We start from the raw sequence: 56,356 nt of genomic DNA, 5'->3' as shown, positions 1-56,356 counted from the left end.
GGGAGAAGTCGATCGGAATGGCCATCAGCCTGGCGGTCCTCTTCATCTACTATATCTTCATTCTCTTCGCCAACGCCATCGAGGACGAACCCCGGTTTTTCCCCTACCTGATCGTCTGGATCCCCAACCTCCTCTTCATGGGGCTGGGGATATTTTTGACCGTCAAGCACACCCGGATTTAAGCGGAGGAGAACGATGGTAAAAATACTCGACCGCTACGTCGTTCAGGCGTTTCTCCTCCCCTTTTCCTACTGCCTGGCCGCCTTCGTCATCCTCTTCATCATCGGGGACCTCTTCGAGCACCTGGACGACTTCCTCCGGCTCCCCAACTGGCCGCTGGCCGCGGTGCGCTACTACATCCTCTTCATCCCCTCGGTCTTCATCTTCATCGTGCCCATCGCCATCCTCCTCTCCCTGATCTATTCCCTGGGACGCCTTCAGCACACCAACGAGATCACGGCCATGCGCGCGGGGGGGATCAACATCTACCGGGCGGTGGCACCGCTCATCCTCATCAGTTTCCTGGTGAGCGTCGCGGTTTTCTTCCTCAACGAATTCGTGGCCCCCAGGGCCCTGAAGCAATCCAACCTGCTCAAGGAACAGTACGAAGAAGACGGGTTCCTCCTGGGGAGGTCCTTCAAGGACGTGACGTATTTCAATCCGGTGACCAACCGCGAATTTTATTTCGAGCGGTTCAACCCCGACACCGCTTCGGGGAACGGGGTGAAAGTCTACGAACGCCGGGCCGACGGACAGGCCCACCGCCGGATCGAAGCCGAGGAAGCGGCCTGGCTGGACGGGGCCTGGTGGCTCTTCGACGGTTTCATCTTCACCTTTCCCCTCTCCGGGCCTCCCGAAAAACAGGTTCTGACCAAACAAGCCTTCGATTTTTCCATAACCACCGAGGATCTGACCCAAAGCCGGAAGGAGAACTCCGGCCTCAGCTACGCCGAACTGAAGGAACTGCTGGAACGCAAGCGGGGTTTTCCGGAATCGATCCTGCGGCCGGCCCAGGTCGAACTTCACCAGAAACTGGCGTTGCCGCTGTCCTGCCTGATCATGGGTTTGATCGGCGTGGTTTTCGGGATCCGGGTCGGGAAGGGAAACTGGCTGACGGGGCTGGGAGTCAGCCTGCTTCTGGGATTTCTCTATTACGTTCTCTACACCATGTCCGGAGCCTTCGGCAAGGAAGGGAAACTGGCACCGTGGCTGGCGGCCTGGATCGGGAATATCGTCTTCGGGGGGATGGGGGCCTACATGCTGGCGCGGTTGAACTGAGCGCAACCGCCGGAAGGGCCGCCCCGGGGCGGGGAACGCAATCCCGCCTTGATTTATTTCCCCCTTCCCCGTAATCTCCCCCTACTTCGGCAATGACAACGTACACCTGAACCCCAAGGAAGTTCGATGAGCAAGACGACGTACCGGAAAAAAACCCCGGCGCCCACGCCGGGGCCGGCCGAAAACGACTATCGGATCGCCGATATCGGCCTGGCCGAATTCGGGCGCAAGGAGATCGAGATCGCGGAAAAGGAAATGCCCGGCCTGATGGCGACCCGGGCCAAATACGGTTCGCAGCTCCCTCTGGAGGGGAAAAAGATCACCGGCAGCCTGCATATGACCGTTCAGACGGCGGTCCTGATCGAGACCCTCGCCGCCCTGGGGGCCAAGGTGCGCTGGTGTTCCTGCAACATCTTCTCCACCCAGGACCACGCCGCCGCCGCCGTAGCCGCCGCCGGGGTTCCGGTCTTCGCCTGGAAGGGAGAGTCCCTGGCCGATTACTGGGAGTGCACCTACCGGGCGCTGATCCGGCCGGACGGCTCGGGGCCGAACCTGATCGTCGACGACGGCGGGGACGCCACCCTGATGATCCACCGCGGCTTCGCGGCCGAAAACGACCCGCAACTGCTGGACCGGCCCGCGGAAGGCGCGGACGAGCAGGAGCTGAACGCGCTTCTGAAGAAACTGCTGCGGGAAAATCCCGGGATCTGGCACCGGGTCGCGGAAGAGCTGGAAGGGATCTCCGAGGAGACCACGACCGGCGTCCACCGCCTATACCAGATGATGGAAGAAGGCTCCCTCCTGGTTCCGGCGATCAACGTCAACGACTCCGTCACCAAGTCGAAGTTCGACAACCTCTACGGCTGCCGCGAATCCCTGGCCGACGGCATCAAGCGGGCCACCGACGTCATGGTGGCCGGGAAAGTGGTGGTGGTCTGCGGGTACGGGGACGTGGGCAAGGGCTCGGCGCAATCCATGCGCGGGCTGGGCGCCCGGGTGCTGGTGACCGAAATCGATCCCATCTGCGCCCTGCAGGCGGCCATGGCCGGATACGAGGTGGTGACCCTGGAGGACGCGGTGGCCGAGGCGGACATCGTCGTCACCGCCACCGGCAACCGCGACGTCGTCACCATCGAGCACATGGCCCGGATGAAGGATCAGGCCATCGTCTGCAACATCGGCCATTTCGACAACGAAATCCAGGTCTCGAAACTGGAATCCTTCCCGGGAATCCGCAAGATCACGATCAAGCCCCAGGTCGACCGCTACCTCTTCCCCGACGGGCACAGCATTTTCCTCCTGGCGGAGGGGCGGCTGGTCAACCTCGGCTGTGCCACCGGCCACCCCAGTTTCGTCATGTCCAACTCCTTCACCAACCAGACCCTGGCCCAGATCGACCTGGCCCGGGGGGACAAACGGCCGGGGGTCTACACCCTGAGCAAGCTCCTGGACGAGGAAGTGGCCCGGCTGCACCTGAAGAAGCTGGGCGTGAAGCTGACCCGGATGACGCCGGAGCAGGCACGCTACCTGGGGATTCCGGCGGAAGGTCCGTACAAGCCGGACCATTACCGCTATTGACGCTTCCGGCGCGGAAGGCCGATTCAACAAGCGATCCTGTGACGGGGGCAGGTCAGCTGCGCTCCGGGCCCCGCCTCGGCGCCTTCCCCTTCCCCATGCCGAGTTTCTTCAAGCGCAGGGACACCCCCGCGGCGACGGGTTCGCGCAGGTGCCCGGGGAGCCGGGCGAGCCGTGCCCGCAGTTCGGCTTTCGACGGGCTCCCGGAAGCCTCCAACGCCTTCAATGCATACAATAACGCGCCCATGCTGTGATCGGCGGCGTGGGCGGTCGCCGCGGCCTGACCCGCCGCGCGCGCCGCGGCGATCGCCGCTGTAGCGGTGGCTTGCCTCGCCGCGGCATGGGCCGCCAGCGAAGCCTTCATGGCCGCCCCGGTCTTCACCTCGCCAGCGGCCCATTTCCGGGCTGTATCCACAGCGTCTTTCGGGCGGGGGTCGGCGCTGCAGCGGGCGAACAGCGGGAGCACGCGCTCGGCGCAGTCCGCGGCCCAGCGAGCCAGGAGAACATGGCCGTCCCGGTCCAACGGGCCGCCTCGATGCGCCGCCACGAAGCGCCGGTCTCTCATGCAGTGTTCTCCGGTTGTTACCGGCCGAACGGGCCCGCGGTCGACCGGGTAAAGGCCCGCGTCCGTTTGAGGAATTCGTTAAAGGATTTGAAGACTTGAATCCTTCATCGAGTTAATTTGCGATTTCCTTCCGGCAATTCTTCTTGGTCACACGTTCGTAGGGATTCTGACGGTAGTACTCTTGTAAAACACGATACAGTTCCGGAGCCTGTTCGATCAATAATCGCGGCTGATCGAAAAATTTCTCCGTCGCGACGGCGAAAAATTCCGCCGCGCTGGTCGCGCCGTAGGCACTGAGAAATGAATCCTTGCCCAGCGCCGCATCGCGTCCGAGACGTCGATACTCACGCGAACAAACGTGAATCCAGTCGCGGTATTCGGTCCGGTTGCGCAAGGGCGGAGTGCCGTCGGCGGCGCCATCGAGCATATCCAGTTTATGGGCGAATTCGTGGTAAATGACGTTGTGCCCCAACTCCGGATGACGACCTCCGCGCAAAGCCGCATCCCAAACAACAATGACGGGCCCCCGCAGGAATGCCTGCCCGAGAATCGGTTGCTCGATATCCACCGGGGCGACCGGATTTTCAAACGAACCCAGTTTGCGTTGCGGAGGGACCACGGTGGAGGGATAGACGATGATGGATCGGACGTTCCGGTAATAGTTGTGGGGAAGATTCAGAACCAGCAGACAGGCTTGCGCCGAAATTGTGACCCGGATCTCGTCGTCAAGTTCCAGGCCGCCGGCGCCCTCCCAGTTTTTCTCGGCGATAAAGACTTGGATCAGGGCGCGGAGGTGGGCACGCTCGGCGTCTTCCAGCATGCAGTAGTGGGCTACGTTGCGGCGGATTATTCCCTCCCATGAGGGAGGGAAAACGGCCCGGATCAGTTTTTTCCGGCGACGTTCGCGAAACCAATCGAACATTGAAACTTCCCGGTTCTTTGGCTTCGTCGACCGGAAACGAAACAAGCTGAGTACTTTTGTCCGAACGGGACCGCGGTTGACCGTCGGCCGGAGGGACGCCGGCGACCCGCGGAGGTGTAGGCTCTACCTTGCCTCAGCCCCGTTGAGCCAAGCGAAACCGGCGACGTGGTCATGGATGCCGTGCTGCGCCTACAGATCGTCCGGCGACAACCCCGTGTGCTTGGCGATGCGCACGAGCATGCGCGGGCCGATCTCGACTCGGTCATGAAACGCGAAGATGAAGTCAGCCCAACCGGGACGAGACAGCACACGATGGGAACCGGACCGGCGCTTGATTGTCCAGCCAATACGAAGGAGTGCGGCGAGTACGCGCGGAGCGCGCGTCGAGCGCCACTGACTCATGCAGGAACCGCAAAGAGTTCGGAGAGTTCGGGAATCGACTCGCCGTGATCCAGTCGGTCGGCGATAGCACGGAGCGCCAACGACTGCGCCTTGGAAACGGCGTCATCTCGCGTTTTCCCGTATGTCATCACGCCAGGCAACTCGGGAACTTCCGCAATCCAGCGCCCGTCCTCTTCGCGTTCGACATCAATCTTCATTCTCCGACCTCCCAGGGAAATGGTACACTAACACAAATCACCCTGCAAGGCCGTGATCTCCTCCTATACAACGGGGCGCCCTCGGGCCGCCGTCAGCCTCGCCGGCCCGGTTCGGCTTTCTTGTCTGTCGCGCGCGGGCGGCGCTTCGGGGCGGTCCCGCTCGCAAGGCGCTTGAGGATAAATGCCCTCCCGGCGTATTCGAACGCTCCCAGCGCGTGGGTCGGGACATGCCAGGTCCCGACGGCCTGACCGGCCGCATGGGCGACGCATTTCGCCGCCTCGGTCACGGCCTCTTTGGCCGCGGCATGAGCAGCGAGCGAAAGTCTCCGCACCTCCGGCATGCTCAGTTCGCGGTTCCCTTCCGCCCACGCGCGCAGCACCGCGATCGCCCGGCGGGGACGTTCGTCGTCGGGCCGTTCTTGCTCGAAGAGCGGGAGTATCCGTTCGACGCGCTGGGCGGCTTTGAGGCCGAGCAGCCGGTGGTAGTAGGTGTCCCGCCAGCCGCGGCTGTTGTTCGGTTTTTGGGGTAACGCAGTCATCGTTTAAATATTAATGTTATAGTGGCATAGTCAAAACGATCGAGTGTATTGACGGGTTAACCTTATTTAGCAGTATTATGTTTGATAACAAGTAACGTATCGGCAATCAGACTAAAAACTCTTAAAATGACAAATACCACTATACTGTTGGCAAGTATTCCGACCCCGAGAATAATACCAGGAATATTCGCGGCTTTTTGAGTGATACCCATTGTAATCCAAATACCAACTGCACCAAGTGTACCTAAAACTAAATAGATTCCTGCGATAGTATTGAGTGCCGTGATTAGACCATTCTTTTCAAGGAATGATTCGTTTTTTGCTGGGGATCTGGAAGTATGACTTGTAACGTTTTTTACTTCCTCGTTCATTCCCAGACCTTCAGATTTTGAAACAGGCTCGTTAATAGAATAGCAAAACTTGCAAACTGTGGAATCAAGCGGTGTCATTTCTCCGCAACGAGGACACTTTCTCATTTCTACATTCATATTCCCCTCCGTATTTCATGAATTTAATGCACATGTTTAATCATCGTTCTGTAAGCCCAATGTGGTTCGCACCCCGAAAACTGTAGTGTTTGAGATGTTAGTCCTTCCGGGTACCGCTACCTGTTCACCATTCTCACTCGATCCAGCGTACACTGTCCCAAAACCCCCTTCGGGACCGAGAGGTTTGCTGAGATCATATTCCCATATTGCACGTTTTAGACGGATTTTTTCCATATCTGACTCCTATAAGGATAGATTCAAATATCTATTTGTTTTTCCCGCTCAAGTCATTCAGAGTTGTTTTAAAGTTTTTTTAAAAAATTATATTCCCCATTTTGTTTTTCTATAACACTTGCATTCAGTGGCGCGACGCAGGCGCTTTGTTTGCAGACGACGTGTCAGGCGAGTGCGTCCGCTGCGGTGCGTTGTTGGGCTCCCCACCTCGGATGGTAGCCTCCTCTACTCGCCATATCACAATCGACTTGTAGAGACCATTTCTAATGTACACGCTGTCTGTGAACACGCGCGTCTGGCCTGGCTTTAGGGCATCGTTCAGGAATGTATCGAAAAGTTCTGCTCCTTCGCGATCTAGTCCTTGGACGATAACCTCTACAGCGACCTCACGCTCGGTTGTATTCTTTACGCGCACACTGATACTGATGGTCAAGTCGTTATCGTAGTCAGGACCTTCGACTACTTTCACCGTGGGCTCACCAATCTCAATACCGAGGTGGGGGCCATCTGATGAGGCAGCTATCGGTACAGTGAACGCTAGAGTAAAGAGGACAGTTAAGACACTCATGCCTTTCGGGTTCATATTGCCTCCCTTCAATTACCGTGCAGTCAGCACGATTTGTTCTTGTACACAATCTGTAATTGCCGGCACCGGTGACGGGAGTTTAGCAATGAGAAGGGGAAGCATCAATAATTCTTTACATTTCTCCCTCTTCACGGCGAGCCGGCCGAGCCGGGGCGACAGGCTCGCCCGGCCGGGGGAAAAGAAGGGGTTGCTGGATGCTTCTTCAAAAAAAGGGACGACCCGATGGGTCGTCCCTTTTCAGGCGCGGACCGGACTCGAACCGGTGAATAGCGGTTTTGCAGACCGCCCCCTTAGCCACTTGGGTACCGCGCCGAACGGCGTCGCTTGCTATTCTTCCTGGTACCAGACCCGGAAAAAGCCCTCATGGGTTTCTATCGATACCAGCCGGCGCTTTCTCTGGGCCAAAAACTGGTCGATGCGCCCCAGAAACGCCTGCTTGGATTCGGGAACCGCCCCCACGCCGACCAACCGGGGAGAGACCTTGCGCAGCGGAAAGTCCTTGTACCCGACCCCCGGCATCTGCGGTGTTACTTCCAGTGCCCGTTGATCCAGCGCCCCGAGGGGGAGTAGTGCCCTTCGACCCACACCGCCCCGGGCCGGGGTTTCGGCGGCCGGGTCCGCGCCGAGCCGCCGACGCACGAGGTCAGCGCCAGCCCCAGGATCCCCGCCAGGATCGCAAGCCTAACTGCGTATCTTTTCCTCATAGATCCGTACTGCGTACTCTACCAGACGCGCGGCCACTTCCTGTTTGCTCAGGAGCGGCCACCGCTCGACCTCGCCGGAACGACCGACGACAACCACCCGGTTGGTCTCGCTTCCGAAGCCGGACCCGGGTTCCGAAATGTCGTTACCCACGATCAAATCGAGGTTTTTATTATTGAGTTTGGATCGGGCGCCGTCAATAAGATTATCGGTTTCGGCCGCGAAGCCGATCAGTACCCGGCGCCCTTTCCTTCTGCCCAGTTCGGCCAGTATGTCCGGGTTCGGGACCAGGTCGAGGACCAGTCCCCGGCCGGTTTTTTTGATCTTGGAGCGGCGGGGGGCCCGGGGGCGGAAGTCGGAAACGGCCGCGGCCATGATCACCGCGTCAGTCTCCGGGAACCGCCGCAGAACCGCGGCCCGCATGTCCCGGGCGCTGACGACCTTGACCAGTTCGACCCCGGCGGGAGCGGCCAGGGCGACCGGGCCGCTGACCAGGACGACCGGAAACCCCCGCTCGGCGGCGGCCGCGGCGGCGGCGTACCCCATCTTTCCCGACGACGGGTTGGAGATGAAGCGGAAGGGATCGATCTTCTCCCGGGTCGGGCCCGCGGTGATCAGGAATCTCGGCCGGCTGTTCATTCGACGTTGCGTGCCTGCTCTTTCAGGCTCTCGATCTCCACCTTCATCAGCACGCCCTGGACGGACACCTTGGAGTTGCAGGCCTTGTCGGCCAGGGTCGTCACCTCCCTGACCATCTCCCGGGTCACGAACTCCAGCGCCTTCCCCGCCGCGCCGTCGCCCTCCAGGAGCCGGCGGAACTGGGCGATATGCCCGCTCAAGCGGTTTACTTCTTCCTCGACGTTGGGGGAACGGTCCGCGGAGCGGCGGCGGAGGGCGGAAACGGCTTTGGCGAACCCAGTCTCCAGACGGCGCAGATGGCGGCGCATGTCGGTCCGGATGCGGACGCCCTCCCGTTCCCTGGTCTTCTCGAGGCGCTCCAGGGCGCCGGCCAGGGCTTCTTCCATGACCGCCCGAAACTCCTTGAACGAGGGGGCGCCCGACGCGAACTCCACCACCCCCGGGAGCGCGACCAGGACGCCGGGATCGAGTCCGGGCAGGCGCAGGTCCTTGGCCAGGCGTTGCAGCTCCTTCCAGTAGCTGGCGGCGAGAGCGCGGTTGATTCCGCCCCGGGCGCGGGCGGCGGCGACGTGCACGGAGACGTGCACATTGAACCTCCCCCGTTCGAAACGCCGCCTCAACTCGCCCAGCAGGAGCGTCTCGGCCTTGGCGTATTCGGGGGGGACCTTGATCATGATGTCCAGAAAACGGTGGTTGTAGGACTGCAGTTCCACCTGAACCGAAAAATCGCTTCCGCGCGCCCGGCAGTCGCCGTAGCCGGTCATGCTCTTCATACTCGCTCCTTCAGGTTACGTAGCTCTTCAAAAAGGAGAATTTTCCCGCCGGCCGGATCCGGTATGCGCCCAAGTAGGCGGGCAGCAGGAGAAAGCTCCCCGGCTCCAGCTTTCGGGACAACCCGGGAGCGCAGTCGGCCTCCAGGTCCGCTTCCCCTTCGATTCCGGTCAGGACCTGAAAATGGCGCCCCCGGCATTCGTCCGCATAGTCTCCTTCCAGGTCGAACCGTTCGACCGTGAATTCGGGGCACGCCACCAGGATGCTTTCCTTGACGTCCCCCTTCCGCTCCCAGACCGGGTCCAGCACCGGCGCCTCGGCGTCGGCGAAGTCGATGACCGAACAGGCCTCCTCCACGTGAAGCCGCCGGGGGCGGCCGTCGACCCCCAGCCTTCCCCAATCGTACACCCGGTAGGTGATATCGGAGTTCTGCTGCACTTCGACGATCACGCAGGAAGGCCCGACGGTATGGACCCTCCCGGAGGGGATGAAAAAACTCTCCCCGGCGCGCGCCGGGAAATAGCGCAGAATCTTCTCCACCTGGCCGCCGTCGAGGTAGCGGCGGAATTTCCGGGCGCCGACGCCTTCCTGCAGGCCGCAGATGACGGAAGCGCCGGCGTCGGCCTGGAGGATATGCCACATCTCCGTTTTGCCCCCGTCGCCGGCATGATCGCGCGCGTGCCCGTCGCCGGGGTGGACCTGAACGGAGAGGAGGGCTTCGACGTCGAGCATCTTGAAGAGGAGGGGGAAGCGGCGGCAGCCTCGGGCCCAGATTCGGTCCCCCAACAGCCGGTATTCCAGAACCGCGATGAGGTCGTGGAGGGTCTTCCCCCGGTAGAATCCGTCGGAGACGGCGGTGGAGTCGGTCCCCCGGTCCGCGATCTCCCAGGATTCTCCGATCTTCAGGTGGGGAGGGAACGGCTTGTGGTAGCGGCTCGCCAGGCGATACCCTCCCCAGGGTTTCTCCTTGAATATCGGATCGAAGACCAGCGGATACAACGGTTGCGTCATAATGCGCCCTCCATGTCTGGCCGATGGTCGTATCCCCGATGCGATCAGTCAACGGGAAACAACGGCTCTCCGGGCCGGTTAAGCTTGCCAGAGTCCGTCCCGAGGCATATTATCCCACGATGGACACCGCCAAACAGCCACAGGGAGAAGGCGAGCAGTGAAGGGAGAATTATATATCGTGACGGCTCCTTCCGGCGCCGGGAAAACCACCATCTGCGACGCGGTTCTCGAGCTGGAGGAGCGGCTGAAGTACTCGGTTTCCGCCACCACCCGCGAGCCGCGCCGCGGGGAAATCGACGGCCGGGATTACTTTTTCATCTCCCGGGAAGAGTTCGAGAAACGCCGGGACCGCGGCGAACTTCTGGAGCACGCCGAAGTCTACGGGAACTACTACGGCACCCCCAAGGAATACATCGAGAAAGAGCTGGCGGAGGGGAACGACATCATTCTCGATATCGACGTCCAGGGCGCCCTTTCCGTCAAGAACATGGGCTACCCGGCCACGTATATCTATATCCTTCCCCCCTCGCTGCGCGAACTGAGGAAACGCCTGGAGGGAAGAGGAACCGACAGCCCCGAGGTCATTCGGAAGCGCTCGGAGCAGGCGCGCCGGGAACTCGATTTCCTGCCGGAATACGACTTCTGCATCGTCAACGACGACCTTCAAACCGCGATCGAGGACATGAAGGCGATTATCCGCGGCGAGCGTTGCCGGGTCGACCGGCACCCCGGAATCGTGGATGCCATCGCCGAGGGATAACCGAGAGGAGAAGATCATGAAGCAATTGACTTCGGAAAAGTTCATCGAAAAAGTCCACAGCCCCTATCAGCTGGTGCTGATGGCCGCCCAGCGGGCGGCGCAGCTCTCCGACCCTCAGACCCCCAGCCGGCCGACAATCCCGGTTTCCAAGAACGAAAAACCGCCCCTGGTCGCCCTGGAAGAAATCGCCGAAGACAAGGTCGTCCTCATCCCCGAAGGGGAACTCGATGTCTGAGCGGCCCGCTCATCCGCTCGGGGGCAAACGCGTGGTCCTGGGGGTCACGTCCTCCATCGCCGCGTACAAGGCGGTGGATCTGACCAGCCGCCTCCGCCGGCTTTCCGCCGAGGTCAGCGTGGTCATGACCCCCGATGCCCTCGAGTTCGTCACCCCCCTTTCCTTTGAAGCCATCTCCGGAAACGCCGTGGTCGCGGATCTTTTCGAAGAATCCGCCGACCCCGTGCCCGCGCATATTTCTCTGGGCACGGAAGCCGACATCGTGATCGTGGCGCCGGCCTCGGCGGATTTCATCGGGCGGGCGGCCGCCGGGCTGGCCGACAACGCGCTGCTCTGCCTCCTGCTGGTCACGCGCGCTCCGATCGTGATCGCGCCCGCCATGAACGAGGCGATGTTCCTCAACCCCGTGGTCCAGGAAAACCTGGAAAGGCTGGGACGGCGCGGGTTTCTGATCGTCGGGCCCGGGGAGGGCCGGCTGGCCTGCGGGAGCGAGGGCCCGGGGCGCCTGGCTCCGCTGGAGAGCATTCTCGACCGGGCCGGCGCCGCGGTCGGGGATAACGCCTGACCCTCCCTCCCCTCCCGTCGCGTCCCGGCCGGGAAACGCCCCGGCGTCAGTCCGCCGCTTCCCTCCCGCGGAAATACTCCAGAACCCCGGCCATATCCGACGGGATCGGGACCTCGAAGGACATTCTCCGGGAACTCAGGGGATGGTCGATTTCCAGGCGCAGGGCGTGCAGCATCTGCCGGGAGACCCCCGCCGAGCGGGCCAGGCGGCCGGCGGACCGACCGTATTCGTCGTCGCCCAGGACGGGGCAGCCCAGGTGGGCGAGGTGCACCCGGATCTGGTGGGTCCTTCCCGTCTCAATCCGGACCGAAAGATACGACGCTTCCCGGAACTCCTCCAGGACCCGGTAGCGGGTCAACGCCGGTTTCCCGCCCTCATTCCGGACGACGCGCCGATTGTGGCGGCGCGGGTGCGGCCCCAGAGGCAGGGAGATCTCCCCCTCCGGAAGCCCGGGATGCCCGGCCGCCAGGACTCGATATTCCTTGGCGACGCGGCGCCCCCGGAACTGGTCGGAAAGTATCCGGCGGCTGGCTTCGGTTTTGGCCACGATCATGACGCCGGAAGTGTCCCGGTCCAGGCGGTGAACCACGCCGGGTCGATCTTCTCCGCCCCCGCAGGGGAGATCGGGATAGCGCTGGACGAGAGCGTTCACCAACGTCCCCCCCTGCCCCGCCCGCGCGGGATGGACGGCGAGGCCGGCCGGTTTGTTGACGACCGCTATCTCGGAGTCTTCGAAGATGACGTCGAGGTCGATCTTTTCCGGTTGCGGGTATTCCGGCGCCGGATCGGGGACTTCGACCGCGATCAGCTCGTTCTCTTTGACCGGGTAATCGGGGGGACGGGGGGCCCCGTCGACCGTCACCAGCGAGGCCGCGATCAGCCGTTTCCCCCGCGACCGGGAAAGATCGGGCACCCGGCGCCCGACAAAGACGTCGAGGCGGGTTTCCGTCTCGGGGCCCGCGACCCTGAATTCAAACTTTTCGGGCATGGCCGGAAGAGGGCCGGCTGTATATCCGCCGGGGAGGATCTTCCCGGCCCCGGGCTCGGAGGACGGCGAGCATGACCGCGGAGAACAAAAAGATGCCGGCGCTGATCACCTGATAGAGCGAAAACGGCCCGAGGACGGGGGGAGTGTCTCCCCGTATCAGTTCCAGCAGAAAACGGGCGACGCCATAGAGGATGCCGTAGGACCAGAACACTTCCCCGGGAAAGGTGGCCGCCCGGGTGAGGCGCAGGAGGATAAGGAAAATCGCGACCAGGACCGCCGCCGAAATCAGCTGGGTGGGCAGAACCGGCAGGGAGGCGCTCCCCGGGCTCTCCAGGAGGCCCTCGGCGTAGTGCTGTTGCGAAGCCAGGCTGCCCCCGGGGAAACGGACCGCCCAGGAAAGCCCGGAGACGGGCCCGTAGCAGCAACCGTTGAGAAAACACCCCAGCCGACCGATGGCGTGACCCAGGGCGACCGAGGGAACGATGACGTCTCCCACCCGCCACGGAGAAATCCCCCGGCGGCGCAGGTACCAGATCGAAATCGCCACCGCTCCGATCAGGCCCCCATGAAAAGCCAAACCCCCTTCCCAGACCTTGACCGCGCTGAAGGGGTGCATCCGGTAATATTCCCAGTCGGACAGCACATGCAGCAGCCGGGCGCCCACGACGATCCCCAGGAGGATATACAACGCCAGGTCCGATATCACCTGCGGCTGCACCCCCATCCCCGGAGCCCGGCGCATGGCCAGGAAAACCCCGATAACGAAGGCGGCGCCCAGAAGCACGCCGTAGGAATGTATGGGAAGCGGACCGAGATGGAAAAGCGTCGGGCACATGTCAGCCGTTCCCGTTTCCTTCCCCGGCGGGGGCCCCCGGGGCCGACTGCGGACGGCGCACCCGGTCCTTCCCGGCCATGGACAGTACGATCAGCAGGCCGACGCCGACGCAGATGGCGGAGTCCGCGATATTGAAGGCGGGCCAGTGCCTTTTCCCGAGGTAGAAATCGAGAAAGTCGATCACGTGGGCGTGGTGAAAGCGGTCCAGCAGGTTTCCCACCGCTCCTCCCAGAATCAGCCCGGCGCAGACCTGGAACATCCGCCCCCGGGCGAATATCCTGCGATAGCAGACGAGCAGAACGCCGATAATGACCAGGGAGAGCACGATGAAGACTCCGGCCTTCCCGGGAAAAAGCCCGAATGCCCCTCCCCGGTTATAGACCAGCGTCAGGTTAAAAAAACCCGGAACGACGCTCAGTGGACGCCCCGGAGCCAGGTTGGCCACGGCCAACCATTTACAGACCTGATCCAGGCAGAACACGCAGACGAAAGCGATCAGTCCCGCCATTCAGCGCAGGCCTTCTTCTTCAAGCTTTTCGGCGCATTTGATGCAGTAACGGGCGAACGGTTTGGCGTTCAGGCGCTTCAGCGGTATCCGCACCCCGCAGGATTCGCATTCGCCGTAGCTTCCCTCTTCGATCCGATCCAGCGCCCCATCGATTTCCCAGAGCATCTCCTGCTTGTTGGAAACCATGTTGAAATTGAAACTCCGGGAATAATCGGCGTCGGCTTTGTCGGCCTCATCGGAGCTGCGGCCGCCGACTTCTTCCCAGGCCTGGCGGTTCGAGGACGAATCCTGGAGCCGGCTGAGATCGCCGGTGAGACGGTGACGGAGCTCGAGCAGTTTCTCCCGGTATTGCTCCATCTGTTCCTTTTTCAGTTGGTTGTTCTTCACTTCCACCCCCTTGCCGTAAGGACGTTCTTCATTCAAACGGAAATGTGTTCGACGCACTGCGCGCAGATGAGCGGATGACCGGGATCGACGCCCACCGTTTCCGAATATTTCCAACAGCGGACGCACTTGCGCCCCCGCGCCGGGGAAATACCCACCCGTGTTTCGCCGGGAGCAACCAGCTCCGCTTCCGACACTATGCAAAGTTGGGGAAGAATGCTCAGATACGGCCTCAGCCATTCTTCCTCATCCCCCTCGGCACCGATGCTTACCCGGGCATCGAGGGAGTTTCCTATCTTTCCCGCCGCCCGCTCCCCTTCCAGTGCCTTGAGCACCTCTTCCCGGACCCGGAGAAGGCGCTCCCACGTCTGCTCCAGTTCCGGGTCCTTCCATTCCTCCATGGTCCCGGGCCACGGAGCCAGATGGACGCTCTCGAGGACGGCGGAGTCGGCATGCAGCGTTTCCCAAACCTCTTCGGCGGTAAAACAAAGAACGGGCGCCAGCAACCGGGCCAGCAGGTCCGTCACCCTCCAAAGAGCGCTCTGGCAGGAACGCCGCGGCCGGGAATCGGCGGGAAAAGTATAGAGGGTGTCCTTGAGAACATCAAGGTAGATGGACGACATCTGCACGACGCAGAAATTATGAATATCGCGATAGACGCGGTGAAATTCGAAGGCGGAATAGGCCTCGGTCACCCGGTCGCGAAGTTTGGCCGCCTCGAGCATGATCCAGCGGTCCACTTCTTCCATCCGCTCGCGGGCCAGAAGGTCGCGGCGGGGATCGAACCCGGCAATGTTTCCCAGGGCGTGGCGGAAGGTGTTGCGGATTTTCCGGTAAGCGTCCTCGGTTTTCCCGATCAGATCCAGGGAAACATTGATGTCCTTGCGGTAATCGACCGACGAAAACCAGAGACGGAGAATGTCGGCCGGGTACTTTTCTATCGCCCCGTCCACGGAGATGAAGTTACCCCGCGATTTCGACATTTTTTCCCCGTTCTCGTCGACGACGAACCCGTGGGTAAGCACGGCCTTGAACGGCGCCTTCCCCTCGGCGGCGGTGGAGAGAAGCAGGGAGAGCTGAAACCAGCCCCGGTGCTGGTCGCTTCCCTCCAGATACAGGTCCGCGGGAAAGGAGAGACCGGCTTCGCGCATGAGGACCGAGCGGTGGGACGAGCCCGATTCGAACCAGACGTCGAAAATATCGTTTTCCTTGCGGAAATTCTTCCCGCCGCACCGGGAACAGACCGCGGCGGCGCCCACTATCTCCGAAGCCGGTTTCCGGAACCAGGAGTCCGCTCCCTCCCGTTCGAACATGGCCGCGACCTTCCTGACGACGCCGGGATCCAGCAGTTCCAGCCCGCAGTTTTCGCAGTAAAACGCGGGTATCGGAATCCCCCAGTTGCGTTGACGGGAAATACACCAGTCGGGCCTCTGTTCGATCATGCCCCGGATGCGGTTGATCCCCCATTCGGGCACCCAATTCACTCGATCGACTTCGGCCAGGGCCGCATTCCGTAATTCCCGGTGTTCCAGGGAAACGAACCACTGCCGGGTCGCCCGGAAAATCACGGGTCGATGGCACCTCCAGCAATGAGGATAGGAGTGCGCGATCCTTCCCGTCCCCCACAGGGCCCCAAGTTCGGACAGCTTTTCCACGATCGCGGCGTTGGCCTGAAAAACTTCCTTCCCTTCCAGAAAACCGCCGGCGTCGGCGGTGAACCGCCCCTCTTCATCGACGGGACTGGCCACTTCCAACCCGAAACGGACCCCGGTCAGGTAATCGTCGGTACCGTGGCCGGGAGCGGTATGCACGCATCCGGTGCCTTCGTCCGAGGTTACGTATCCGGCCGGCACGATCGGACAAGCGGTCTCCGAAAAAGGATGCCGATACGCGAGTTCCGTCAGTTTCTCCCCGGGAATCCGGCCCACTACCCGATATTGCTTCCACCCCAGCGCCGCAGCCGTCCTTTCCAGGGTTTCGAGGGCCACGATCGCCGGCCGCGCGTCCTCGGATTCCGAGTTCCCGGGAACCGCCAAGACGTAGTTGAATCCGGGGTTGACCGCTACCGCCCGGTTGGCGGGGAGGGTCCAGGGGGTGGTGGTCCAGATCAGCACGACCGCTCCCGCCAGCGATTTCAATTCCCCTCCCGACTCTCGAAGATTCTGCACTGACGCGGCTTCCAGCTCGAACCCGACGTGGATGGAGACGTCGTCCCGGTCGCGGTATTCCAACTCGGCTTCGGCCAGCGCGGTCCGGCAGGACGGGCACCAGTGGATGGGCTTGAGCTGGCGGTACACGTACCCGTTTTCCACCAACTTGGCGAACACCTCGATAACCCCGGCCTCGTAGCCGGGATTTATGGTCAAATAAGGTTCGTCCCACCGCCCCAGGCAGCCCAACCGCTTGAACTGGCGGCGGTTGGTGTCGACGAAATCGAGGGCGAAGGCGAGGCATCGCTCCCGGATCTCGCCGGCCGACATCCGCGCCGCCTTGGGCCCGAGGCCGGTCATCACCTTGTGCTCGATGGGAAGTCCGTGACAGTCCCATCCGGGAATAAACGGGCAGTCGAACCCGCTCATGGTCCGGAAACGGACGATGACGTCTTTGAGGATCTTGTTCATCCCGGTTCCGATATGCAGGTTGCCGGTGGGATACGGGGGGCCGTCGTGAAGGACATAACGGGGAGCGCCGGCGCGGGCGCGGCGGATCTTCCCGTACAGATCCGCTTTTTCCCAGCGCTCCAGGTATGCCGGTTCCTTTTCGGAGAGGTTGGCGCGCATGCCGAAAGCGGTCCGGGGAAGGTTCAGCGACTGTTTGTAATCGGTCTTGGCCATGACTAGGTTCCCACCGGAAGCGGGGATACTAGCAAAGAGGGTAGGTGCTGTCAAACCGCAACTGCGGCATGCGGAGGAGGGAATATCCGGAGCGCCGGAACGGCCCCGAAACTCCGGAAATATTCGGTAGGGCCGCCCTCAGGAAGGCGGGACCCTGAGCTTGTCCAGCATCTCCTTCTGCTCGGGGGTGGGATGTTTGGGAACGGTGACGTTGACCGCGACCAGAAGGTCCCCCCGCCCCTTTCCGCCGGGGATCGGCGCCCCGCGCCCCTTGAGCCTGAGAACGGTCCCCGGCTGGGTTCCGGGGGGAACGGTCATCTGTACCGGGCCCGCGGGCGTCGTTACCGGAACCTTCCCTCCCAGGACGGCCGTGGGGAAATCGATACTGACCGAAGCGCGGAGGTCGTCCCCGGTCCGGCGGTAGCGGCTGTCCGGCAGAAGCAGGACATGAATGATGATATCTCCGGGGGGGCCGCCGGCCGCGCCGGGGTCGCCCTGGCCGGGCAGCCTGATGATCTGGCGGTCCCGGACCCCGGCGGGGATCTTCACCGAAAATTTCCGGGTAGCCTGCACGGATCCGGTGCCGGAGCATTCCGGGCACGGTTTGGAGATTATCTCCCCCCGGCCGTAACAGCGGGGACACGGCCGCGCCACCGCGATATTCCCCTGGGGGATGACCACTCTCCCTCTACCCCCGCATTCGGGGCAGACCTCGGGCCGGGTCCCGGCGGCGGCGGCGCTGCCCCCACAGGAGGGGCAGGTCTCGTTCCTTTTGACCGTGAGTCTGACTTTTCCTCCCTTGAGGGCCTTATCCAGGGGAAGGGTCACTTGGGCGCTGATGTCGTGGCCGCGTTCGGGGACATGAGCCCGTTCCTGGCGGATATGGCCGCCGAGATCCATGAACTGGCTGAAAATATCCCCGAGCCCCCCCAGCCCTCCCAGATCGGCGTAGGTGTATCCCCCGGTCCCTCCTCGTTCGGAAGCACCCCCGAAGAGGTCCTCGAAATTCACTCCCGAACCGGAAAAATCGAAGCCCCCCGGCCTGAAACCCTGAGAAAAAGCGGCCTGCATCTGATCGTATTGGCGGCGTTTTTTCTCGTCCCCCAGAATCTCGTACGCTTCGGAAACTTCCTTGAACTTTTCCTCCGCGGCCGGGTCGCCGGGGTGGGTGTCGGGATGGCAGCTTTTGGCCAGTTTACGATACGCCTTCTTGATCTGATCCGGGGTGGCGCCTTTATCCACGCCCAGGACGGCGTAGTAGTTCTTACCGTTCATCCGCTTTCGTCGACCTTTCCCATCTGGCCCCGCAGCCGCCCTTCCAGTTCGGCGCGATCGAGCGGCAACGACAGCCTGATTTTTTCCAGATCCTCCATTCCCGGAGGGAGCGTTCCCGCCAGAAGCAGCGCGCCCCCAGATTCCACCAGCCGCCGCATGGAACGAACAGCTTCCTCGATCCGGCCGTGCTCCAAGCCCGAAATATCAACCAGAACCACCTGCGGGTTTTCCCCGGCGACCTTGCGCGAACCTTCTTCCACACTGGACGCGGCCACGACCCGGTAGCCGATCCGGCCGAGCAGGTTCTTGGCTTGGAATCTGGTTTCATAGTCGGCCGCCGCCGCCAGGGCCAGAGGCAGATCCTCCTCTTTTCCCCGGTCCGCCCGTTCCATACGGGGGGCGGGGAAATATATCGAAAACGTGGTCCCCTCGCCTTCGCGGGATTTGACGTCCAGGTAGCCCCGGTGGTCCTGGACGATTCCCGCCACCACCGCCAATCCCAATCCGGAACCGGATTGCCCCATCTCCTTCTTGGAGAAAAACGCCTCGAAGAGATGCCCCAGGTGCTCCTCGGACATTCCCTTGCCTTCGTCGGCGACCGTCAGAACCACGTACGTCCCCCGGGGAATCTGCTGATACCCCTTGACCGGAAACTCCAATTCCCTCTGCGTAGTGGAGACGGTCACCCTCCCCTGCTCGACCGCCTCGAACGCGTTTCTGACCAGGTTCATGACGGCGTTGTTCAACTGAGCGGGAACCCCCTCCAGTTCGGGGATGCCGGGATCGAGATCGACGATCAGCTTCACTCCTGGAAACCGATCCTTGAGTACCGACGCTTCCGGGGAAGCGACGAACTTGTCGATCACGTTGTTCAAGTTGTAAGACACCGGCTCGAAGCGGCCGCGGCGCGCCAGGGCCAGGAAATTGAGAATAACCTCCAGCGTCTTACGCGCGGAATCCCTGACTTTGGTCAGCGGTTGCCGAAGGTCCGAATCCGGGGGCAGAGATTGCAGGATGTAATCGGGGTAGCCGATGACCGGATTGATGATGTTCTTGATGTCGTGGGCCACGCCCCCGGCGATCAGGCCCAGTTCCTCCATGAGCGCGGCCTGCTGCAGGCGCCCCCGGAGACGGTCGTTTTCCGCCTCCAGCTGCCGGAGTTCGGTGACTTCGATGCCTACGAGAAGGATGTCCGGACTGAGTCCACCCTGCGGAATTGGCAGATGCCGCTCGGCGAACACTACTTTCCGGGCGCCGGCGGGGGTGGCGATCGTCGCTTCCAGGCCGGGAGTAACCGCTCCGGAAAGATGCCCGTCCAAATATTGCCGAAACGCCGGGCGTTCCTCGGAATCGACCAGCTCGGCGGCGTCGCCGCCTTCGACCGTTCCCGCCCGGGTGCCGAGAAGATTGGCCAGCGTACGGCTGATGCGTCCCACCGTTCCCTGCCGAGAGACCTGGATCGAAATCAGGGGCGAATAATCCAGGATATATTCCAGGAACGGCGCCGGAGCGGAGACGGGCGGCATCGGGGGGGGCTGGGGCTCGACCGCCGGGGGGGCCGGAGAAGCCGAACGAGCGCCCCTTCCGGATCCCGCCAGGGTAAAGGCGGCCATAAGGATCAGAAGCGCGGACGCCACCAGCGCCAACCGGGCCAGGATAAACAGCCAGGTCTGCGGCTCGGGAAGGGGCGTAGGTTCGCCGCTGATATTCGAGACGACCAGGTGAAGAATCAAGCAGGCGGCCGCGGAGAGGGCGAAAATGAAGGCGGGTCCGTCCTTCTCCTGAACCACGTTCCCGGCAACCGGGTTTCGGCTTCGTTTCATTCCCATTTCAGAGTATTACCCGCACCGCGGGATCGGCCTGAAGGCGTTCGTAAATTTCGCTACGCTCCGCTTCCGTCCCCACATCGAGTTCCAGGTAACAGGAACAGTACTTGCCCCCGGAACTGCGGCGCCCGGGAGAGAGGAAACATTCTCTCCCCCCGGCGGCGGCGCGGGCCGCGCGGCAAAGCGTATCCCGGTTTTCCCCGATGAGAGTGTAACCCCATCGACAGGGGTATTCAATATCCCCGACCGACCTTTCCGGGGTCATCGTTTCTCCCTTTTCGGTTGGCGTCCGGGAACCGGCGCGTCCGGACCCCTGAACCTCATTAAATAAATATTTTACTTCACTTTCCCCGATCGTTCACCTCAAATATCCGACCGACTCATTTTGTAATTTATATGATTTTCCTGGCACTTATTGACATCGGGTAGCATAATTTGCCAACGGTTGTGTTTTCTTCCCGGAAACGACCGGAGCGGAAGGCGATCCGTCGACCGGGAGTCAACTCTACGGGGAAGACGGCTTATGGAAGAAGAAATAATGACTATCGAAGAAGTCGCCCGGCTCTTACGGGTCTCCGAACGGACCGTGTACGACTGGGCGCAAAGAGGGGACATCCCCGCCGGCAAGCTGGGGAATTCATGGCGCTTCAAGCGGTCCAGGATCAACCAATGGCTGGACGAAAAACTGGCGGCGGGAAAGCCCCCCCCGGCCTACCCGGTCGATCTGAGCACCATACTCAACCCGGCTCGGATCCTGATCATCGACGTCTCCGGGAAAAAAGAAGCCCTGGACCTGCTGATCGACGCCATCGTCGACACCACGGACATCAAGGACCGCGCGGCGCTGGCCGAAGGGATCTTCCACCGGGAAGAACTGATGAGCACCGGAATCGGCGGCGGGATCGGAATTCCCCATGTCCGGATTCCCTCGGTTACCAAATTGGTCATGGCCATGGGCGTCAATAAGCGCGATATTCCCGACTATACTTCGCTCGACTCCACGCCGGTCCGGATCATCTGCATGATCGCGGCCGGAAAAAACCAACACTCCGATTATCTGCAGACCCTGGCCGCGCTCGGCGCCAGACTCAGGCGCCGGGATTTCCGCGAGCGGATCCTGACCGCGGAATCCTCCGAGGAAATCTATCGGATTGTGGCCGAAGAAGACGTTTCATGAGTATTTTCGATCTCGACATCCTGGCTCTGCTCGGAATCGGGGCTTTCGGCGGCATCCTGGGAGCGAGGCTTTTCCAGCTGTTGCGGATTCCCCAGGTCGTCGGATACATCGCCATCGGGGTCCTGATCGGGAAGAGCGGAATAGGGCTGATCAACGACGACTCCATCGCCACCCTGGGAACCTTCAACCTCTTCGCCCTGGGCTTGATCGGTTTTCTGGTGGGCGGCGAACTTCACGGGGCCACCTTCCGGAAATACGGCCGGCAGTTCTCCGCGATTCTCGTCGGGGAAGGCATGGGGGCGTTTCTCCTGGTCGGCATTCCGGTGACGCTTCTCTGCTGGCATTTCCTCGGGAACCTGCCCCTGGCCGTGGCTTCGGGTATCGTTTTCGGGTCCATCTCCTCGGCCACCGACCCGGCCTCGACCATCGACGTTCTCTGGGAATACCGATCCCGGGGGATACTGACCACCTCTCTGGTGGCGATCGTGGCTCTCGACGACGCCCTGGCCATGACCTTATACGGATTCGGAACCTCGATCGCCTCGATTCTCACCGGCGGGGAGGTCTCGCTGCAGGCGGTGGCGGGGCGGATCGCGGTCGAGCTGTTCGGGGCGATCGCCCTGGGGGTGGGGATGGGCTTTTTCCTCAACCCCCTGCTCCGCTGGCTGAGAAGGAAGGAGCAGACCCTGGTGTTGGCCCTGGCCATCCTGCTCCTGGTCATCGGCATTTCCTCGGTATCGGGGATGGACATCATCCTGGCCACCATGGCCCTGGGAGTGACGCTGACCAACCTCGCCCCCCGCCGCAGCGAAGAGTTGTTTTCCCTGATCCAAATGCTCTCCAAACCGATCTATGTCATCTTTTTCGTCCTGGTCGGAGCGCGGCTCGGGATCGGGGAGATGCCCGGATGGTTCTGGCTGGTTATCGCCGTGTACGTAGTCGCCCGCAGCTTGGGCAAGCTCTACGGCGCGAGGCTGGGGGGATACGTTTCTCAGGCTCCACCCACGGTCACGCGGTACTGCGGCTACGGTCTCTTCGCCCAGGGCGGGGTGGCGGTGGGTCTTTCGATCATGGCCGCCCACCATTTGGGCGAGATCCCCGCCGGAGAAGGCCTCAGCCTGGGCGATATGATCATCTCCGCGGTCACGGCCACGACCCTGATCGTCCAGGTCATCGGGCCTTCCATGGTCAAATTCGCGATTCGCGCGGCGGACGAGGCCGGGCGCGACATCACCCAGGATGACGTTATCGCGGAGATGACCGCCGGAAAGGCCATGGACCGCGATGCCCCCACCATCGTCGAACACGACAGCATCAATCGAGTCGTCCAGGAATTCACCACCCATGCCGCCACGTCGCTTCCCGTCACCGACCGCGCGGGGAAAATCGTGGGCCTGATCACCCTCGAGGGGTTGAAAGAGGTGATGGGGAGCCATGAATGCTGGGATTGGCTCCTCGCGGGCGACGTGATGCTGCCGGTAACCGAAGTCGTGACGGTGGACACCCCTCTCAAGGAAGCCATGGAGTTGATGGACCAGCTTCATTTCGACCGCCTGGCGGTAGTGGAAGACCGCCGGAGCATGAAAGCCGCCGGAATACTCGACAGCACCAGACTGCGGATACTTATTTCCGGGGAAGTGCTGCGGCGTCAGCAGGGGGCGATGCTGCCGGCTCCGGAACCGGCGGAAGCCGGCTGAACGACGGACCGGATCAGGGAGCGAGGGCGATCGCACCGGCTCCCTGCTCTCCCGGCGCGAAAAAGGGGATATCCGGCTCCTTGGGAAAACCGGGCGGGGGAGGCTCGAAGAGGGGGGGCGCTCCGTTTCCGGCGGCGGCGGCCGCCGCCGCGGCCCGGGCCAGCCACTGGCTCGAAGGATATTCGCGGCGCAGGGGCTCCAGGATCGCTTGGGCTGACGCCGGATCTCCCTGGTCGAGCCGCAGCAGCGCCAGGTAATAGCGGGCGCGGGGGCTGCGAGGAGAGAGGAGGAGTGCCCGCCGGTAATAACGCGCGGCCGCCGCCGGATCGCCGCTCTGAGCTTCCATAAGCCCGAGTTCGCAGAGCGCCGGTATCCAGAGCGGATTCCCCGCCAGAGCCAGGCGGTAATGCCGACGAGCCGGCTCGATGCGCCCTTGCCGGCGGGAGAGAGAAGCGTACAGCGAGTGAAGCAGCCAACCGGGACTCTCCCGTACCGCCGGAGCCAGCACCGCTTCGGCCTGGGAATAACGTTCCATCCGCATGAGCGCCTGGCTCAGGTTGGTGATCACGGCCAGGCCGACACCCGGAGCCGGGAGCGGCGTTTCCCGAAAAAGCTCCAGCGCGCGGTACAACTCGCGCGAGGCCGGTTCCGGGCAACCTCGCTCGTAAAGCACTTCCCCGTAATGAGCCCGGGCCGGGAGCGACCCCGGCGAAACGCGGGCCGCGCGGCTCCACAGGGCCAGGGAGTCCCGCCAGTAAAAACCGGAGAGGAACGTGTATATTCCCAGAACTGCGACGGCCGTACCCGCCGCCGCCACCGCCCCCCGGCGCGGATGCCGACCCAGAAAAACCGTGGCCGCGAACCCGGCCAGGGCCACGCCCGGAACGTAGGCGTAGCGAGCGGCGGCGGTCACCAGGCCGGTCGGGAAAATCCCGCAGAAGGGGAAGATCGCCCCCAGGTAAAAGACGAGCCACGCCAACGGCGCCGGATTTTTCCCGTGGAGTCGGAACGCGAAAACGAGAAGGCCGCTGAAGAGCGCCGCCGCCGCGATCAACGCCGCCCCCTCGATCGGGGGAATCGGAAACGACGAAGAGATTCTCCAGGGGAAGATCAGGAGATAGGGGTATAGGACTATTCCCTCCGCTCCCCAGATCAAACGGGAGCCCAGGCCGGCTGAGCCCCATCCGGCCAAGGCGCCTCCCCGGCTCTGGCCGTACAAAGCGAGCAACCCCGTGACAGCGGCGAGCGCGGCCAGGGGCGCGAGTCCGGCCGCGAGGCGCCGGGGAGAGAGCCGCCGGCCCGGCAACAGTTCCAGGGCGGCCAGGGCGACGGGAATCGTGGCCGCGACCGGTTTGGACAGAAGCGCGAGCACCGTGAAAAGGAGGGTCCGCCGATACCAGCCGGGACGTAGGCGTCGGTTGCCCAGCCACGAAAGCAGGGCCAGAAGATAGAAGAAACCGCACAACAACCCCTTACGGTCGCTGATCCAAGCCACGCTCTCCAGCCGCAGCGGATGAACCGCCCAGAACAATGCGCCTAAACACGCCGCAGCCGGCGGGATCGGCGGCGAAGCCGCCGTACGGAACAGACGGTATACGGCCAAGGCGGCGGCGGCGTGCAGGAGAAGATTCCCCAGCCGGTACCCGACCGGGTTGAGCCCCCAGAAACGGTAATCGAAGGCGTAGCTGAACCAGGTGAGGGGTTTGAAATCCCCGACCCGGTAGTTGGTGAAGCTCCAGGCGACGAACCCGCGGTCGAGAGAACGAACCGGAGGGCAATAGACCACATTGCGATCGTCGTCCCAGTTGAGAAACCTTCCCGTGACGGTCGGAGAAAAAACCGCAAAGACCGCCGACGCGAGGACGACGGCAACGATGGCATCCCGTTGAAGCGCCGTTATCATCCTTCTTCCGCCTTCCGCCGGGCGAGCGCACCGAGGCCTCCCCGCATTTTCCCGAAACGGGGACGAACCCCGGGGACCGATCACCCCAGGGAAAACTCGATCCGATCCCCTTGGGGATCGAAATCGGCCACAATCTTCGCTCCCTCTGCAAACTCCCCCTCCAGTATCTTCATGGCCAGGGGATTTTCGAGCTGGCGCTGGATGACCCGCTTGAGGGGCCGGGCGCCGTAGGCCGGATCGTAGCCGGTGCGGGCAAGATATTCCCTGGCCTTCTCGGTGACCGAAATCTCCATTTTCCGGTCGCTCAGCCTTTTTCGGAGTTCCTCGACCTGGAGATCCACGATGGCCTTGATCTGTTCCAGGTCGAGACCGTTGAAGATGATGACCTCGTCCACCCGATTGAGAAACTCGGGGCGGAAATGCGCCCTCAAGATCTCCAGCACCTTCTCCCTCATCTTTTCCCGGTCGGCTCCGGCGTATTCCTGAATCACGGGCGATCCGATATTCGAGGTCATGATCAGGACCGTGTTCTTGAAATTGACCACCCGGCCCTGCCCGTCGGTAAGACGGCCGTCGTCGAGAACCTGGAGCAGGGCGTTAAAGACCTCGGGGTGGGCCTTTTCTATCTCATCGAGCAGGACCACGGTATAGGGATGACGCCGGACCGCCTCGGTCAGCTGCCCTCCTTCCTCGTAGCCGACGTAACCGGGAGGAGCGCCTATCAGTCTCGAAACCGTGTGTTTCTCCTGATATTCGGACATATCGAGCCGCACCATGGACCGTTCGTCGTCGAAGAGGAACTCGGCCAGGGCTTTCGCCAGCTCGGTTTTCCCCACCCCGGTGGGACCCAGAAAAATGAACGAACCCACCGGCTTGTCCGGATCGGACATCCCCACCCGGCCCCGACGGATGGCGTCCGAAACCGCCCGGACGGCTTCATCCTGCCCGACCACCCTCTGGTGGAGGCGATCTTCCATCTTGATCAGCTTCTCGGTCTCTCCCTCGAGGAGGCTGTGAACCGGAATCCCCGTCCAGGCGGCGATGACATGGGCGATATCGTTCTCGGTGACTTCCTCTTTCAGCATCCGCCGGTCTTTCTGAAGGGATGCCAACTCTTCGCGGCTTTCCTGCAGTTTCTTGCCGATTTCGATTTTTTCACCGTACTTGAGCTGGGCGGCTTTCTCGAAATCGCCGGCCCGTTCCGCCCGTTCTTCCTCGCTCTTGAGGGAATCCAGCCGTTCCAGAAGGGTGCGTATCCCGTCCAGCGCCTTTTTTTCGTTCTGCCAATGGGCCTTGAGCCCGGCGCTCTTTTCCTTGAGGTTGGAAAGTTGCTCGTCGAGTTTCTTCAAACGTTCCTTGCTGGATGGGTCTTTCTCCTTTTTCAGCGCCTGTTTCTCTATCTCCAGCTGCATGAGCCGTCGCTCGACTTCGTCGATTTCGACGGGCATGGAATCGATTTCGATCTTGAGCCGGGAAGCCGCCTCGTCGACCAGATCGATCGCCTTGTCCGGGAGGAACCGGTCGGCGATATAGCGGTTGGCCAGGGTCGCGGCAGCCACCAGGGCAGGATCGGTTATCCTCACTCCGTGGTGAGCCTCGTAACGTTCCTTCAGTCCCCGGAGGATGGCTATGGTCGCCTCCACCGAAGGCTCCCCCACCAGGACCGGCTGAAAGCGCCGTTCCAGGGCGGCGTCCTTTTCCACGTACTTGCGGTACTCGTTGAGCGTGGTCGAACCGATGCAGCGCAGTTCTCCCCGCGCCAGGGCGGGCTTGAGCATGTTGGAAGCGTCCATCGCCCCTTCCGCCGCGCCCGCGCCCACGATGGTGTGCATCTCGTCGATGAAAAGCACGATCTCCCCATCGGACTCGCCGATCTCCTTTAACACCGCCTTGAGGCGGTCTTCGAATTCGCCCCGGTATTTGGCGCCGGCGATCAAGGCTCCGATATCCAGGGCCAACAGCCGCTTGTTCTTCAAACCTTCGGGAACGTCTCCGGCCACGATTCTCTGGGCCAGGCCCTCGGCAATGGCGGTTTTCCCGACTCCCGGTTCGCCGATCAGCACGGGGTTGTTCTTGGTGCGGCGGGACAGGACCTGGACCACGCGGCGGATCTCCTCGTCCCGGCCGATGACGGGATCGAGCTTTCCCTTTCGGGCGAGGTCGGTGAGATCCCGGGCGAACCGGGTCAAGGCCTGATATTTCTCCTCCGGGTTCTGGTCGACCACCCGCTGGCTCCCACGAATTTCTCTCAATGCTTCCAGGACGGACTCCCTGGTCACCCCCCGTTCCCGCAAAAGCTTCCCGGCCCCGGCGTCGGACTCGGCCAGGGCCAGAAGGATGTGCTCGACGCTTAAATATTCGTCTTTAAGGGCTTTGGCTTCTTTCCAGGCCTGGTTTAGAACGGCGTTCAACTCCCCGGAGAGATACGGGGCCCGCGGCGCTCCCCCGTAAACCTTGGGGATCTTTTCGATATCTTCGCCCAGCGCTTCGGCGATCGAGGGAAGATTGACGGCCAACTTCTGAAATATCGGACGGGTGATCCCCTCCTGGTCCTCGAGCAGGGCGAGGAGAAGGTGGGCGGGGGATATCTCCTGCTGGTCCCGATCCGATGCCAAAGTCTGCGCCGCTTGCAGCGCCTGTTGCGATTTCAAGGTAAATTTGGAGAAGTCCATTCCAATCCTCCCTTCCCTATTCGTTTTTTCCGGACGCGATCGCGCCGGCGCAGCGTTCAAGACTTTCGATTTCCCCGCGGGTCAGGTCCCTCCAGCCGCCCGGGCGGAGTCGTTCCAAACGGAGGGGGCCGACGGACGTCCTTTTCAGAACTTCGACCCGGTTCCCGACCGCTTCCACCATTCTCCGGACCTGGCGCTTCCGGCCTTCTCCGATGACGATTTCCAGCTTCCGGGGCCCGAGGCGACGGACCTTCGCCGCGGCGGGGGGGCGACCGTCCCCGATATCGACGCCCCCCCGCAGCCGCTCCACCTGGAGGGGGTCCGCCGCGCGGGCCAGAGAGACCCGATACGTTTTTTCCACCCGATGGCGCGGGTGGGTCATGAGGTGGCAGAAGGCGCCGTCGTTGGTCAGCAGCAGCAACCCTTCGGAATCGAGATCGAGCCGGCCGACCGGAAAAATTCTTTCGGGAACGGAACCGAGAAGTTCGGTCACCAGCGGACGCCCGTGCCCGTCGGCCAGAGAACAAATGTAGCCCGCCGGCTTATTGAGGACAATATAGCGTTTCCCCTCCGGAGCCGTCTCTTTCCCGTTCACCGTAACCCGGTCGCGCCCCGGAACGATGCGCGTGCCCAGGCGGGCGGCGACGGCGCCGTTGACCGCCACCCGGCCCGCGAGGATGAGCTCTTCCGAACGGCGGCGGGAAGAGATCCCGGCCCGGGCCAGGTAGGTCTGGAGACGAATGCTCCCGTTTTCGCTTCGGTTCTTCATACCGCCCGGGCCAGGGTCAGCACGTCCACTTGCGCGGCGCCGGCCGCCGCCAGGACCCCGGCACACTCCGAAAGGGTGGCGCCGGTGGTCATGACGTCGTCGATCAAAAGAACCCGGCGCCCCCGGACCGCTCGGGAACGGCGGACCGCGAAGGCACCCCGGACGTTTCCCGGCCGGGAGGAGCGCGGCAACAGGGCCTGGGTAGCGGTATCCCGGCGCCGGACCAGGGCCCGGGCCGCGACCGGCACTTTCAGGTCGCGGGCCAGGGCGGCGGCCAGAACCCGGGCTTGGTTGAAACCCCGTTCCTTCTCCCTCCGCCGGAAAAGAGGCACCGGGACGACGACGTCGACGCTCCCGGCCTCGTAAAAACGCCGGAACCCGTTTGCCAGCGTCCGACTCAAAGCCGGACCGAGCCAGAGGGCCGGACGATACTTGAAAGCTTTGACCCAGGCCTGGACGGCGCCGCGATAATACAGAACGGAGCGGGCCCGCCGAAACGGTCGCCTCGTTCCCCGGCAATCCCGGCAGAGGACCTCGACCCGGGCATCTCCCGGCACGGGAAGCCCGCAGACGCGGCAGAGCGGAGGCGCGATTTCCTCCACCTCTCCCCGGCAGGCGGAACAGAGGTAGTCCCCGTTGTCCCACTCCAGATCGGCGCCGCAACTCGCGCACTCCCGGGGGTACAACAGAACCCCGGCGCGTTTCAATACGTCCGACGGATTCATCGAAATCCTCCGGAAGCGATTATACCGGGGGAGAGACGACACGCCAAGCGGTTGTCGAAACGAGGCCCGAAGCAAAACGGGACGGCGCCCGCGGGCGCCGTCCCGTTTCATGCTCCGAATGAGCGGAAATTACATCATGCCGCCCATTCCGCCCATGCCCCCGGGGGGCATCATCGGCTTTTCTTCCTCCGGGATTTCGGTTACCAGACACTCGGTCGTCAGCATCAGGCTGGCGATACTCGAGGCGTTCTGCAGGGCCGTACGGGTGACTTTGGTAGGGTCGATCACCCCCGCCGCCATCAGGTCCTCGTAACGGTCGGTCCCGGCGTTGTAGCCGAAGTTGACGTCGGTCGAGTTTTTGACTTTCTCGACCACGATGGAACCCTCCTGCCCGGCATTGATGGCCAACTGGCGGGCGGGTTCTTCCAGGGACCTGCGGATCAGCTTGACCCCGATCTTCTCGTCCCCGGAAACCTTGACCTTTTCCAGTGCCTCGATGCAGCGCAGCAGGGCCACTCCGCCGCCGGGAACGATCCCTTCCTCGACCGCGGCCCGGGTGGCGTGGAGGGCGTCCTCGACCCGGGCTTTCTTTTCCTTCATCTCGGTCTCGGTAGCCGCCCCGACGTTGATGACCGCCACTCCGCCGGCCAGTTTGGCCAGCCGTTCCTGGAGTTTTTCCCGATCGTAGTCGCTGGTGGTGTCCTCGATCTGTTTCCGGATCTGATTGACCCGGCCCTGGATGTCGGACGACGAGCCCAAGCCCTCGATGATGGTGGTGTTCTCTTTTTCCACCACCACCCGTTTGGCCTGGCCCAGATCGTTGATTCCCACGTTTTCCAGCTTGATCCCGAGGTCTTCGGAAATCATCTTGCCGCCGGTGAGAATGGCGATATCTTCCATCATGGCTTTGCGGCGGTCGCCGAAACCGGGAGCCTTGACCGCGCAGACCTTCAAGGTTCCGCGGATCTTGTTCACCACCAGGGTGGCCAGGGCTTCGCCCTCGATGTCCTCCGCCACGATCAGGAAGGAGCGGCCGCTCTGGGCCACCTTTTCCAGCAGGGGCAGCATATCCTTGAGGCTGGAGATTTTCTTCTCATGGATGAGAATCAGGCAGTCCTCGAGGACGGCTTCCATGTTTTCGGCGTCGGTAATGAAGTAAGGAGAGAGGTAGCCCTTGTCGAACTGCATCCCCTCGACCACCTTCAGGTAGGTCTCGATGCCCTTGGCTTCCTCGACGGTGATGGTCCCGTCCTTGCCGACCTTGTCCATGGCTTCGGCGATCTTGCGGCCGATGGTGACGTCGTTGTTCGAGGATATGGTGGCGACGGCGGTGATCTGCTTGCTGTCGCTGACTTCCTTGCTGATATCCTGCAGTTTCTCCACCACGGCTTCGACGGCTTTTTCCACCCCGCGCTTGATCGCCATGGGGTTGGAACCGGCGGTCACGCTTTTCAGCCCTTCGCGGTAGATAACCTCGGCGAGGATGGTGGCGGTGGTGGTGCCGTCGCCGGCGTCGTCGCTGGTCTTGGAAGCGACTTCCCGCACCAGCTGGGCGCCCATGTTCTGGAACGGATCCTCCAGCTCGATTTCCTTGGCGACCGAAACTCCGTCCTTGGTGACGGTCGGCGATCCGAACTTCCGATCAAGAACGACGTTGCGGCCTTTCGGTCCCAGCGTCACCTTGACCGCCTGACTCAGTTGCTCCACCCCGGACAGGATAGCCTGACGGGCGGCGGAGTCGAACTTCAACTGTTTGGCTGTCATCTGTTCACTCCTTGAAATTGATGGTTGATCGATTAACCGACAATCGCCAGAACGTCGCCGGCGCTGACGATCTTGTAGGTCTTGTCGTCGTACTTGATCTCGGTTCCCCCGTATTTGGTGGTGAGAACCGTGTCGCCGACCTTCATCTCGAAGGGGATCGCCTTGCCGTCATCGTCTTTCTTGCCGGTTCCCAAGGCTATGACCTTCGCTTCCTGAGGCTTCTCCTTGGCCGTATCCGGGATAACGATGCCGCCCTTGATTACTTCCTTCTCCTCGATCGGTTCGACGAGGATGTTCTCACCCAGAGGCTTGATTTTCATGTTTCCTCCTTTCCTGGGTTGTGTTGCCATTGATCGCGCGGCCCCGGTTTGTTTCCCGGGGCCGGGTTAACCTTACTTGTTCCGATCTTCGTCCTCGACCTCGAACTCGGCGTCGATGACTTCCCCTTCGCCGGGAGCCCCCGCGCCGCCCGGAGGCGGGGCCTGGGGGCCGGCATCGGCCGAAGGTCCGCTCCCTCCCTGGGAGGCCGTGGCCTGCTTGTACATCTGTTCGCTGGCGCTGTGCCAGGACTGGGAGAGGGCTTCGGTGGCGGCTTTCATCTCATCCATGTCGTTCCGCTTGACCGCCTCCTTCACCCGCTCGATGGCCGCCTCGATTTTGGCCTTGGAGTCGGCGTCGATCTTGTCGGCGTTTTCCTTGAGCAGTTTTTCGGTCTGGTAGATCGAGGCGTCCGCCTGGTTCTTGATGTCGATCTCCTCCCGCTTCTTCTTGTCTTCTCCGGCGTGGTCCTTGGCTTCCCGCACCATCTTCTCCACTTCATTGTCGGAAAGCCCGCTGGAAGCGGTGATGGTGATGTTCTGTTCCTTGCCGGTCCCCAAGTCCTTGGCCGACACGTTGAGAATCCCGTTGGCGTCGATGTCGAAGGCGACCTCGACCTGGGGAACCCCCCGGGGCGCGGGCGGGATCCCGGTCAGATGGAATTTCCCGATGGTGCGGTTGTCCCGCGCCATTTCCCGCTCTCCCTGGAGGACATGGATTTCGACCTGGGTCTGATTATCGGCGGCGGTCGAGAAGATTTCCGATTTCTTGGTGGGGATGGTGGTGTTGCGCTCGATCAGTTTGGTCATGACGCCGCCCAGGGTTTCGATGCCCAGAGAAAGCGGCGTAACGTCGAGCAACAGCACGTCCTTGACTTCCCCCTGAAGAATCCCACCCTGGATGGCGGCGCCGATGGCGACCACTTCGTCGGGGTTCACTCCCTTATGGGGTTCTTTCCCGAAGATCCCCTTGACCACTTCCTGTACTTTGGGAACCCGGGTCATGCCCCCGACCAGAATGACCTCGTTGATGTCCGCAGGCTTAAGGCCGGCATCGGCCAGGGCGTTCTCGCAGGGTTTGCGGGTCCGTTCGATCAGATCGTCCACCAGCTGCTCGAATTTGGCCCGGGTCAGTTTGAGGGAAAGATGCTTGGGGCCGCTGGCGTCGGCGGTGATGAAGGGAAGATTGACCTCGGTCTCCATCGCCGAGGAAAGCTCGATCTTGGCCTTCTCGGCCGCTTCCTTCAGACGCTGGAGCGCCATGGGATCCTGCGTCAGATCGATTCCCTGGTCCTTCTTGAACTCCTCCGCGATCCAGTCGATCAGCCGCTGGTCGAAATCATCGCCGCCCAGGTGGGTGTCTCCGTTGGTGGACAGGACTTCGAAGACGCCTTCGCCGATCTCGAGGATGGAAATATCGAACGTTCCCCCTCCCAAATCGAAGACCGCGACTTTTTCGTCTTTTTTCTTCTCCAGACCGTAGGCCAGCGCCGCTGCGGTGGGTTCGTTGACGATTCTCAACACTTCCAGGCCCGCGATTTTGCCCGCATCCTTGGTGGCCTGCCGCTGTGAATCGTTGAAATAAGCGGGAACGGTGATAACCGCCTGCGTGACCTTCTCGCCCAGGTAAGATTCGGCGTCGGCCTTGAGCTTCTGCAGGATCATCGCGGAAATTTCGGGCGGGGAATACACCTTCCCGTTGATTTCGACTCGGGCGTCGCCGTTGGAAGCCTCGATCACCTTGTAGGGGACCAGGGCGATTTCGCTGCTGACCTCGTTGTAGCGCCTACCCATGAACCGCTTGATGGAAAAGATGGTATTGTCGGGGTTGGTCACGGCCTGGCGTTTGGCCGGTTGGCCCACCAAACGTTCTCCGCTTTTGGTGAACGCCACTACCGAAGGCGTGGTCCGGTTGCCTTCGGCGTTCGGAATGACCTTCGGTTCTTTCCCCTCCATTACCGCCATACACGAGTTCGTGGTCCCCAAGTCTATTCCCAGTACCTTTGCCATAAGTAACTCCTTAGCTGCCGGCACCCGAGCCCTGGAGCGCGGGCGTCGTTGTTTGTATTCAACCATCCACTTTGAGCAAGGATTATGCCAATAGTTTCAACCTGATTGATTCATTTGTTACTATCTGCCCTTTTTATAGTTATGCATTCCGAGGCGTCGGCGCGCTTGCTCCCGGACTGTGTCATATGGACTCAACATCATCGATAAAGCCAGTAAGTGTTACCGATTGAACCATAGCGGACGCCCCGGAAACGGTATTGCCTTCGCCGTCAAGACCGGATATGGTGGAGCGCCGAACGGAAACAGGGAGGAACGATCATGGACCACATCGATACTTCGTTGTTGATAGACGCGGCGGTGCGGGCGAAGGAGCATGCCTACGCCCCTTACTCCGGTTATCGGGTGGGAGCGGCTCTCCTGGGGGAAAACGGCAAAATATACGCCGGTTGCAACGTCGAAAACGCCGCTTTGACCAATACCGTTCACGCCGAAGGCTGCGCGCTGACGACGGCCGTGGCCGACGGGGCTCGCCGGTTCAAGGCCCTGGCGGTGGTGACGGACGCCGATCCTCCCGCGTTTCCCTGTGCGCTCTGCCGACAGACCCTGGCGGAGTTCTGCGCCGAAGATCTGATCGTGGTGGCCGCCAATACCGCCGGAGAATCCAGGGAATCCACGCTGGGAGAACTTTATCCGGAGATTTTCTCCTCCCGTAGTCTGGGGATCGACCCCGAAACCGCCTGACCCCGGCCCGGACTAGACCGGCTTCGTCTACCCCGGAGAGCGGCCGTAGTAGCGTTCTTTGCAATCCGGGCAGAGACCGTGGGAGATTTTGGCCTCGGAATTGTGCGCGACGTACTCGTCGAGGGGAATCCAGCGCCCATCGATCCGTACCTTCTTGCAGAAAGAACAGACCGGCAGGAAACCTTCGAGGTAGCGGATGCGCTTCAGGAGAACGCCGGTTGCCCCGATCATAAACGCTCCCAGGAGCAGAACGACGACGGATTCCGAAACGCTTTCGACGATATTGACGGGCGTGGGAGCCTGGTTGAAGAGAAGGTGGGGGAGATCGAACAGCTCGTTCAGCCAAACGCAGACGATAAGAAAACCGAATCCGGCTCCTTCCAGAATCATCAAATGCTTATGGATTCGAACCGCATTCATGAGCGTACGCGGGACTTCCTCCGGAACCGGGGGGGAGCCCCGTCCGGGTAAGAACCGCCGGACGGGAATAACCCGCGGAGAACCCGGCACTTCCTCGATGTCGGCATAAGAAGATTGCGCGAAGCAAAACCGCCTCCATCATTGCCTGATGAAATCCTCGATCCTCCCGAAGGGGACGATATCGTAGACCTTTTCGTCGTCGTTGCCGACTTCGGCTACCGCGAACGCATATTCGCTGTCCAACACGTAAAGAAAGGTATATGTCTCCCCCGGGAGATATCCAGATACTTGGTACTTTTTCCCGGTTCCCGCTTCCCGGGCGTACTTTTTGGTTCCGAACCGCGCTTCTTCCGCCAGATAGACGTCCTGAACCCCGCCCCTGATCCGGCGTTTTTTCCGGTCGAAAAGATAGATCTGCACGTCCAGATCGTTATAGGTCTCCCTCCCCACTATCCTGAACTCCAACTGCAGGGCTCCCCGGCCCTCGTCGTAATCGACTTTCTTGAAGCTCTTGATCTCGAAGAGTTTTCCCCTTCTCGAAAGAGGAGGGGTGTCGGCCGTCGTTCCCGACGGGATAAGCAGAAGCGCGGGCACGACGGCCGCAAATAAAATCCTCATGCCTTCCTCCTAATCCGCATTGACGTCGATGAAGCGGCCGAACGATTCCTCCAAAATATCGAAGCTGGTGTACCGGCGGTTGTAGAGCTTGTTGAAAACGCTCAAAAAATCCCCTCCCCAAAACGTAAGTCGCTTGGCCAATTCGAAGAACTCCCCGGGATAGGTCTCCTCTTCCAGCAGGAACTTCACCAGGGCGGCGGATTCCTCATAAAAGAGCCGGCAACGGTCGAAGTCGTCGGGGTAGCCGTTGAACCTCACTAGCTCCCGGATCGGGATATAGTTTCCTTCTTCCTTGGCGGTTCGGATGGCCGCGGCCCGTTCCGCCAAGGGCTGGGCGGTTTGGCATTCGGCCAGCCCCTCGTTGAGCCAGAGCGGGATCGGCCGCGACCCGGACGGGTCCAGGGCGATGGCGAGAATCAGATGGGTCAACTCGTGGGGGAGGATTTCGGTGAAGAGATCGTCGGCCCGGTACATGCAGATGAGGTGGGGCCCCCCTTCGCAGGAAGCGGCGTAGAAAGCCTTGCTGCTCGCGCCGTCCCAGATCCCCATCCTGGCGACCACCCCCTTGACGAATTCTTCCCGGTCGTTCCAGACCAGAACCAGGCATTTTTTCCCCAACCGGCGGGTGATGTTGAGGTCGCCCCGAACCCGGGCGAAGACGTCCTCCAGATTTTTCAGGACCTCCCGGGAAAACTCCCGGTCGTCGCTCAGCACCGTGAACCAGAACGAACGGGCCTCGCCCTCCAGTTCCAACACGCGTTTGAGGCTTGGCACGGAGACATAGGCGCCGGGTACGGCGGAGGGCAGAGACAGGAGGACAAACGCCAGGAGGGCCGGAACCGTTCCGGAACCGAGGCGGGGCCACCTCCGGCGTTTATGCTGGGAATCCATCGTTTGTTCGGCAATTTCCGCTAGGGGAACCGTTTGTTTTTGAGTTTAGCAGCCCCGTTCCCCGGCAACAAGAATTTAAGCGGGACTGCGACCAACCGGACATGTCTCCACGTCGAAATAGAACTCGATCATTTTCTGACAAGGGAAAATGATGTTCTCAAACCCACTCCGGTACTCCCTGATTAGTAATCAGTCCATAATGATAATGATACCGTTGCCTCTGTCATTGCGAGCGGAGCGAAGCGATCCACCCACGTTTCTATGCCGAAGAGATTGTTTCGTCCCCTTCGGGGCCTCGCAATGACCTCAAATATCCCATGCCCTCTGTTCCTCCACAAACCTTTCCCTATCTGTGTACATCTGTGGACTTCCTCCCTTCCTGAACCCCGAACCCTGAACCCTAAGGGGACCGGTTTTTTTTCTGGGACCCTCTCTGCTCCCTACTCTCTGCTCTCTGCTTCCATCCATGCATGCATGGCGAATAGTTTCCCTCCCCTGAATCCCTCTCCTCACAGCATGGAGACGGGGTCGACGTCGACCTCGATCCGGACGTCCCGGGGCGCTTCGATGTCCTTCAGCACTTCCGCGACCACGCGATTGACGGGGAGGATCTCCCGGGTTTTCAGCAGAAGCTGGATGCGGTAACGGCCCCGCACGCGCTCGATCGGCGGAGGAGAGGGCCCCAGCATCTCCACTTCCCCGGGCAGCCGGGGCCGGAGCAGTTCGGCTACGCGCTCCGCCAGAACCAGAGCGCGGTTCGGATTGCGCGAAAGGACCATGAGGCTGACGAGGCGGGTGAACGGGGGGAATCCCAGTTCTCCGCGGAACCGGATCTCCTTCTCGTAAAACCCTTCATAATCCTGGCGGGCGGCGGCGAGAAGGGCCGGGTGATAGGGGGCATAGGTTTGGATGACGACTTCCCCCGGCCGTTCCCGGCGGCCCGAGCGGCCCGCGACCTGGGTCAGAAGCTGAAAAGTATATTCGGAAGCGCGGAAATCCGCCAAATTCAAACCGGTATCGGCGAAGACCACGCCGACCAGAGTCACCCCGGGATAATCCAGCCCTTTGGCGATCATCTGGGTGCCCACCAATATCCTGGTCTTTCCGCGGCGGAAACGTTCCAGGTATTCCCGGTGCGAGCCCCGAGCCCCGACGGTGTCGGTGTCCATGCGTTCCACCGGGATTCCCTTGAAATAGCGCCCGAGCTGGTCCTCCACCCGTTCCGTTCCCAACCCTTTCATGGCCAGGTCGGCGGCGCCGCACTGGGGGCAGACGGCGGGCGGGACGATCGAAAAACCGCAGAGGTGACAGATCAGGCGCCGCCGCTGCCGGTGGTGGATCAAGGCTACGGAACAATGGCGACAGCGGATGACGTGTCCGCAGGCGCGGCAGACCACGGCGGTGTCGTACCCCCGCCGGTTGATGAAGATGATGCACTGTCCCGCTTCGCTCAGACAGGCGGCCATGGCCTGGAGAAGCCCGTCGGAAAAAGGGCCGCCGCCACGGCGCCCTTCCCTCTCCCGGCGCATGTCCACGATTCTTACCCGCGGCAGAGTGCTCTCCAAGGGGCGCGTCCGCAGCCGGAGAAGCCGGTACGTGCCTTCGCGGGCCCGGTAGTAGCTCTCCAGGGACGGCGTCGCCGACCCCAGAACGACCGGAATCCCGGCCACCTTGGCCCTGAGGACGGCGACGTCGCGGGCGTGGTAGTAAGGAGAGGCATCGGACTGTTTGTAGGAAGTTTCATGTTCTTCGTCGACCACGATCAGACCAAGATCGGGGAGGGGGGCGAACACGGCCGACCGAGGTCCGAGAACGATCCGGGCGTCGCCCCGGCAGGCCCGAAGCCACTGCCGGCGGCGCTCGCCGTCCGAAAGCCCCGAGTGCATGATCGCTACCCCCTCCCCGAACCGGGCGCGGAACCGCTCGCCGGTCTGGGGGGTCAGCGATATTTCGGGGACTAAGATCATGGCCCGGCGCCCCCGGGCGAGAACGCGGCCGATGGCCTGAAGATAGATTTCGGTTTTCCCCGAACCCGTGATCCCATGGAGAAGGAAAACCCGGAACCGGTCGGCGGCGAGGGCCGCCTCGATCTCGGAGAAGGCGGCGGTCTGTTCCTCGGTCAGGGGCAGGGGCCGGGTCGGAACCGGCTCGCTGGGGGAAGGATCATCTTTTTCCCGGGCTTCGAGCCGGATCAATCCTTTCTTTTCCAGGGCTTTGAGCGCTCCGTATCCCCCTCCGGCGGCTTCCAGCAGGGCCGGGGCCGGCAAAGCTTCGCCGGATTCGGCCAAACGCCGCAGCACGGCCGCCTGACGGGGAGCCCTGGCCTCCAGGTTCAACGCCGCTTCCAGGGCTTCCTCCCGGCTTACCGCCGGGACCGCCACGGCCACCGTGGAAGAGCGGCGGCCGCGGCGGATGGAGGAGGGGAGCATGGTTCCCAGGGCGCGGGGGACCGAACAGAGATAATACTCGGAAACCAGTTTCGCCAGGGTCACCGTATCCCTGGAGAAAACCGCGGCTTCATCGGAGATTTCGATCAGATCCCGCGCCCCGGTTTCCGGAATACCCCGGCGAAGGTCGACGATAAATCCCCCGGATTCCCTGCGCCCGATCCCCGCGGCCACGGCCCGGCCGACCGCGGCCCGGCCTTCACGGCCGGAAGGGACCCGGTACGTCAGGATCAGACCGCGCCCCAGGGGCAGATACACGTCCGCCAACAGGGAGTCATCACGGTTGTCTGCGCCCGTCTTCGTCATCTTCTCCGAAGATTGTAACCCATCCGCCCGCGCGGGTATATCCGCCCTCCGGAGCCCGGGGCGCCCGGAGAAAAATCAATCCCGCGGTTTGTCGAGAAAGGCCCGCAGCAGCTCGAGGTCGTCCATGACCTTGCGCCGATTTTCCACGGTATAACTGCGGAGTATATAGGCGGGGTGGTAGATCGGCAGGAGGGGAATCCCGTTGAAGTCGTGGAAACGGCCCCGCAGGCTGCCGATACCGCGCTTGGTGTCGAGAAGGGTGCGGGCGGCCGGGGCGCCGAGGGCGAGGACGACCCGGGGCCGGAGCAGGTCCAGCTGCGCTTCCAGCAGGGGCCAGCAGGCGATGATTTCATCAGGGTTGGGGTCGCGGTTCCCCGGGGGGCGGCATTTGACGATGTTGGTGATGTACACGTCCCGGCGGGAAAGCCCCACGGCGGCCAGCATCTTGTCCAGAAGCGCGCCGGCGCGGCCGACGAACGGCCGGCCGGTCGCGTCCTCCGTGGCGCCTGGACCTTCTCCGATAATGAAGACCCCCTCCCCCATCTTTCCTTCGCCGAAAACCACGTTCCGGCGGGTTTCGCTCAAACGACAGGAGGCGCAGGCCCGGGCCCGGTCGCGCAGTTCCAGGTAACGGTCCCGGAGAGAGGGGGTAGCAAGCTTGCGGCTGCGGCGCCGGGAGGACTCCCGGCGCCGACTCGGCACCCATTCCAGACCCTCTTCCTCGAGTTGCAGCAAAAACGCTTTTGCGTCCCGGGCAATCCTGACCGGATTGTCGCCGGGCGGGATCATCAGGCGAAAAATTCCCGGATCGCGTTCACGACTTCGTCCAGCTGTTCCGGAACGAGCTGCGGGTAGATGGGAAGAGCCAGCGTCTCTTCCGCGGCACGTTCGGCCTCGGGAAGAGATCGCTCCCCGTACCCCAGATCGGAATAACAGTCCTGGAGGTGAAGCGGAACCGGATAATAAATCTCGGTGCCGATACCCCGGTCTTTGAGGAAGCTTTTCAGAGCGTCGCGCTTCCCGGTCCGGATGACATACTGGTTATAGATGCTTTCGCAACCGGGAAGAATGAAGGGGGTCGTCAAAGGAAGGCCGGCAAGTTCCCGGTCGTAATATGCGGCATTGCGGCGTCGTCCTTCGTGCCATGCCTCCAGGTAGGGCAGCTTGACCAGGACGATCGCGGCCTGCAGGGCGTCCAGCCTGCTGTTGATGCCGATGACCCGATGGTAGTATTTGGGCTGAGCGCCGTGCTCGCGAAGGATGACGAGTCGTTCCGCCAATCCGGCGTCGTCGGTTGTGATCACGCCTCCGTCCCCGCAGCACCCCAGGTTCTTGGAAGGGAAAAAACTGAAACAACCCATCACCCCCATGGAGCCGGCCCGACGGCCCCGATAGCGGGCGCCGATCGCCTGGGCGGCATCCTCGATCACCGGAATACCGTGACGGGAGGCCGTATCCAAGATCGGATCCATGTCGGCGCACTGCCCGTAGAGGTGCACGGGTATGATCGCCCTGGTCCGTGAAGTCACGGCGGGCTCGATCAATTCCGGGTTCAGGTTATACGTCCTGGGGTCGATGTCGATAAAGACCGGCTTCGCTCCGAGGCGGGATATGCACCCCCCGGTGGCGAAGAAGGTGTACGGGGTGGTGATAACCTCGTCACCGGGCCCGACGCCGAGGGCCATAAGGGCCAGAAGAATGGCGTCGGTCCCGGAAGCGCAGCCCACGGCGCGGGAAGTTCCGCAATAGTCCGCCAGTTCCTTTTCGAGTTCGTCGACTTTAGGGCCTTTGATATAGCGCCCGCTGCGAAGCACTTCCAGAACGACGGGCTCGAGCGAGTCCCGGTATTCCCGGTACTGAGCCTGTAGATCAAGCAAGGGAACACTCATCGTCATCTCCTTGAACAAGGGTTCGACCGAAATCACCCCGGGAGAAAAAATCCCAGGTCCGGCGCAGGCCTTCCTTAAATTCTACCGCGGGGACGTACCCCAAGAGCCGGCGGGCGCGCCCGATATCGGCCCGGGAATGAAGAACATCGCCGGGACGGGGCGGCTCGAAGCGAAAATCGATGGGGCGCCCGGCCAGATTCCCAAGCTCGTCGAGCAACTCCAGAAGGGAGACCTCGTTCCCGCAGGCGATGTTGCAGGCGCTTCCCCACACCTCTTCGGGAGCGTTCAAGGCCGCCAGATTGGCGGCGACCACGTTTTCGACGAAGGTGAAATCCCGCGACTGGGTACCGTCGCCGTAAATCGACGGCTTTTCCCCTTCCCTGACGGCGGCGATGAACTTGGGAATGACGGCGGAATACTGGGAGGCCGGATCCTGGCGGGGGCCGAAGATATTGAAGTAACGCAGGGCCACCGTCGCCATCCCATACGTCTTGCGGTAGATGCGGCAGAATATTTCTCCGCTGAGCTTGCTGACGGCATAGGGACTTATCGGCGCCGGCTCCAGGCTCTCGTCCTTGACCGCGACCGGGGCGTCCCCGTAGACGGAGGAGCTGGAGGCGAAGACGAAACGGGACACGCCGGCACGCCGGGACGCTTCGAGCATGCTCAGGGTCCCTCCGCAGTTGACGGCCGTCGTCTCCACCGGAGCGGAGAAAGAGCGGGGGACGGAGGGTAGCGCGGCCTGGTGCAGAACCGCGTCGACGCCTTCGACCGCGGCGGCGGCAGAGGCGGGATCGAGGACGTCGCCTTCCCGGAAATCAAGAGCGGAGCGGACACCGGAGAGGTTTTCGAGGGAACCGGTGGAGAGGTTGTCCAGAACCCTTACCCGGTGCCCCGCCGCGACCAGGGCTTCGGCCAAGTGGGAGCCGATGAACCCGGCGCCGCCGGTTACCAGGACGTTCACCGGCTCATCCTTCCCGGGGAGGACGTCCGATGCTGACGTACGTATATCCGGCCTGAGCCATCTTCTGCGGGTCGTAAATATTGCGGCCGTCGATGATGGTGGGATGGGTGAGAAGACCCTTGAGCCGCTCCAGATCCATTTCCTTGAACTCGTTCCATTCGGTCAGGACGAGCAACGCCTCGCAGCCCTCGGCGACGGCGTAGGGGCTCGGGCAGTACTCGATGTCCGGGAGATATTCGCGGGCTTTCTCCATCCCCTTGGGATCGTAAGCCTTAACCCTCGCGCCCTCTTCCAGAAGAGCTTTAATGACCGGGACGGCGGGCGCGTTGCGCATGTCGTCGGTGTTGGGCTTGAAAGCCAGCCCCAGCACCCCGATGCATTTTCCCTCCAGGACCCACAGAGTCTTGCGGACCTTGTCCAGAAAATACTCTGTCTGAGCCTGGTTGATCTTTTCAACCTCCTTGAGAAGGTCGAAGCTGTAGCCCAACTCTTCCGAAATGGCGATAAACGCCGAAACGTCCTTGGGGAAACAGGACCCGCCGTAGCCGACGCCGGCGTTGAGAAACTTCTCGCCCACGCGGTTGTCCAGACCGACCCCGCGCGTGACCTCCATGACATTGGCGCCGGAGAGGTCGCAGATCCTGGCCAGAGCGTTGGCGAAAGAAATCTTGGTGGCGAGGAAGGAGTTGGCGGCGTGTTTGATCAGCTCCGCGCTGTTGATGTCGGTGACGATGACCGGCGCTTCCAGGGGCTTGTAGAGTTCGATGAGAATATCGGCGGCGCGGCGGCTGGAGGTTCCGATGACGATCCGGTCGGGGTTGAGCGTGTCGTAGATCGCGGAACCTTCCCGGAGAAACTCGGGGTTGGATACGACGTCGAACTCGGCCTCGGGGTCGCTGTAGCGCTTGATGGTTTCGGCGACCTTCTCCCCGGTTTTGACCGGGACCGTGCTTTTGTCGACGACCACCTTGTACCCGTTCAGGTTCTCGGCCACGGTCCGGGCGACGTTGGCCACCGCCGAGAGGTCGGCCGAGCCGTCCGCTTTCGGAGGGGTCGAAACCGCGATGAAGATGACGGTGGCGGCCCTGACCCCGTCCTGAATCGAGGTGGTGAACGTCAACCTCCCCGCTTCCCGAGCGTTGTTCACCATCTCCCTGAGACCGGGTTCGTAGATGGGGATGGCGCTTCGGTTGAGCATATCGATCTTGCTCTCGTCGTTGTCCACGCAGATGACGTCGTTTCCCAATTCAGCCAAACAGGCGCCGGTGACCAGACCGACGTACCCGGTTCCGATAATGCAGACTTTCATCCGTCCTCCTTCGAAGGTATTACCCGATCATCGTACTTGCAAACAAGCGCAGTACGTTACCAGCCGACATCCGATTTGGCCAGTCCTTAATCGAAGGTTTTCTTCCGGCCGGCGCCGGTTAGTTGCTGATATGCAGCGGGGCGTCGGGGAAAGCCTTCAGCCAGAAGCGCAACCCGATCTCGGTCGCTTCCCCTCCCTCGTCCCGGCGCAGCAACAAGCTGCAGTCCCAGGAGTGCAGGTCCCGGAACAGTTCTATCGATTCTTCCTCCCACTCTCCGGCTTCCAGGTCGTAGCGGCCGTAGACGCTGAACCGCCAGAGCGGATTGATCCGGAGATACAGACTCGCCCCCAAACGGTTGCGGTCCTTGTCCGCCCGATACGTGTACTCCAGGTCCCCCCGCCACGACTCCCCTCCGGTTCCCCATATATCGAGAGTAAAGCGGTTCACCGCTCCCCGGTACGGATCGTAGTAGAGTTCCCCTTCCAGGCCGGTCCCGGCCACCGGCGTCAGTTTCAGATCCGCGTAGAGGTCGCTGAAAAGGTCGCCGGCGTTCTCCCGGTCCGGGCTGGTGTATAGGCTGGTCCCGAGAATAAGGTCGATCAGCGTCCAGCTGTCCTCGGTCCCGGACGCGTACCGTTTGGTCTGAAGTTGATTGCGCAGGCTTAATTGAAACGCGCTGGTCCAGTCGATATCGTCGAGGTCGTCGAACTGGTAAAGATCGTCGGACTCGACCGTGGGGTTGGCGTAGACGTAGGTGATCGAGGGTTCGATCACATGCCGCAGCCGGTGGATGTCCAAAGCTTCGTTGGTATAGTCGAACAAACCGTAAATATTCGTGGAAACCCCGATCCCGCTGCCGTAGACCAGCCGGCCGAAATCGGTTCTCTCCTCCGGTTCCGGGGTGGGAGTGGCCGCGGGGGAAGCGGAGGCGGCTTCATCGGGGGGCCCCTTCGTATAGTAGGTTCCCCGGAGGGAGACATAGGGGTTGAGGTTGAGCCAACCGAAAAATTTGCGGGTGTAGCTGAGGCGGTGGTAGGTGTCGGCCCGGTCGGTTTCGTAAGCGGGACTCCCCTCCCCGGCTTCCATATGCCGATAAACCACGTAGGAGTTGTCGCCCTGGTAGTAGAAATCGCTTTCGCCCAAGGCTATCTCCTTTATCTGGAACTTCGCCTCGGGCAGCTTCTCGTTTACTTCCCAGAAGTCGTTGAGTCGGGGCCGGATCTCCAGGCTTATGGCCAGGTCGGTGGTGTTCTTGCCGAAGAACAGGTACGACTTGGGTTGGGAATCCGCCCGGTATTCGTTGCGGAAGAACTCCCGGCGGATGTCGTCGTCGCTGAGGTAGTGCAGGGACAGGTCCCCGTAGACATCCCAGAACAGGTCCTGGCGCCCCCAGAATTCCGCCAGGTACCGTTCCTTGTGCTCCTTCTCCCCCGTGTCGGGGTCCTCGTAGGCCAGGTCCTGGAGGTAGTAGGTCTGCCACTCCCCCTGGCCGCTTTCCCAGGGGACGAAAAGGCCGTCGAGGCCGAGCGCGACTCCCCGCAGATACCGGTAATCGAGATGGCCCGTCAGGTTCAGCCCCTCCGTGCACCAGTTGTAACCGGAGAGAACGTACATCCCCCAGGTGTTCTTGTACCCCGGGTAAAGAAACGAACCCCGGCAGTCCATCTTCAGGCTCCTGTAGAAATAAGGCAGCCAAAAGACCGGAACTCCTCCCACGTAAACCACGGGGCTCCAGATCGAAACATAATCGTTGAAATACACGGTGACTTCCGACGCTTCCATGTAGTAATCAGGGCGCGTGTAGTCGTCGGTGGTCACTGTTCCCTGCTGAAGATCGGCTTGATCGTTATCGGTGGTGATAATCCGTCGAGCCTGCCCGAACATGGGCTTGAAGTAGCCCGTACTCTCCCCGACCATCCCCTCTTCGCGGACGAAGTCGTAGCGCAGAGCTTCGGCCCGAATGAAATCGTCGCCCCGCTTGAGGGTGACGCCTCCCTGGGCGTAAGCTTCCTTGCGGTCGACGTAGACCGTGATCCGGTCGGCCGTGATCTCGATGTCCTTGTAGGCCAGGAAGATGCTTCCCTCGGCCACAATCACCTTTCCGTCGCTCAGATAGCGCACCGAATCCCCCGAGCACCTCAGAGCCGAACTTTCGGAGACGACGGGCGTGGGGAGGGGGGAGGGACCCGGACTGGGGGTCGGGGTGGCGTCGAAATAATCGTCGAGCGTCATGAGCGAATCCTGGGGGTCCGCTCCCTGGCCCCGGGCCGGGAGGGGAACGCCGGCGTAAAAGATCGCACAGACCAGGGAGACGACGACCGAAAGCCCGGGAGCGGCGCCTCCCCTCATCCTCGGCCCCTCTCGGCCAGAAAATACTCGATGAAACGATCGAGGCCGGTTTCCAGGGAAGTGACGGGAGCATACCCCAGAAGCCGCCCGGCCCGGGAAATATCGGCCAGGGTGGCGGGAACGTCGCCCGTTTGCGCCGGCTGTCGGTCCAGCAGCACCGGGCGATCCAGGCGGCGACCGAGGTTCTCGACGAGCTGAGCCAGGGTGATCGAATGACCTCCGCCCAGATTGAACACGTCGAAGGGGATATCCGCCTCCAACCCGGCCAGAAGGCCGGCGACGATATCGTCGATGTAGGTGTAATCGCGCAGGGAGCTGCCGTCCCCGTAAAACGGGATCGGCGTTCCCTCCCAGATCAGGCGGGTGAATTTATGTATGGCCATATCCGGGCGTTGGCGGGGACCGTAAACGGTGAAGAAGCGATACGCAGTGACCGGAAAACCGTACGCCTGATGGAAAACGCGGCAGAAATGTTCGCCGATGAGCTTGGTGGCCCCGTACTGGGAGATGGGCCGCAGGTCGGGATCGGATTCGCTCCAGGGCATGCGCGGGTTTTCTCCGTAAACCGACGAAGAAGACGCGAACAGGAACTTGCGACAGCCGTGGAGACGTGCGGCTTCCAACAAGCGGATGGTGCCTTCGACGTTGACCTGTTCGTACAGGAGCGGATTCGAGAGCGAGGGGCGCACTCCGGCGCGGGCGGCCAGGTGGATAACGGCCTCGAAATTTTCCCGGGAGAACAGCGCTTCGAGCAGAGCTCCGTCCCTGATATCGCCTTCCTTCAGCGTGAATGCCGGATTTTGGAGCGCTCCGGTCAGATTTCTGCGTTTGAGCGCCGGGTCGTAGTAATCGTTGAAATTATCCAGCCCCACTACCCGCAACCCCGAGGCCAAAAGCGCCTCGGCCAGGTGGGATCCGATAAATCCGGCGGCGCCGGTGAGCAGGATTTTCACGGGGCCGCTCCCGGGAGCGCCGCTTTTCGGGGGAAAAGCGCCGCTCCTTTTCTCACGGCGGTGCCGGGGGACAGGTTGCCCCACTCGACGCGCCGCCCGAGCTCGGAATCGGAGTCCAGTCCCAGCATGGCCAATCCGGCGGCGGCTTTCACCGGCATCACCGGTTCCAGGTGAACGAGAATCAGCCGGACGGCTTCGGCGCAGGTTCTCAGTATTTCTTTAACCCTGGGCATTTCCGCCGGGTCCTTGGCCAGCTTGAAGGGCTCCGTAACCTCGATATACCGGTTCGTTTCCCGTTCCAGATCGACGATGCGGGCCAGGTAGTCCTGAAAACCCAGCGTCTCCGCCAGGGCGGGGACGGACGCCGCCAACCGGGCGGCGGCGGCGAGGACCGGGGCTTCGGCCTCCCCCCCCGGCAGCGCGGTCGGAATACGCCCTTCGCAGTAACGGCCGATCATATTCACGGTTCTGCTCACCAGGTTTCCGATCCCGTTGGCAAGCTCGGCATTATAGAGGTGGAAGAGCGCTTCCCGGGAAAAATTTCCGTCTTGCCCGAAGGGAACGGCGCGCAAAAGATAATACCTGAAGACATCGACCGAATATTCGCGGCAAAGCTCGCGGATGGTCTCGCCGGAGACGAAGTTGCCGAGGGTCTTCGACATCTTTCTCCCTTCCGACATCCACCACCCATGGGCGTAGATTTTCCGGGGCAGCGGCACTCCCAGGGCCATGAGGATACCGGGCCAATAAACCCCGTGGAACCAGAGTATGTCCTTGCCCAGAAGGTGTACGTCCGCGGGCCAGAACCGCGAATAGCGGTCGGGTTCGCCGTCGCCCAGGTCGGGGTATCCCAAGGCGGTAAGATAATTGCAGAGCGCATCGACCCAGACATACACGCTGTGGGTGGTATCGCCGGGCATCGGCACCCCCCAGTTCATCAGTTTCTCCGCCGGACGGGAAATGCAGAGATCGTCGACCCCCTGCCGAAGCTTGCTCAGGACCTCGTTGCGGCGCGACACCGGTTGAATGAAATCGGGGTGGGCTTCGATATGTTCGATCAAAGGAGGTATCCAGCGCGTCAGTCTGAAAAAGTACCCGACCTCACGGTAACGGGTGAGGGGTTTCCCGCTGACTTCGCTCAGATACCCGGAGGCGGAGGCGGTGTTTTCGGTGACGAACTCTTCCTGCCCTTCGTCGTACCAGCCCTCGTACTCCCCACGATAGATGTCGCCTTTCGCTTCCAGACGGGCGATCAACTCCCGAACGCGACCCACGTGTCGAACCTGACTGGTCCGGATAAAATCGTCGTTGGTGATTTCCAGTTCCTTCCAGAGGTCCTGAAAGTGAACCACGACCTCGTCGGCCAAGGTCTCCGGGGCGACCCCCCGGGCCGCCGCCGACTTGCAGATCTTGATCCCGTGTTCGTCGGTCCCGGTCAGGAAAAAAACGGAGTCTCCGCCGGCCCGCTTCAAGCGGGCGAGCACGTCGGCGGCGATGGTGGTATAGGCGTGCCCGATATGAGGTCGGTCGTTGACGTAGTAGATCGGGGTGGTGATGTAGTAATTTTCGGACATCGCCCTATTCGGTATCGGAAAGCTCCTCGCGGGGGACGGAAAATTTGCGGCCGTCGTCAGTCTCGACCGTGACCGTTCCCCGAATACAGTTGAAATCCACGATTTTCCCCTCCCCCTGGCGGGTCTTGACGACCGTTCCTTCCTTGGGAAAAACCTTCCGACAGGACCGGTAGAACCCCTCTTCGTACCGGAGGCAGCAGAAAAGGCGCCCGCAGACACCCGATATCTTGTCCGGGTCCAGCGGCAGCCGCTGGGTTTTGGCCATGCGGATATTGATCGGTTCGAACTCGGAAAGAAAGCTGCGGCAGCACAGCTCCCTCCCGCAGGGCCCGATCCCCCCCATCATCCGGGCTTCGTCACGAACTCCGATCTGGCGCAGTTCTATCCGGGTTTTGAAAATCCCCGCCAGTTCCTTGACCAGTTCGCGGAAATCGATGCGCCCGTCGGCCGTGAAATAGAAGAGCAACCGGCTGCGGTCGAAGGAGTACTCCACCCGGACCAGCTTCATCTCCAGGGCTTTTTCCTGGATCTTTTCCTGACAGACTCGAAACGTTTCCCGAGCGTCGGCCTCGTTCTGCTCGATCTGGCGCAGGTCGTCCGGGGAAAGCTTTCGAATCAGCTTCTTCAACCCCTCTCTGCCGGAAGAAGTATGTCCGGGGCGTTTGACTACCTGACCGAAATCCATCCCCCGTTCGCCCTCGACCACCCAGTATTCGCCCGGGAGCACGGAATGGTCTCCCGGATCGCAGGGTTGTACCCGTCCGAATTCCCGTTTCCTGATGTAAACGACTTGTTCCGTCATGATTCCTGTCCCCCCGCCGGAGACACCAAGGCTCCCAGGCGGGAAAAAAGACCGGCCAAGACCAACTCCGGCGAGGTGTTTCGCCGAAAGAGCCCCTCCCCGGCTTCTTCCAGAAGCGCGGCCGCCCGGATCAGGCTCCCCGGTTCCATCCGCGCCATCGCCCGCAGCGGTTCCAGGCGGTCACGGTTGGTGAGTATACCCTCTTCACCGAGATTCTGGAAGAGATACAGATCCCAGTACCATCTGAGCACGATCTCCAAAACCATCCGCAAAAACTCGGCCCGGGCGGCGGCGGCCGCCGCCTGATCTTTCTTCTCCTCTTCCTTCATCTGATAGGGTTCCAAGTCCTGGCGACGGCGATTATCCAAACCGCGGGCCGCGGCCTTCTCCGCAACGGCCAGGAGATCGAGGACTTCCCGAGCCGCGGCCTCGGCCTGCGCGCCCTTCGAGCGCCAGTTCGCCTCCACCACCTCCAGAACCCGGGTCCGGACCGGCAGAAAACCGCTTTCGGCCATGGCCACGACCCGTCCCGGGCTGCCGGCGGCCAACCGGGAAAGATGCTCCGGATCCTCCCCCGGCAGCAGCGTCGAAACCAACTCGGCCAGACGGTCCCGGGACCACGGCTTGAAGTTCACCGGTTGGCATCGGGAGACGATGGTCGGGGGGAGCAGGTCCGGACGCGAGGTAACCAGGATCAGGACCGTGCCCGGCTGCGGTTCTTCCAGGGTCTTGAGCAACGCGTTGGCGGCCTCCATCCCCATGGTTTCGGCTTCATCGACGATGAAGACCTTCCAGTCCCCCTGGCGGGCGTTCAGACGCGCCGCCTGGAGAAGCGACCGGATCTGCTCGATGGCGATCTGGCGGGATTTCCCGCGGGGGACCAGGGTGACTATGTCGGGGTGGTTCCCCTCCAGGGCTTCCCGGCATTGCCGGCAAACCCCGCAGGGGCGCTCGCCTTCGGCGCTACAGACCAGATACCGGGCCAGGGCGGCGGCGGTCATCGCTTTGCCGACCCCGGGGGGGCCTTGAAAAAGATACGCGTGGGCCAACCGGGAAGCCTCAGCCGTGCGCAGAAGAAACGAAACGGCTCGATCCTGCCCCTCTATCCCGCACCAGGACATCGATTCTCTCAGTTCTCGCGGGGGCGCCCGGCCAGGTACTGGTCCACCGCCGCGATCACGTCGCGGCGGGTTTCTTCGATGGTGTCTTTAACGGGGATGATCCGGAAGCGGCTCGGGTACTTCCGAGCCTGGGTCAGAAAGCCCTCGCGCAAACGGTGGTGGAATTCGAACGCTTCCCGTTCGAACCGATCTCCTTCCCCGGCGGCCGCTTCCGCTTTCTCCAGTTCCCGGGCGCGGCGCAGGCCGATTTCCGGATCGATATCGAGGAGGACGGTGAGATCGGGCCAGACCCCCCCGGTGGCTATCCGGTTGAGGGAATCGAGAAGGGCGATGTCGAACTTGCGCCCGTAGCCCTGATAGGCGAGGGTGCTGTCGGTAAACCGGTCGCAGACGACGATCGCTCCTCGCTCGATGGCCGGCCGAATTCGCTGGAAAACGTTCTGCGCCCGGCTGGCGGCCAGAAGCAGCAACTCGGTGACGTGCCCCATTTCCGAAAGCCGCGGATCGAGAAGAATGGCCCGGATGGCGTCTCCGATCGGGGTCCCCCCCGGTTCTCGGGTGGCTTCGGTATCGTAGCCTTGCCCCTTGAGGTGCTCGACCAGAAGCCGGGCCTGGGTGCTTTTGCCGCTTCCCTCTCCTCCCTCGAAGGTAATAAAAGTCCCTTTCATCGGCAGGTTTCCTCCTTCTTGCTCCGAGACGCGCCGGAGCAGATGTATCGGTCGCTCAATAGTAAATGACGGCGGTGGTTCCGTCGGGGTTGTCTCTGACTTCTATTCCCAATTCCCTGAAACGGTCCCGTATCCTGTCCGCCTCCGCCCACTGCCTGTTTTCGCGCAACCGCTTTCTGGCTCCCGCCAGGGCCAGGATGTCGGGCTCGTCCAGGCTCTCGCGGCCCAGAAGTTCTTCGACGTCCACCGGCCCGGAGGGAGCTTCGGCGTCCAGTCGGTGGTGGGGATTTTTCAATTCGATGCCGAGCGTCGAGGCGATGACCGCCAAAGCGGCCATCCGCGAGGAGTCGCGGTTGCCCTGGTGGAATTCGTTCACCACCCGGTGGGCTTCGGCCAGGGCCGCGGCGGAATTGAAATCGTCGTTCATGGCCGTTTCGAAAGCGGCCAATACTTCCGGATCCGGGGAAGCGCCTTCCAGGTCGGCGGCAGCCTGGCCGTAAGCGTCGTCCAGGCGGCGGAGCGCCGCGACCGCTTCCTTGAGACCGTCTTCGCTGAAGTCGACGGGACTGCGGTAATGCTGGCTCAGGAAAAAGTACCGGATGGCCCGGGGATCGTAGCGGGCGAAAAGATCGCGGAGATTGAAGACGTTTCCCAGGGACTTCGACATTTTTTCCCGGTTGATGGTCACGAACCCGTTATGGATCCAGTAGCGCGCCAGCGCGCCGCCGGCGGCGGCCTCGGACTGGGCTTTCTCGTTCTCATGGTGGGGGAAGATCAGATCCTGACCCCCTCCGTGAATATCGAAGGGCATCCCCAGATAGCGGGTGCTCATGGCGCTGCATTCGATATGCCAACCGGGTCGGCCGTCGCCCCAGGGGCTGGGCCACGAGGGTTCTCCCGGCCCCGAAGCTTTCCAGAGGGCGAAATCGAGCGGCGACTTCTTTTCTTCCTCGATCTCGACCCGGGCGCCCGCCCGCAGGTCGTCGAGGTTCCGGCGCGAAAGTTCGCCGTAACGGTCGAAACGGCCGATCTCGAACCAGACGTTGGCTCCCCGGCGGTAGGCATACCCCTTTTCCAGAAGGGCGGCGATGATCCCCTGCATCTCCCCGATATGCTCGGTCGCCCGGGGGTATTCGCTCGCCCGGAGGATGTTGAGGCGGTCCATGTCCTCGAAAAAAGCCCGGGTATAGCGTTCGGCCAACGCGGCGACCTTGGCTTTTACCTCCCCTCCCCCGGGTTCGAGGGCGGCTTTCCTGATCAGCTTGTCGTCGACGTCGGTGATGTTCTGAATATAGAGAACGTCGTATCCCAGGTACTTCAAGTAACGGTGGATGAGATCGAAAGCGGTGTAACAGCGGCCGTGGCCGAGGTGGCAGTAGTCGTACACGGTGACTCCGCAGACGTACATCCTGACGCGACCCGGTTCCAGGGGCGCAAATTCCTCCTTGGCCCGGGCGGCGGTGTTGTAGATCTTCAGACCCATGGTTTTTGTCCTTGCGCGTTCATCGGGTTCCCCGTTCGCTCACCGAAACCACGGCCAGGGCGGCGATTCCCTCCTCGCGCCCGATGGGACCCAGTTTTTCGTTGGTAGTGGCCTTAACGTTGATCCGATCGGCGGCTACGCCGGTGGCGCGGGCCAGCGTCTCCACCATGAGGGGGATGATGGAAGCCAGGCGGGGTCGTTCGAGAACGACGGTGGCGTCGATGTTGGCGATGTCGAAGCCTTTCTCCCCGACCAACCGGACGACTTCATGTAAAAGAACCAGGCTGGATATGCCGCGATAGCGTTCGTCGGTGTCGGGGAAATGCCGCCCGATGTCCCCCGCTCCGGCCGCCCCCAGAAGAGCGTCGCAAATCGCGTGAACCAGCACGTCCGCGTCCGAATGGCCTTCCAACCCCAAACGGTGCTCCACCTTCACCCCGCCCAGCATCAGATCTCTTCCCGGGACCAGCCGATGGATATCGTATCCGATTCCCGTTCTCATGACGGCATCGTCCTGAATATGGCCCGCGCGATTTCTCGATCGCACGGAGCGGTTATCTTGATGTTTTCGGGAGTCCCTTCGACGATGCCGACTTCGAAACCCGCTTTTTCCATGATCGAGGCATCGTCGGTGACTTCCCATCCTTCGGCCCGGGCCCGGAGATGGGCCCGGTAAAACGGTCCGAAAGGAAAACCCTGGGGCGTCTGCGCCTGCCAGATGCGGTCCCGGTCGAGCGTGCGTTCGATCCGCCGGCCGTCGGAAAGCTTGATCGTATCCCGGGCGCGGAGAGCGAGAATAACCGGCTCTTTTCGAGCGCGGCGGCTCACCGTTCCGATCAGCTCCGGGGAAACGAACGGGCGGTCGCCGTCGTGGACCAGCACCGACGCCGGCGGCGGCGCGAAAGCGCCGAGGCCGTTGAGTACGGAATCCTGGCGACGGGGCCCTCCCGGCACCACGGCCGAAATCTTGCGGCGCCCCACGATCGAAAAAATCTTTTCCTCCAATCCCGCGGCGACCCGGGAACTGACCGCCAGAACGATCCGTTCGATTTCCGGGCATTTCTGAAAAGAACGCAGCGTCAAAGCCAGAATGGGGATGCCGCCCAGATCGATGAAGAGTTTTTCTTCCTCTCCCCCCATTCGGGAACCGGTACCCCCGGCGACGATGACCGCTCCGATCCCTTTTTCCTCACTCATGAAAAAGCGCCTCCATGGCTTCCCTCACCCCGGCGACGCCCGTGGCCCGCATCCCCCGCGGAACTTTCAGGCCCTTCCGGGAAGCGGCGGGGATTACCGCTTTCCCGAATCCCAGCTTGGCGGCTTCCTTGAGGCGCCGTTCCACCTGACGGACGGCCCGGACTTCCCCCCCCAGCCCCACTTCTCCCAGGATCACCGTCTCCGGATCGATGACGCGGTTCTTGACCGTGGAGACGACGGCGGCGGCGACCGCCAGATCCGCCGCCGGTTCCCCGATCTTTACTCCCCCGGCCACGTTGACGAAGACGTCCTTCTCCGAAAGCCGCAGTCCGGCGCGGCCCTGCAGGACCGCCAGGAGCATCAAAACCCGGTTGAGATCGACCCCGGTGGCTCGCCGGCGCGGGACGGCCAGGGTGGAATACGTGACCAGCGCCTGTACCTCGACCAGAATCGGGCGTTCGCCTTCCAGACAGGGAACGACCACCGATCCCGGTATGTCCGCGCCCCGTTGCGAAAGAAATATTTCCGAGGGATTTTTCACTTCCCGAAGTCCCTTTTCCCCCATCTGGAAAATCCCGATCTCGTCGGTGGAGCCGAAACGGTTCTTGACCGCCCGCAGTATCCGGTAGGCGTGATGGCGATCGCCTTCGAAATAAAGCACCGTATCCACCATGTGCTCCAAGACCCGGGGGCCGGCGATGGCTCCGCTTTTGGTCACATGCCCGACCAGAATCACCGGGATCCCGCTGTTTTTCGCCGTCACCATCAATCTCGCACCGCACTCCCTGACCTGGGCGATGCTTCCCGGGGCGGAAGCGACCTCGGGTTTGAACATGGTCTGGATGGAATCGACGACCACCAGGGAGGGAGCGGACTCCTCCAGGTACGAGAGGATGAAGTCGAGGTTGGTCTCCGAAACCAGGAAAAGGTCGGAAGCGGAAGCCCCCAGCCGCCGGGCCCGGAGACCGGTCTGGCTTACTGACTCCTCCCCGCTGACGTACAGCACCCGGTGCCCGGCGGAAGCCAGGGCGTTTCCGACCTGGAGCAGGATCGTCGACTTCCCGATGCCCGGCTCCCCCCCCACCAGGATCAGGGACCCGGCGACCAGGCCGCCGCCGAGAAGGCGGTCGATCTCGCCGATACCCGTCTCCAGGCGGGATTCGCGGGAAGATTCGATCTCGGTGACGGGTACCGGTTTCCGGCGCTCCCAGCGGGGCGGCCCCGCAGACGCCGTGGCGCCCTCTCCCTCCAGCGTTTCCTCCACCATCGTGTTCCAGGAACCGCATCCCGGGCACTTCCCCATCCATTTCAAGGATTTGGTGCCGCATTCCTGGCAGAAATATGCCGTCTTGGCTTTCATTCGATGCCGTGTTCTCCAGGCTCAAAGTGTACCTGAGGGAGACGAAGCCGCAACCAACAATTATACCGGCATCGGCCGGGAGTCAGGCGTGCGGCGCATCGGGAGCTTTTCCCGGGATGGCCGCGGCGGCGGCGGTGTCGAGGAGGTACACTACCCGGGTGCGGTTTGGCGAAACCAGGGCGGCGGGATCGGGGGGGGCGGCCCCCCGGAAGAGGCGCCCCACCGCTTCGGCTTTATCCGGCCCCGTCGCCAGAAAGACGACGAGGCCGGCGTTGTTGAGTACCGGGAGGGTAAGCGTAACGCGGTCCGGACCCGCGGGGGCGGGAACTACTTCGACCGCGGCGCGGTCGGCCACGGAAAGCGCCGGGGAACCGGGGAAGAGCGAAGCGGTGTGCCCGTCGGCACCGATGCCGAGAAAGATCAGATCGAGCCGCGGCATGCCGGAGGCGCCCGAAGGCGGAACCCGCCGCAGGACCCGGTCGTATTCCCGGGCCGAAGCGGAGGGGGTGGCGAGGATGGGAACCGGATGGACCCGGTCTGGAGGAATGGGGACCGCCTCGATCAGGATGCGCTCGATCATGGCGAAATTACTGGCCGGATCGCTCCGGGGCACGTGTCGTTCGTCCACCTGAAACAGGCGGATCTTCGCCCACCGGTCGCGGCGGGTGCCTTCGGCCAGGCGCCGGTACAGCCCCTCGGGGGTCTTCCCCCCGGATAGAGCCGCCGTGAATTCACCCTTCTCCTCCAGCGCCGAGGACGCGGCCTCATTCCACACCGCCAGGGCCCGGCCGTACAGGTTCTGCGCCGGCGCCACCAGGATCTCCACTGCCCTCGTCATCATCCGGCTCCCGGATCACTCCTCGCTCTTGACGGCATGGCCGCCGAACTCGTTGCGCAGGGCCGCAATCAGCTTGGCCGCGAAGGGGTCCGGCCGGCGCGAAGCCATCCGTTGCAGGAGCGAGAGAGTTATGACGGGCGCGGAGACGTTGAGGCGGATGGCCTCGGCCACCGTCCATCTTCCCTCCCCCGAATCCTCGACGTAGCCCTTGATCCCCGAAAGGTCCGGATTCCGGCCGAGGGCGGCGGCGGCCAGTTCCAGAAGCCAGGAACGGATCACGCTCCCCCGGTTCCAGAGCCGGGCGACGGCCGGAAGATCGATTTCGAACTCCTTCTTCTCCCGCATGATTTCGAAACCCTCGCCGTAGGCCTGAAGCAGCGCGTACTCGATCCCGTTGTGCACCATCTTCACGAAATGCCCGGCGCCGTTGGGGCCGACCAGAGCGTACCCGTCGGGGGGAGCGAGCGTACGCAAGACCGGCTCCAGCCGGAGAAATGCTTCCTCCGGGCCGCCCACCATCAGGCAATAGCCTTCGGTCAGCCCCCAGATTCCCCCGCTGGTGCCGGCGTCCAGCATCGTTATGCCCCGGTCCGCCAACCAGTCCGCGGCGGCGATCGTATCGCCGTAGTTGGAATTACCCCCGTCGATCAGGACGTCTCCGTCTTCCAACGGCCCGGCGAGTTCCTCGATCACCGCCCGGGTGGTCTCCCCCGCGGGGACCATGACCCAGACCGCACGGGGAGGCCGGAGAGATTCCACCAGCTCCCGCGGCGAATCGGCGACGAGCGCCCCCAGGCGCCCGGCGGCTGCCGCCGCGGCGGGGTCCCGGTCGAAGGCCACCACTTCGTGACCGCCGCGAAGGAGACGCTCGATCATCTTTCCCCCCATCTTCCCCAATCCGACAAAACCTAATTTCATGGGCGTTCTCCGCGTAAACAATGTCGTATCCGGTTTCCCTCCGGCGCGGAGGCAAACCCTTTTTATGAGTATAGCCGTTTCGCTCCTTTCCTTCACGAACCAACTTGCGGTTCGGAGAGCTTCTTGCCAAGGGCGCGTCGGAACGTTACGATAAACAGGTAAAGCCGAAAGCGGGGAGACGGAACTATGGAGCCAAGGGGCGGGAAAATCGGATTCTGGGCGGTCTCCGCCATCGGAGTGGGGGGGATGGTGGGAGGGGGGATCTTCGCGGTGTTGGGGCTGGCCGTGGTCCTGGCCGGGGGGGGGACCCCGGTCGCTTTCGCCCTGGCCGGGGGGGTGGCGGCGGTAACCTCC

At 62.3% G+C, this 56,356-nt stretch carries 57 protein-coding genes and 1 tRNA gene (1 of these 58 cut by a window edge); 10 read left to right on the top strand and 48 right to left on the bottom strand.

Annotation, left to right across the window (positions count from 1 at the left end):
- The 3 genes from PLZ73_00290 to ahcY form a co-directional block, all read left to right on the top strand.
- Window positions 1–182, top strand: the 3' portion of a protein-coding gene (locus PLZ73_00290; GenBank protein ID HOO76312.1) for an LptF/LptG family permease. It extends 919 nt beyond the left edge of the window; only the last 182 of its 1,101 coding nucleotides appear in the window; the start codon falls outside the window, past its left edge; it ends in the stop codon at window positions 180–182.
- 13 nt (window positions 183–195) lie between these two features.
- A complete protein-coding gene (locus PLZ73_00285; protein ID HOO76311.1) occupies window positions 196–1,278 on the top strand; it encodes an LptF/LptG family permease in 1,083 nt (360 codons plus the stop codon).
- A gap of 126 nt (window positions 1,279–1,404) precedes the next feature.
- Window positions 1,405–2,856, top strand: a complete 1,452-nt coding sequence (gene ahcY, locus PLZ73_00280) for an adenosylhomocysteinase (GenBank protein ID HOO76310.1) — start codon at window positions 1,405–1,407, stop codon at window positions 2,854–2,856.
- Window positions 2,857–2,908: 52 nt separating this feature from the next.
- Here ahcY and PLZ73_00275 read toward each other — a convergent pair whose 3' ends face one another.
- The 13 genes from PLZ73_00275 to PLZ73_00215 all read right to left on the bottom strand — a co-directional run bounded on the left by PLZ73_00275 (window position 2,909) and on the right by PLZ73_00215 (window position 9,909).
- Window positions 2,909–3,418, bottom strand: coding sequence for a hypothetical protein (locus PLZ73_00275; GenBank protein HOO76309.1), 510 nt, complete (start codon window positions 3,416–3,418; stop codon window positions 2,909–2,911).
- A 112-nt stretch (window positions 3,419–3,530) separates the two neighbouring features.
- On the bottom strand, window positions 3,531–4,340 hold the full coding sequence (locus PLZ73_00270) for a zinc-dependent peptidase (GenBank protein ID HOO76308.1): 810 nt from the start codon (window positions 4,338–4,340) through the stop codon (window positions 3,531–3,533).
- A gap of 189 nt (window positions 4,341–4,529) precedes the next feature.
- Window positions 4,530–4,742 (bottom strand): type II toxin-antitoxin system HicA family toxin, encoded by a 213-nt coding sequence (locus tag PLZ73_00265; GenBank protein ID HOO76307.1) that lies wholly within the window; start codon window positions 4,740–4,742, stop codon window positions 4,530–4,532.
- Window positions 4,739–4,939 carry a type II toxin-antitoxin system HicB family antitoxin gene (locus tag PLZ73_00260; protein ID HOO76306.1) on the bottom strand — a complete coding sequence of 67 codons (201 nt, stop codon included), beginning with the start codon at window positions 4,937–4,939 and terminating at the stop codon, window positions 4,739–4,741. The genes PLZ73_00265 and PLZ73_00260 overlap by 4 nt, the downstream gene beginning before the upstream one ends.
- A gap of 92 nt (window positions 4,940–5,031) precedes the next feature.
- Window positions 5,032–5,478 (bottom strand): hypothetical protein, encoded by a 447-nt coding sequence (locus PLZ73_00255; GenBank protein HOO76305.1) that lies wholly within the window; start codon window positions 5,476–5,478, stop codon window positions 5,032–5,034.
- Between the two features lie 62 nt (window positions 5,479–5,540).
- Window positions 5,541–5,966, bottom strand: a complete 426-nt coding sequence (locus PLZ73_00250) for a zinc ribbon domain-containing protein (protein ID HOO76304.1) — start codon at window positions 5,964–5,966, stop codon at window positions 5,541–5,543.
- Between the two features lie 358 nt (window positions 5,967–6,324).
- Window positions 6,325–6,783 (bottom strand): hypothetical protein, encoded by a 459-nt coding sequence (locus PLZ73_00245; protein HOO76303.1) that lies wholly within the window; start codon window positions 6,781–6,783, stop codon window positions 6,325–6,327.
- Window positions 6,784–7,025: 242 nt separating this feature from the next.
- Window positions 7,026–7,098 (bottom strand) — tRNA-Cys (locus tag PLZ73_00240).
- Window positions 7,099–7,113: 15 nt separating this feature from the next.
- Window positions 7,114–7,305 carry a hypothetical protein gene (locus PLZ73_00235; protein HOO76302.1) on the bottom strand — a complete coding sequence of 64 codons (192 nt, stop codon included), beginning with the start codon at window positions 7,303–7,305 and terminating at the stop codon, window positions 7,114–7,116.
- An 8-nt stretch (window positions 7,306–7,313) separates the two neighbouring features.
- The gene (locus PLZ73_00230; GenBank protein ID HOO76301.1) at window positions 7,314–7,490 is read right to left on the bottom strand and encodes a hypothetical protein; all 177 of its coding nucleotides are present in this window, start codon (window positions 7,488–7,490) and stop codon (window positions 7,314–7,316) included.
- Window positions 7,468–8,127: a bifunctional phosphopantothenoylcysteine decarboxylase/phosphopantothenate--cysteine ligase CoaBC gene (gene coaBC / locus PLZ73_00225; GenBank protein HOO76300.1), complete on the bottom strand. Its 660-nt coding sequence runs from the start codon at window positions 8,125–8,127 to the stop codon at window positions 7,468–7,470. The genes PLZ73_00230 and coaBC overlap by 23 nt, the downstream gene beginning before the upstream one ends.
- Window positions 8,124–8,900, bottom strand: coding sequence for a DUF1732 domain-containing protein (locus tag PLZ73_00220; protein ID HOO76299.1), 777 nt, complete (start codon window positions 8,898–8,900; stop codon window positions 8,124–8,126). The genes coaBC and PLZ73_00220 overlap by 4 nt, the downstream gene beginning before the upstream one ends.
- Window positions 8,901–8,910: 10 nt before the next feature.
- On the bottom strand, window positions 8,911–9,909 hold the full coding sequence (locus PLZ73_00215; protein HOO76298.1) for a class I mannose-6-phosphate isomerase: 999 nt from the start codon (window positions 9,907–9,909) through the stop codon (window positions 8,911–8,913).
- A 157-nt stretch (window positions 9,910–10,066) separates the two neighbouring features.
- On the opposite strand from PLZ73_00215, the gene gmk reads away from it, so the two are divergent.
- The 3 genes from gmk to PLZ73_00200 are packed head-to-tail and all read left to right on the top strand — an operon-like array spanning window position 10,067 to window position 11,469.
- Window positions 10,067–10,669, top strand: a complete 603-nt coding sequence (gene gmk, locus PLZ73_00210) for a guanylate kinase (GenBank protein HOO76297.1) — start codon at window positions 10,067–10,069, stop codon at window positions 10,667–10,669.
- A 16-nt stretch (window positions 10,670–10,685) separates the two neighbouring features.
- A complete protein-coding gene (gene rpoZ / locus PLZ73_00205) occupies window positions 10,686–10,904 on the top strand; it encodes a DNA-directed RNA polymerase subunit omega (protein ID HOO76296.1) in 219 nt (72 codons plus the stop codon).
- Window positions 10,897–11,469, top strand: a complete 573-nt coding sequence (locus tag PLZ73_00200) for a flavoprotein (protein ID HOO76295.1) — start codon at window positions 10,897–10,899, stop codon at window positions 11,467–11,469. The genes rpoZ and PLZ73_00200 overlap by 8 nt, the downstream gene beginning before the upstream one ends.
- 46 nt (window positions 11,470–11,515) lie before the next feature.
- On the opposite strand, the gene PLZ73_00195 is transcribed toward PLZ73_00200, so the two are convergent.
- From PLZ73_00195 to PLZ73_00160, 8 genes are all read right to left on the bottom strand, one after another.
- Entirely contained in the window at window positions 11,516–12,457 is a 942-nt protein-coding gene (locus tag PLZ73_00195; protein ID HOO76294.1) for an RluA family pseudouridine synthase, read from the bottom strand.
- On the bottom strand, window positions 12,441–13,292 hold the full coding sequence (gene lgt / locus PLZ73_00190) for a prolipoprotein diacylglyceryl transferase (protein ID HOO76293.1): 852 nt from the start codon (window positions 13,290–13,292) through the stop codon (window positions 12,441–12,443). Before lgt ends, PLZ73_00195 begins: the two co-directional genes overlap by 17 nt.
- A 1-nt stretch (window position 13,293) precedes the next feature.
- Entirely contained in the window at window positions 13,294–13,800 is a 507-nt protein-coding gene (gene lspA / locus PLZ73_00185) for a signal peptidase II (GenBank protein HOO76292.1), read from the bottom strand.
- Window positions 13,801–14,187 (bottom strand): TraR/DksA family transcriptional regulator, encoded by a 387-nt coding sequence (locus tag PLZ73_00180; GenBank protein ID HOO76291.1) that lies wholly within the window; start codon window positions 14,185–14,187, stop codon window positions 13,801–13,803.
- Window positions 14,188–14,219: 32 nt separating this feature from the next.
- Entirely contained in the window at window positions 14,220–17,018 is a 2,799-nt protein-coding gene (gene ileS / locus PLZ73_00175) for an isoleucine--tRNA ligase (GenBank protein HOO76290.1), read from the bottom strand.
- 138 nt (window positions 17,019–17,156) lie between these two features.
- On the bottom strand, window positions 17,157–18,293 hold the full coding sequence (locus tag PLZ73_00170; GenBank protein HOO76289.1) for a J domain-containing protein: 1,137 nt from the start codon (window positions 18,291–18,293) through the stop codon (window positions 17,157–17,159).
- Window positions 18,290–20,116 carry an ATP-binding protein gene (locus PLZ73_00165; GenBank protein ID HOO76288.1) on the bottom strand — a complete coding sequence of 609 codons (1,827 nt, stop codon included), beginning with the start codon at window positions 20,114–20,116 and terminating at the stop codon, window positions 18,290–18,292. The genes PLZ73_00170 and PLZ73_00165 overlap by 4 nt, the downstream gene beginning before the upstream one ends.
- Before the next feature lie 7 nt (window positions 20,117–20,123).
- Window positions 20,124–20,384, bottom strand: a complete 261-nt coding sequence (locus PLZ73_00160; protein ID HOO76287.1) for a DUF493 domain-containing protein — start codon at window positions 20,382–20,384, stop codon at window positions 20,124–20,126.
- Between the two features lie 258 nt (window positions 20,385–20,642).
- On the opposite strand from PLZ73_00160, the gene PLZ73_00155 reads away from it, so the two are divergent.
- Both PLZ73_00155 and PLZ73_00150 read left to right on the top strand, forming a co-directional pair.
- Window positions 20,643–21,296, top strand: a complete 654-nt coding sequence (locus tag PLZ73_00155; GenBank protein HOO76286.1) for a PTS sugar transporter subunit IIA — start codon at window positions 20,643–20,645, stop codon at window positions 21,294–21,296.
- On the top strand, window positions 21,293–22,993 hold the full coding sequence (locus tag PLZ73_00150; protein HOO76285.1) for a cation:proton antiporter: 1,701 nt from the start codon (window positions 21,293–21,295) through the stop codon (window positions 22,991–22,993). The genes PLZ73_00155 and PLZ73_00150 overlap by 4 nt, the downstream gene beginning before the upstream one ends.
- Window positions 22,994–23,006: 13 nt before the next feature.
- On the opposite strand, the gene PLZ73_00145 is transcribed toward PLZ73_00150, so the two are convergent.
- The 7 genes from PLZ73_00145 to dnaK all read right to left on the bottom strand — a co-directional run bounded on the left by PLZ73_00145 (window position 23,007) and on the right by dnaK (window position 33,153).
- Complete coding sequence (locus tag PLZ73_00145) at window positions 23,007–24,896, bottom strand: tetratricopeptide repeat protein (GenBank protein ID HOO76284.1); 1,890 nt, start codon at window positions 24,894–24,896, stop codon at window positions 23,007–23,009.
- Window positions 24,897–24,976: 80 nt separating this feature from the next.
- Window positions 24,977–27,568, bottom strand: coding sequence for an ATP-dependent chaperone ClpB (gene clpB, locus PLZ73_00140; protein HOO76283.1), 2,592 nt, complete (start codon window positions 27,566–27,568; stop codon window positions 24,977–24,979).
- A 16-nt stretch (window positions 27,569–27,584) separates the two neighbouring features.
- On the bottom strand, window positions 27,585–28,337 hold the full coding sequence (locus PLZ73_00135) for a pseudouridine synthase (GenBank protein HOO76282.1): 753 nt from the start codon (window positions 28,335–28,337) through the stop codon (window positions 27,585–27,587).
- Window positions 28,334–29,062: a ComF family protein gene (locus tag PLZ73_00130; GenBank protein HOO76281.1), complete on the bottom strand. Its 729-nt coding sequence runs from the start codon at window positions 29,060–29,062 to the stop codon at window positions 28,334–28,336. Before PLZ73_00130 ends, PLZ73_00135 begins: the two co-directional genes overlap by 4 nt.
- Before the next feature lie 129 nt (window positions 29,063–29,191).
- Window positions 29,192–30,826 carry a chaperonin GroEL gene (gene groL, locus PLZ73_00125; protein ID HOO76280.1) on the bottom strand — a complete coding sequence of 545 codons (1,635 nt, stop codon included), beginning with the start codon at window positions 30,824–30,826 and terminating at the stop codon, window positions 29,192–29,194.
- A gap of 32 nt (window positions 30,827–30,858) precedes the next feature.
- Entirely contained in the window at window positions 30,859–31,146 is a 288-nt protein-coding gene (locus PLZ73_00120) for a co-chaperone GroES (GenBank protein ID HOO76279.1), read from the bottom strand.
- Window positions 31,147–31,218: 72 nt separating this feature from the next.
- Entirely contained in the window at window positions 31,219–33,153 is a 1,935-nt protein-coding gene (gene dnaK, locus PLZ73_00115; GenBank protein ID HOO76278.1) for a molecular chaperone DnaK, read from the bottom strand.
- 318 nt (window positions 33,154–33,471) lie between these two features.
- On the opposite strand from dnaK, the gene PLZ73_00110 reads away from it, so the two are divergent.
- Window positions 33,472–33,894 (top strand): cytidine deaminase, encoded by a 423-nt coding sequence (locus PLZ73_00110; GenBank protein ID HOO76277.1) that lies wholly within the window; start codon window positions 33,472–33,474, stop codon window positions 33,892–33,894.
- A gap of 27 nt (window positions 33,895–33,921) precedes the next feature.
- On the opposite strand, the gene PLZ73_00105 is transcribed toward PLZ73_00110, so the two are convergent.
- The 20 genes from PLZ73_00105 to gnd form a co-directional block, all read right to left on the bottom strand.
- Window positions 33,922–34,314, bottom strand: a complete 393-nt coding sequence (locus tag PLZ73_00105) for a hypothetical protein (GenBank protein HOO76276.1) — start codon at window positions 34,312–34,314, stop codon at window positions 33,922–33,924.
- A 138-nt stretch (window positions 34,315–34,452) separates the two neighbouring features.
- Window positions 34,453–34,932: a hypothetical protein gene (locus tag PLZ73_00100; protein HOO76275.1), complete on the bottom strand. Its 480-nt coding sequence runs from the start codon at window positions 34,930–34,932 to the stop codon at window positions 34,453–34,455.
- Between the two features lie 9 nt (window positions 34,933–34,941).
- Window positions 34,942–35,823, bottom strand: a complete 882-nt coding sequence (locus PLZ73_00095) for a hypothetical protein (GenBank protein ID HOO76274.1) — start codon at window positions 35,821–35,823, stop codon at window positions 34,942–34,944.
- Between the two features lie 509 nt (window positions 35,824–36,332).
- Window positions 36,333–38,576 carry a primosomal protein N' gene (gene priA / locus PLZ73_00090; GenBank protein HOO76273.1) on the bottom strand — a complete coding sequence of 748 codons (2,244 nt, stop codon included), beginning with the start codon at window positions 38,574–38,576 and terminating at the stop codon, window positions 36,333–36,335.
- Window positions 38,577–38,651: 75 nt separating this feature from the next.
- Window positions 38,652–39,365, bottom strand: a complete 714-nt coding sequence (locus PLZ73_00085; protein HOO76272.1) for a uracil-DNA glycosylase — start codon at window positions 39,363–39,365, stop codon at window positions 38,652–38,654.
- Window positions 39,365–40,465 carry a DegT/DnrJ/EryC1/StrS family aminotransferase gene (locus PLZ73_00080; protein ID HOO76271.1) on the bottom strand — a complete coding sequence of 367 codons (1,101 nt, stop codon included), beginning with the start codon at window positions 40,463–40,465 and terminating at the stop codon, window positions 39,365–39,367. Before PLZ73_00080 ends, PLZ73_00085 begins: the two co-directional genes overlap by 1 nt.
- Window positions 40,446–41,429: an NAD-dependent epimerase/dehydratase family protein gene (locus PLZ73_00075; GenBank protein ID HOO76270.1), complete on the bottom strand. Its 984-nt coding sequence runs from the start codon at window positions 41,427–41,429 to the stop codon at window positions 40,446–40,448. Before PLZ73_00075 ends, PLZ73_00080 begins: the two co-directional genes overlap by 20 nt.
- 4 nt (window positions 41,430–41,433) lie before the next feature.
- Window positions 41,434–42,738, bottom strand: a complete 1,305-nt coding sequence (locus PLZ73_00070; protein ID HOO76269.1) for a UDP-glucose/GDP-mannose dehydrogenase family protein — start codon at window positions 42,736–42,738, stop codon at window positions 41,434–41,436.
- 118 nt (window positions 42,739–42,856) lie between these two features.
- Window positions 42,857–45,088 (bottom strand): LPS assembly protein LptD, encoded by a 2,232-nt coding sequence (gene lptD / locus PLZ73_00065; protein ID HOO76268.1) that lies wholly within the window; start codon window positions 45,086–45,088, stop codon window positions 42,857–42,859.
- Window positions 45,085–46,041 (bottom strand): GDP-mannose 4,6-dehydratase, encoded by a 957-nt coding sequence (locus PLZ73_00060; protein HOO76267.1) that lies wholly within the window; start codon window positions 46,039–46,041, stop codon window positions 45,085–45,087. Before PLZ73_00060 ends, lptD begins: the two co-directional genes overlap by 4 nt.
- Window positions 46,038–47,615 carry a methionine--tRNA ligase gene (metG, locus tag PLZ73_00055; GenBank protein HOO76266.1) on the bottom strand — a complete coding sequence of 526 codons (1,578 nt, stop codon included), beginning with the start codon at window positions 47,613–47,615 and terminating at the stop codon, window positions 46,038–46,040. Before metG ends, PLZ73_00060 begins: the two co-directional genes overlap by 4 nt.
- 4 nt (window positions 47,616–47,619) lie before the next feature.
- Window positions 47,620–48,417 (bottom strand): stage 0 sporulation family protein, encoded by a 798-nt coding sequence (locus PLZ73_00050; protein HOO76265.1) that lies wholly within the window; start codon window positions 48,415–48,417, stop codon window positions 47,620–47,622.
- A complete protein-coding gene (holB, locus tag PLZ73_00045) occupies window positions 48,414–49,538 on the bottom strand; it encodes a DNA polymerase III subunit delta' (GenBank protein ID HOO76264.1) in 1,125 nt (374 codons plus the stop codon). The genes PLZ73_00050 and holB overlap by 4 nt, the downstream gene beginning before the upstream one ends.
- Before the next feature lie 8 nt (window positions 49,539–49,546).
- Window positions 49,547–50,206, bottom strand: a complete 660-nt coding sequence (gene tmk / locus PLZ73_00040) for a dTMP kinase (protein ID HOO76263.1) — start codon at window positions 50,204–50,206, stop codon at window positions 49,547–49,549.
- Window positions 50,207–50,261: 55 nt separating this feature from the next.
- Window positions 50,262–51,689, bottom strand: coding sequence for a cysteine--tRNA ligase (cysS, locus tag PLZ73_00035; GenBank protein HOO76262.1), 1,428 nt, complete (start codon window positions 51,687–51,689; stop codon window positions 50,262–50,264).
- A 19-nt stretch (window positions 51,690–51,708) separates the two neighbouring features.
- Window positions 51,709–52,191: a 2-C-methyl-D-erythritol 2,4-cyclodiphosphate synthase gene (gene ispF / locus PLZ73_00030; GenBank protein ID HOO76261.1), complete on the bottom strand. Its 483-nt coding sequence runs from the start codon at window positions 52,189–52,191 to the stop codon at window positions 51,709–51,711.
- Entirely contained in the window at window positions 52,188–52,886 is a 699-nt protein-coding gene (ispD, locus tag PLZ73_00025) for a 2-C-methyl-D-erythritol 4-phosphate cytidylyltransferase (GenBank protein ID HOO76260.1), read from the bottom strand. Before ispD ends, ispF begins: the two co-directional genes overlap by 4 nt.
- Window positions 52,879–54,246, bottom strand: a complete 1,368-nt coding sequence (gene radA / locus PLZ73_00020; protein ID HOO76259.1) for a DNA repair protein RadA — start codon at window positions 54,244–54,246, stop codon at window positions 52,879–52,881. The genes ispD and radA overlap by 8 nt, the downstream gene beginning before the upstream one ends.
- An 82-nt stretch (window positions 54,247–54,328) precedes the next feature.
- A complete protein-coding gene (gene pgl / locus PLZ73_00015) occupies window positions 54,329–55,087 on the bottom strand; it encodes a 6-phosphogluconolactonase (protein ID HOO76258.1) in 759 nt (252 codons plus the stop codon).
- A 12-nt stretch (window positions 55,088–55,099) separates the two neighbouring features.
- The gene (gene gnd, locus PLZ73_00010) at window positions 55,100–56,002 is read right to left on the bottom strand and encodes a decarboxylating 6-phosphogluconate dehydrogenase (protein ID HOO76257.1); all 903 of its coding nucleotides are present in this window, start codon (window positions 56,000–56,002) and stop codon (window positions 55,100–55,102) included.
- Window positions 56,003–56,188: 186 nt separating this feature from the next.
- Between gnd and PLZ73_00005 the strand changes: the two genes are divergently transcribed.
- A partial coding sequence (locus PLZ73_00005) for an amino acid transporter (protein ID HOO76256.1) occupies window positions 56,189–56,356 on the top strand: 168 nt, incomplete at its 3' end.

It is taken from the genome of bacterium, assembly GCA_035380285.1.
Classification (GTDB): Bacteria; Auribacterota; Erginobacteria; order Erginobacterales; family DAOSXE01; genus DAOSXE01.
Note: the sequence above shows the minus strand (reverse complement) of the source record. Positions and strands in the feature narration are given on the sequence as shown.

Coding starts and splice junctions, on each gene's coding strand:
- gnd (HOO76257.1), bottom strand. CDS start 56,002: ATGAAATTAGGTTTTGTCGGATTGGGGAAGATGGGGGGAAAGATGATC.
- PLZ73_00135 (HOO76282.1), bottom strand. CDS start 28,337: ATGAAGAACCGAAGCGAAAACGGGAGCATTCGTCTCCAGACCTACCTG.
- PLZ73_00285 (HOO76311.1), top strand. CDS start 196: ATGGTAAAAATACTCGACCGCTACGTCGTTCAGGCGTTTCTCCTCCCC.
- PLZ73_00050 (HOO76265.1), bottom strand. CDS start 48,417: ATGACGGAACAAGTCGTTTACATCAGGAAACGGGAATTCGGACGGGTA.
- pgl (HOO76258.1), bottom strand. CDS start 55,087: ATGATGACGAGGGCAGTGGAGATCCTGGTGGCGCCGGCGCAGAACCTG.
- PLZ73_00265 (HOO76307.1), bottom strand. CDS start 4,742: ATGAGTCAGTGGCGCTCGACGCGCGCTCCGCGCGTACTCGCCGCACTC.
- PLZ73_00215 (HOO76298.1), bottom strand. CDS start 9,909: ATGACGCAACCGTTGTATCCGCTGGTCTTCGATCCGATATTCAAGGAG.
- lspA (HOO76292.1), bottom strand. CDS start 13,800: ATGGCGGGACTGATCGCTTTCGTCTGCGTGTTCTGCCTGGATCAGGTC.
- metG (HOO76266.1), bottom strand. CDS start 47,615: ATGTCCGAAAATTACTACATCACCACCCCGATCTACTACGTCAACGAC.
- PLZ73_00235 (HOO76302.1), bottom strand. CDS start 7,305: ATGCCGGGGGTCGGGTACAAGGACTTTCCGCTGCGCAAGGTCTCTCCC.
- groL (HOO76280.1), bottom strand. CDS start 30,826: ATGACAGCCAAACAGTTGAAGTTCGACTCCGCCGCCCGTCAGGCTATC.
- PLZ73_00165 (HOO76288.1), bottom strand. CDS start 20,116: ATGAAACGAAGCCGAAACCCGGTTGCCGGGAACGTGGTTCAGGAGAAG.
- priA (HOO76273.1), bottom strand. CDS start 38,576: ATGACGAAGACGGGCGCAGACAACCGTGATGACTCCCTGTTGGCGGAC.
- cysS (HOO76262.1), bottom strand. CDS start 51,689: ATGGGTCTGAAGATCTACAACACCGCCGCCCGGGCCAAGGAGGAATTT.
- PLZ73_00200 (HOO76295.1), top strand. CDS start 10,897: ATGTCTGAGCGGCCCGCTCATCCGCTCGGGGGCAAACGCGTGGTCCTG.
- PLZ73_00255 (HOO76305.1), bottom strand. CDS start 5,478: ATGACTGCGTTACCCCAAAAACCGAACAACAGCCGCGGCTGGCGGGAC.
- PLZ73_00080 (HOO76271.1), bottom strand. CDS start 40,465: ATGAGTGTTCCCTTGCTTGATCTACAGGCTCAGTACCGGGAATACCGG.
- ileS (HOO76290.1), bottom strand. CDS start 17,018: ATGGCCAAGACCGATTACAAACAGTCGCTGAACCTTCCCCGGACCGCT.
- ispF (HOO76261.1), bottom strand. CDS start 52,191: ATGAGAACGGGAATCGGATACGATATCCATCGGCTGGTCCCGGGAAGA.
- PLZ73_00085 (HOO76272.1), bottom strand. CDS start 39,365: ATGATCCCGCCCGGCGACAATCCGGTCAGGATTGCCCGGGACGCAAAA.
- PLZ73_00230 (HOO76301.1), bottom strand. CDS start 7,490: ATGAGGAAAAGATACGCAGTTAGGCTTGCGATCCTGGCGGGGATCCTG.
- PLZ73_00095 (HOO76274.1), bottom strand. CDS start 35,823: ATGGATTCCCAGCATAAACGCCGGAGGTGGCCCCGCCTCGGTTCCGGA.
- PLZ73_00070 (HOO76269.1), bottom strand. CDS start 42,738: ATGAAAGTCTGCATTATCGGAACCGGGTACGTCGGTCTGGTCACCGGC.
- coaBC (HOO76300.1), bottom strand. CDS start 8,127: ATGAACAGCCGGCCGAGATTCCTGATCACCGCGGGCCCGACCCGGGAG.
- PLZ73_00195 (HOO76294.1), bottom strand. CDS start 12,457: ATGCCCGAAAAGTTTGAATTCAGGGTCGCGGGCCCCGAGACGGAAACC.
- PLZ73_00100 (HOO76275.1), bottom strand. CDS start 34,932: ATGAGGATTTTATTTGCGGCCGTCGTGCCCGCGCTTCTGCTTATCCCG.
- PLZ73_00130 (HOO76281.1), bottom strand. CDS start 29,062: ATGAATCCGTCGGACGTATTGAAACGCGCCGGGGTTCTGTTGTACCCC.
- tmk (HOO76263.1), bottom strand. CDS start 50,206: ATGAAAGGGACTTTTATTACCTTCGAGGGAGGAGAGGGAAGCGGCAAA.
- rpoZ (HOO76296.1), top strand. CDS start 10,686: ATGAAGCAATTGACTTCGGAAAAGTTCATCGAAAAAGTCCACAGCCCC.
- PLZ73_00275 (HOO76309.1), bottom strand. CDS start 3,418: ATGAGAGACCGGCGCTTCGTGGCGGCGCATCGAGGCGGCCCGTTGGAC.
- PLZ73_00120 (HOO76279.1), bottom strand. CDS start 31,146: ATGAAAATCAAGCCTCTGGGTGAGAACATCCTCGTCGAACCGATCGAG.
- PLZ73_00160 (HOO76287.1), bottom strand. CDS start 20,384: ATGACCCCGGAAAGGTCGGTCGGGGATATTGAATACCCCTGTCGATGG.
- holB (HOO76264.1), bottom strand. CDS start 49,538: ATGTCCTGGTGCGGGATAGAGGGGCAGGATCGAGCCGTTTCGTTTCTT.
- PLZ73_00105 (HOO76276.1), bottom strand. CDS start 34,314: ATGAATGCGGTTCGAATCCATAAGCATTTGATGATTCTGGAAGGAGCC.
- PLZ73_00260 (HOO76306.1), bottom strand. CDS start 4,939: ATGAAGATTGATGTCGAACGCGAAGAGGACGGGCGCTGGATTGCGGAA.
- lptD (HOO76268.1), bottom strand. CDS start 45,088: ATGAGGGGAGGCGCCGCTCCCGGGCTTTCGGTCGTCGTCTCCCTGGTC.
- PLZ73_00145 (HOO76284.1), bottom strand. CDS start 24,896: ATGATAACGGCGCTTCAACGGGATGCCATCGTTGCCGTCGTCCTCGCG.
- ispD (HOO76260.1), bottom strand. CDS start 52,886: ATGAGTGAGGAAAAAGGGATCGGAGCGGTCATCGTCGCCGGGGGTACC.
- PLZ73_00150 (HOO76285.1), top strand. CDS start 21,293: ATGAGTATTTTCGATCTCGACATCCTGGCTCTGCTCGGAATCGGGGCT.
- PLZ73_00220 (HOO76299.1), bottom strand. CDS start 8,900: ATGAAGAGCATGACCGGCTACGGCGACTGCCGGGCGCGCGGAAGCGAT.
- dnaK (HOO76278.1), bottom strand. CDS start 33,153: ATGGCAAAGGTACTGGGAATAGACTTGGGGACCACGAACTCGTGTATG.
- PLZ73_00245 (HOO76303.1), bottom strand. CDS start 6,783: ATGAACCCGAAAGGCATGAGTGTCTTAACTGTCCTCTTTACTCTAGCG.
- clpB (HOO76283.1), bottom strand. CDS start 27,568: ATGGACTTCTCCAAATTTACCTTGAAATCGCAACAGGCGCTGCAAGCG.
- lgt (HOO76293.1), bottom strand. CDS start 13,292: ATGTGCCCGACGCTTTTCCATCTCGGTCCGCTTCCCATACATTCCTAC.
- PLZ73_00250 (HOO76304.1), bottom strand. CDS start 5,966: ATGAATGTAGAAATGAGAAAGTGTCCTCGTTGCGGAGAAATGACACCG.
- PLZ73_00170 (HOO76289.1), bottom strand. CDS start 18,293: ATGAACGGTAAGAACTACTACGCCGTCCTGGGCGTGGATAAAGGCGCC.
- ahcY (HOO76310.1), top strand. CDS start 1,405: ATGAGCAAGACGACGTACCGGAAAAAAACCCCGGCGCCCACGCCGGGG.
- PLZ73_00270 (HOO76308.1), bottom strand. CDS start 4,340: ATGTTCGATTGGTTTCGCGAACGTCGCCGGAAAAAACTGATCCGGGCC.
- PLZ73_00110 (HOO76277.1), top strand. CDS start 33,472: ATGGACCACATCGATACTTCGTTGTTGATAGACGCGGCGGTGCGGGCG.
- PLZ73_00155 (HOO76286.1), top strand. CDS start 20,643: ATGGAAGAAGAAATAATGACTATCGAAGAAGTCGCCCGGCTCTTACGG.
- radA (HOO76259.1), bottom strand. CDS start 54,246: ATGAAAGCCAAGACGGCATATTTCTGCCAGGAATGCGGCACCAAATCC.